This window comes from Salipiger sp. PrR003, from assembly GCF_010500785.1.
Lineage (GTDB): Bacteria > Pseudomonadota > Alphaproteobacteria > Rhodobacterales > Rhodobacteraceae > Salipiger > Salipiger pacificus_A.
This window is the reverse complement of the sequence record NZ_JAAGOV010000120.1, coordinates 57672-113655: the sequence shown is the minus strand read 5'-3', so window position 1 is coordinate 113655 and position 55984 is coordinate 57672. Positions and strand designations below refer to the sequence as shown.

Genomic DNA, 55984 nt, shown 5'->3' with positions numbered 1-55984 from the left:
GACCGACCAGCAGCGCGCCGACCAGCGCCCCCTCGATCGAGCCGATGCCGCCGATGACGATCACCACGAAGGCAAGGATCAGCACCGGCTCGCCCATGCCCACCTGCACCGACTGGATGGCCCCAACGAGCGCGCCGGCCAGCCCTGCCAGCGCCGCGCCGAGTGCGAAGACCAGCGTGTAGAGCCGGGCGATGTCGACGCCGAGCGCGGCAATCATCTCACGGTCGTTCTCGCCGGCGCGGATGCGGATGCCGAGCCGCGTGCGGGCGATCAGCCAGAACAGCAGCGCGGCCACGACAAGGCCCATGCCGATGATGAAGAGCCGGTAGAGCGGATACTGGATGCCCCCCGGCAGGGTGACCGGCCCCGAGAGCGCCTCGGGGATGTCGAGATAGAGGGGAAAGGAGCCGAAGATCCAGCGCGTGCCTTCCGAGAAGATCAGGATCAGCGCGAAAGTGGCCAGCACCTGGTCGAGGTGATCGCGGTCGTAGAGCCTGCGGATCACCAGCCGCTCGACAAGCGCGCCCGCGGCGGCGGCGGCGGCCAGCGCCGCGACCAGTGCCAGCAGGAAGGAGCCGGTTACGGCGGCAGTTGCGGCCGCGGCAAAGGCGCCGATCATGTAGAGCGAGCCGTGGGCGAGGTTGATCAGCCCCATGACGCCGAAGATCAGCGTCAGCCCGGCGGCCATGAGGAACAGCATCACGCCCGATTGCAGGCCGTTGAGGACCTGCTCGGCGATGAGGATGGGGGTCATTCTGTGGTCCGTCTCAATTCAGCAGCGGGGCATCGCCCGCGTTGCCCGACCCTCGGGCCGGGATGGAACGCGGCCCTCCAAGCATCTGCTCGGAGGGCCGCACCCGTCTGAATTACATCTTGCACTCGTCCTCGTAGGCGTGGCCACGATCCTCGATCGCCGTGCCGACGATCTTGTTGGTGAGGATGTCGCCTTCCTTGATCACCTCGCGGACGTAGATGTCCTGGATCGGGTGATGGCTGGCCGAAAACTCGAAGTCACCGCGGACCGAGGCGAAATCGGCCTCTTCCAGCGCAGCGCGGAAGGCGTCCTTGTCACCGATGTCGGCCTTGTCCATCGCCGAGAGCAGCAGCAGCGCGGTGTCGTAGCCCTGCGCCGAGTAGAGCGAGGGCAGGCGGTCGTACTTGGCGAGATAGGCCTCGACGAAATGGGCGTTGGACTCGTTCTCGAGGTCCTTGTTCCACTGCGAGGTGTTCTTCACGCCGAGCGCCGCATCGCCCACCGCCTGCAGGATGTTCTGGTCGAAGGAGAAGGCCGGACCCACCAGCGGGAGGTCGACGCCGCTGTCGGCATATTGCTTGAGGAAGGAGATCCCCATGCCGCCGGGCAGGAAGAAGAAGACGCTGTCGGCGCCCGAAGCGCGGATCTGCGCGATTTCGGCGGCGTAATCGGTCTGGCCGAGCTTGGTGTAGATCTCGCCGGCCAGTTCGCCCTCGAAGAAGCGCTTGAAGCCATTGAGCGAGTCCTTCCCGGCCGGATAGTTCGGCGCAAGGATGAAAGTGTTCTTGAAGTCGGCGCTGGTGGCATAGGCGCCCGCCGCCTCATGCAGGTTGTCGTTCTGGTAGGAGACCGAGAAGTAGTTGGGGTTGCAGCCCTTGCCGGCCAGTTGCGCCGGGGCGGCGTTGGTCGACAGGTAGAACAGGCCCTGCGCGGTCGCAGAGGGGACCACCGCCATGGCGAGGTTCGACCAGACGATACCGGTCAGCAGGTCGACCTTGTCGGATTGGATCATCCGGTCGGCGATCTGCACGGCGACGTCGGGCTTCTGCTGGTCGTCCTCGACCACCACCTCGAGATCGTCGCGGCCCGCCTCTTCCACCGCCAGCATGAAGCCGTCGCGGGTGTCGATGCCGAGCCCTGCGCCGCCGCCCGAGAGCGTGGTGATGAGCCCGACCTTGACCTCGGCCGTGGCTGCGGAGGCGCAGGCGATGAGCGCCGCAGAGGCGAGAAGTTGTTTGAGCATGAATAACTCCCTGGTTTTCTTCGGGACCGCCTCTTGCGTGCGGTCCGCCGTTTTTTGTGAGCATCAGTCTTCGCCAGACGCACGTGAAATACAATGCAAGAAAAGCCGCTCTGCGGTCTCGCATGATCTTTTCTCGCTGTCGTGAGGTCATCTGCTTGCCAGCAAACCGACGATGCAGGAAGACTTTAAACATGAAAGAGTCCAGACCCGAGATGCAGAGCCCGCCGAAGCTGCGTCTGCGCATTCTCTTCGGCACCGACGCGATGCTCGGCCCCGGCAAGGCCGACCTGCTGGAGCAGATCCGCGAGACCGGCTCGATCGCCGCAGCGGGCCGCGCCATGGCGATGAGCTACAAGCGCGCCTGGAGCCTCGTCGAAGAGATGAACCACGCCTTCCGCGCGCCACTGGTCGACAGCAGCCGTGGCGGTGCCAGGGGCGGCGGCGCGCATCTCACCGAGACAGGCGAGGAAGTTCTGGCCAACTACCGCGCCCTCGAGGAGACCATCGCCGAGGCCGGGGCAGACCGGATCGAGACCCTGCGCGGCCTGCTGCGCGACGCGCCCGTGTCGCCCCCCGATATTCCCGAGGAGAAATAACGCTTGCCCGGGTGGAGCCTGATTGCGATATGTTTCGAAGAACATATCACTTTCCAAGGCTTTTCTCCCATGCCGTTTCCCCGCCTCCTCCGCCCGGCGCTGGCCGCTGCCCTGCTGGCCGCCCTGCCCCTGGCAGCGCAGGCCGAGGAGGTGGTTGTCTTTGCCGCCGCCAGCCTGAAGACCGCCATGGACGAGATCGCCCCCGCCTTCGAGGCGAAAACGGGCCACGAGGTCACCGTCTCGCTCGCCGGCTCCTCGGCGCTGGCGCGGCAGATCCAACAGGGCGCGCCCGCCGGGATCTTCATCTCGGCCAACGAGGAATGGATGGACACTCTGGATGCGGATGGGCTGCTCGAGCCCGGCAGCCGAAGTGACCTGCTGCGCAATTCCATCGTGCTGATCGCCCATGGCGCCGATGCCGCCCCTGTCGCGATCAGCCCCGCTCTCGATCTGCCCGCGCTGCTGGGCGACGGGCGCCTTGCCATGGCGCTGGTCGACGCGGTGCCCGCCGGCATCTATGGCAAGGCGGCGCTCCAGAGCCTCGGCCTCTGGGACTCGGCCCTGCCGCGGGTGGCGCAGGCGGATAATGTACGTGCCGCGCTGGCGTTGGTCTCGACCGGCGAGGCGCCGCTCGGCATCGTCTACGCCACAGATGCCGCCGCCGACAAAAACGTCTCGGTGATCGGCACCTTCCCCGAAGACAGCCATCCGCCCATCGTCTACCCGGTGGCTGAACTGGCCGGGCGGGACGGCGCGGCCGAGACCGCCTTTCTGACCTACCTGCACGGCCCCGAGGCCCGCGCCGCCTTCGGGGCGCAGGGCTTCGAGGTTGTCTCCCAGCCCGGCACCGGCGGCTGAGGCATGGACTGGCTCGGCCCCGAGGAATGGCAGGCGGTGCGGCTCTCGCTGCGGGTCTCCTTCTGGGCCACGCTTTTTGCCCTGCCCCCGGCGCTGCTGGCGACCTATGCGCTGGCGCGCTGGCGCTTTCCGGGCAAGCAGTTGCTCAACGGGCTGGTGCACCTGCCGCTGATCCTGCCGCCGGTGGTCACCGGCTACCTGCTGCTGCTGACCTTCGGCACGCGCGGCCCCGTCGGCTCGGTGTTGCAGCAGATCGGCCTTGTCTTCGCCTTCCGCTGGACCGGGGCGGCGCTGGCTGCGGGGATCATGGCCTTCCCCTTGCTTGTCCGCGCCATGCGCCTGTCGCTCGAATCCGTCGATCCAAAACTTGAACAAGCCGCCGCCACGCTCGGCGCCTCGCGGCTCTGGGTCTTTGTCACGGTGACCTTGCCGCTCATTCTGCCCGGCATCATCGCCGGGGCGGTGCTCGGCTTTGCCAAGGCGATGGGCGAATTCGGCGCCACGATCACCTTCGTGTCGAACATCCCGGGCCAGACCCAGACCCTGCCCTCGGCGATCTACGCCTTCCTGCAGGTGCCCGGCGGAGAAAGCGCCGCGCTGCGGCTTGTGGCGGTCTCTGTCGCGGTCGCCATGTCGGCGCTGCTGCTGTCGGAATGGCTGGCGCGGCGGGCGCAGCGGCGGGTGTCGGGCACGTGACGCTTTCGGTTGACCTGCGCCATCGGTTCGCTGGCTTCGCGCTCGACGCACGCTTCGAGGCTCCCAAGGGGATCACGGTGCTTTTCGGGCGATCGGGCTCGGGCAAGACCACCATCGTCAACGCCGTGGCCGGGCTGCTGCGCCCCGATGCAGGACGGATCGCGGCGGACGATCTGGTGCTTTTCGACACGGCCCGGGGTCTCTGGTTGCCGCCGCACCGGCGCCGCATTGGCTATATCTTCCAAGAGGGGCGACTCTTTCCGCACCTGTCGGTGCGCCAGAACCTGCACTATGGATCGTGGTTCTCGCCGAACCGCGCGACGCCTGAGGACTTTGACCGGGTGGTCGCGATGCTGGGCATCGGCGCGCTGCTCGCGCGCCGCCCCGGCGCGCTGTCGGGAGGCGAGAAGCAGCGCGTCGCCATCGGCCGCGCGCTGCTCTCCTCGCCGCGCATGATCCTCGCCGACGAACCCCTGGCGGCGCTCGACGAGGCCCGCAAATCCGAGATCCTCCCATACTTCGAGCGGCTGCGTGACGAGGCGAAGATCCCCATCCTCTTCGTCAGCCACTCCGCAGCCGAGGTCGCGCGGCTCGCCACGACCGTGGTCGTTCTGGAGGGCGGATGTGTCACCCGTCAGGGTCCGGCGGTCGAGGTTCTGGCCGATCCCGCTGTCACCCCGCTCGGCGCGCGGGCGGCAGGCGCGGTGCTGAGCGCGCGCGTGGCGCGGCACCATGACGACGGGCTGACCGAGCTCGACGCGGGCGGCGCCGCGCTCTTTATCCCGCGGCTCGCGGCGGCGCCGGGCACCCCTGTACGGGTGCGCATCGCCGCGCATGAGGTGATCCTCTCGCGGCAGCGTCCCGAGGGGCTCTCGGCACTGAACATCATCAGCGGCAAGGTGCAGGAAATCCGCGCCGGTGATGGTCCGGGGATGCTGGTCTCGCTGGACACCGCGGCGGGCAGGGTGCTGGCGCGCATCACCCGCCGGTCAGCCCAAGCGCTGGAGCTCGCCCCGGGCACCCCGTGCCACGCGGTGATGAAGACTGTTGCCGTCGCGCCCGAGGATATCGGCGGGCAAGGCCGGGACGCGAGTAAGTGATTGCGGGAAAGACGGGCACCCCCTACGCTCCCCCTACGTAAAGTACGGGTATCGTACCATGGTTCTGCGCGTTGCACCCTTGGCGGACAGAGAATCTGATCTTCCGCCGGTCCGAAAGCTCTTCGTCACCCTGCGCGACGGCATTTCGCGCAACCGGATTCCACCCGGCACGGTGATAGCGCTCTCCGACATCGCCGAAGAGCGGGGCATCTCCTTCGAAACCGTTTCCGCGGCCCTCCTTTTGCTCATCGAAGAAGGCCTTGTAGAGCGTTGCGCGGAAGGTCGGGCGCGGGTGCTTCCGATCTCGGAGACGTGCCTGCGCAACACGGTCTTTCTCCGCGAGCAGGCCGAGGCCGAGATTGTCCGGCGCGTCACCCACAGCGCCGACACCGATTTCCTGAACGATCTGCGCGAGCAAATCCTGCGCCAGAAGCTTGTCGGCATGCGCGGCCCAGGCAATCTGCTGCGGCTCGACGACCGATTCCATCGCACGCTGGCCGAACGCGCGGGGCTGGGATCTCTCTGGCCCTGGCTCGAGGCATGGAAACTCTGCAGCGACCGCCCGCGCTTCACCGTCGAGGGCAGCCTCTCGGCGCCTGACATGATTTGCCAGCACAGTGGCATCGTCGACCGGATCATCATGCGCGACGCCGAAGGCGCGGCCGCGGCGACCCGCTATCACGTGACCGGCGTGCTGCGGCAGCTTCCGGACTACCGCCGGTCCCACCCCGAGCTCTTCCGCGACTGAGCTTGGGTCAGCCCTGCGGCGTCATCCCCGGACGCGCCTTGAACCGCTTCAACCCGAGCGCGCGCTCGCGCAGGATGATGGCGATGCCCGAGGAAATGACGATCGCCGAACCCACGAGCATCAGCACCGTCGGCACCTCGTCGAAGACCAGGTAGCCGATGAGGATCGCGAAGAGGATCGAGGCATAGTCAAAGGGCGCCAGGAGCGCCGCCTCCGCGCCCTTGTAGGCCGAGGTCAGCAGGATTTGCGCCACGCCGCCGATCAGCCCCGAGCTGACCAGCAAGGCCAGGGTGCCCGGCCCAGGCATCACCCAGCCGAAGGGCAGGGTCAGCAGCGACAACACCGTGGTGGTCAGCGAGAAATAGAAGACGATGGCCGAGGTCGCCTCGGTCTGCACCATGCGGCGGATATGGATCTGCACCAGCGCCCGCAGCACCGCCGAGGTCAGCACGAAGCCGATGCCCCAGAGCACCGCCGGGCTCACCTCCGAGACGGTGAGCATCGGCAGCATGATCACCAACACGCCCAGAAGACCGATGAACACCGCCGAGATGCGGAACAGCCCAACCTTCTCGCCCAGCAGCAGCGCCGCGAAGATCACCGTCAGGGGTGGCGCGGCATAGTCGAGCGCGGTGACCTCGGGCAGCGGCAGAAGCCCCAGCGCGGCAAAGCTGAAGGCCATGGCCCCGCCGCCGATGATGCCGCGCAGGAAATGCGCCATCGGACTGGCGACTTTCAGCCCGGTTTTTAACTTGCCCGTCCAGACCAGCCAGCCAAAGATCACCGGGATCGCGAAGAACGAGCGGAAGAACACCGCCTGACCAGTCGGCACCTCGTCGGAGACGGCCTTGATCATGGCGGACATGAAAACGAAGAGCACCACGGAGGTGAGTTTCAGCGCAATGCCGCGCAAGGGGGACATGATGACCTCGGGCGACGCGCCGAAAGAGAAAAATCTCGGGCACACTGGCGCTTGGCCGCGGCAAGGTCAACTGGCCGCGGGGCCCTCTGCCTCGGTGCAGTGGCGGCGGAAGGCGCGCTTGAGCATGTCGAGTTCGGCACGGAGCAGCGACATCTCGGCCCGGATGTCCTCGGCCATGGCCTCGCCCGCGATCAGGGTAAAGCTCTCCAGCAGCGCGCCGCTCGCCGCCTCGGTGATCACGAAGGTCCGCACCCCGTCGCCAACCGCCTCGAGCGGCACCTGCACCTCCAGCGCCCATTGCCCGCGCGTGCCCATCTCGGACAGGGTGACCCCGCGCAACGGTGCTGCGTCGAGCGTGACGCTGATCTCGGGCTGACTCCCGGGCGGGCCCGACAGCAGCCCATGCCAGACGCCTTCGCGGAAGCGGGTCTTGGTGAGTCTGTAGTCGCTCATCTGTCTCTCCGGCTCAGAGCGGCGCCCGCGGGCGACGGCTGAAGGTCAGGTCCCGCAGGATCACCTCGTTCATCTCCGGCCCCTCGAAGATCAGGTCGAGCCACGCGCCGTCGACCCGTTTCTCGTTGAGCCGGGTATAGGCGAGGTCGAACTCGACGGCGATCTCCTCGGCGGTCAGCGGCAGTTCGCGGAGGATCTGCTCGGTGTTCGGCCCGTGGCGGATGTTGAGCCGGGCGAAGATCTCGAGCGGCCTTTCCATCTCGACGATGGTCTGGATCCGGATCAGGTGGCGGCGGCTCAAGCCGGCGCGGGCCTCGGCGGGCAGGTCGACAGCCAGCGACAGATAGGAGCCGCTGAAGCGGAAGACGTCGAGCCGCAGCCCGTAGGGGGCGGCGTCGGCTTCGCGCAGGTTGCGGATCTGGCGCAGGGTGATCTCGGAGCGCGGGCAGTCGTGAAAGAGCTTCGCCTCGGCGCCGACCTGGGCCTTTTGGGGCACAGAGGCGATGCCCGGCAGCGGCATTGGCCCGCTCCAGAGTTCGGGGCGCCACGCCCAGTCCGCATCGGCCGGATGCGGAAAGGGCTGGTTGCCGATCAGCGGCAGCGCCAGCCGCTCTTCGGCCACGTGCAGAAGGTCGTCGAGACGGGCGCGAAGGCGGCGCGCGGCGCTTCGCTGGTTGCGCAGGTCGGACAGGGCCATGCCGGGCGCCTCGGCCGCCAGCCGCGACCAGCGCCGCAGCGATGCCGCCTGCAGCGCCTGCCGCATCCATCCGCCGCCCCATTGCCTTGCCATGCGTCCCCGGTCCTTCGCCCATCCCACGTCGCGCGCTGTTTCGCGCGCGGTCCGGTTCTTATGGCAAATCCCGAAGATCGAATAAACGGGGCCGCGATCGGTGGCGCGGTCAGCGTTGCACCGCCGCCTCGGGGCTGAGCCGGGTGATGCGCGCCCGCACCGCCTGCAGCATGGCCGCGCCATCGCGCCCGGCCAGCGTGCCGTCCTTCGGCGCGTAGAGCGCCATGAGCACCAGGCGGCCGTTCAGCCGGAACGCCCCGCGCCAATGGCGCGGATCACCCTCGGGCAGCACCCGGTTGCCGCCCGCCGCCAGATGCACCAGCGACAGCCCGTCGACCACGCCGCCCCCGGCGATCACCCGCTGCCCCGCCTCCGCGGCCATGGTTTCGGGCGAGGGAAGCGCCGCCGCGCCCTCCACCGGGCCGACCGTCACCGTCAGCATCATCGGGTCGACGAAGCCACCGCTCTCGCCGCCGCTGAGGATCTGGCAGGAGGCCAGCACCGCGAAGCCCCGCCCGGCGCGGCGTTCGAGCGTCACCGGATCGATGCAATAGCCACCGGGACCGCCGACGACCACCGCGCCCTCCTCGAGCGCGGCCTGCTGCAGTGGGGGACGGCCCGTCGTGGCCTCGCAGGAGGCCAGGGCGACAAGCGCCAGGAGCGCGATGCCGCGCAGGGTGCGGCCTTTTCCGAGGATCGTCATCATGCGAATGGGTTAGCGAAGCCCCCGATATCGCACAAGCAACAAAGCTGAAGGCGCCCCGTGATGGTCACGGAGCCGCGCATTGACAGCCGGGCGCAAGCGCCTGACCATCGGCGCAAAAGGATCCCCCATGCGCCCCGAGAGAGCCGATCCCCCCGTCCTTCCGCAGCGCCCTCGCGCGCGCGGCCCGCGATGAGATATGCCCCCTTCGCCATGCTGACCGGACCTGCCCGGCGGCCGCAGCTCTGGCGGCTGGCGGTTGGCATTGGATTGGTGCTGGCAGTAACCTTCTTGATCGGGCAACTGCTCTTCGGCCTGGTGCTGATGCTGGCACCGCAGGGCAGCAGCGCCGCGCTGGCCGAGGCGATCCACCGCGCCGACGCGCCGCTCGGGATGCTGATCCTCCTGGTCTCCATGGGCGCACTGGGGATCGGTGCCGCGACCGCGGCGCGCGTCGTGCACGATCGAGACCCGCGGACCCTTTTCGGCCCCCTGCCGCTGGCGCTCTCGCAGTTCCGGCGCACCGCGGGAGCGGCTGGCCTTGCTGCCCTGCTCGGCGGGGCGCTGATGGTCTGGGCCACCGACGGCGCGCCGCAGGCCGGACTCACCCCGCTGCGCTGGCTCGCGCTGCTGCCGCTCACCCTGCCCGCGATCCTGATCCAGACCACCAGCGAGGAACTCCTGTTCCGCGGCTACCTGCAAAGCCAGCTTGCCGCGCGGTTGCCGCAGGCCTGGTTCTGGCTGACCGTGCCATCGGTGCTCTTTGCCCTGGGGCATTACGCCCCCGGCACCTATGGAAGCGCCGCAACCAGCGTGGCGATCTGGGCCTTTCTCTTCGGCCTCGCGGCGGCCGATCTGACCGCCCGATCGGGCACGCTCGGCCCCGCCATCGCGCTGCATTTCGTGAACAATATCGTGGCGCTGGCGCTCATCGCGCCGCAGGGAGACATGTCTGGGCTGGCGCTGATGGTCTGGCCCTTTGGACCGTCGGACACCGAGGCACTGCTGCGCATGCTGCCGATGGATCTGGTGACGCTGCTGATCAGCTGGCTCGCGGCGCGCCTCGCCTTGCGGCGCTGAGGATGCTCCGGCCCGACGTCCTGAGTGGCACCGCCGCGCAGGCCGCGATTGCATTTCCCCTGCCTCTTGCTTAAGTCAGCGCCAACACAAAATCGCTGAACGCCGCACGGAACGCTCGGAACACAAGGGCAGCACCGCATGAACTGGATTACCAACTACGTCCGTCCCCGGATCAACTCGATCTTCTCGCGCCGCGAGGTGCCAGAGAACCTGTGGACCAAATGCGACTCCTGCGGGACGATGCTCTTCCACCGCGAAGTTGCGGACAACCTCGGGGTCTGCACCAGCTGCGCCCACCACATGAACATCACGCCGCGCGCCCGGTTCACCGCGCTTTTCGACGGCGGTGTGTTCAACGAGATCGCCGTGCCCGAGCCGATCAGCGACCCGCTGCAGTTCCGCGACCAGAAGAAATACCCCGACCGGATGAAGGCGGCGCAGAAATCCACCGGCGAGCGCGAGGCCATGCTGGTCGCCGCCGGCGAGATCAACCGCACCCCCGTGGTCGCCTGTGCGCAGGACTTCTCGTTCATGGCGGGTTCCATGGGCATGTATGTCGGCAACGCCATCGTCGCCGCCGCCGAAGAGGCGGTGAAGCTGAAGCGCCCGCTGATCCTCTTCTCCGCCGCCGGGGGCGCGCGCATGCAGGAAGGGATCCTGTCGCTGATGCAGATGCCGCGCACCACGGTCGCGGTGCAGATGCTGCGCGAGGCGGGTCTGCCCTACATCGTCGTTCTGACGCACCCGACCACCGGCGGGGTCACGGCCTCCTATGCGATGCTGGGCGACGTTCAGATCGCCGAGCCGGGCGCGCTGATCTGCTTCGCCGGTCCGCGCGTCATCGAGCAGACCATCCGCGAAAAGCTGCCCGAGGGCTTCCAGCGCGCCGAGTACCTGCTCGAACACGGTATGCTCGACCGGGTGACCGACCGCCGCGAACTGAAGGGCGAGTTGACCACCATCCTGCGCATGCTGCTGGGGATGCCGCCCGCAGTGGCCGGTGACCTGCCTGCGCCGGATGCCGAGGCCGAGCCGGCCGATGCCGTCGCCGAAGCCCAGCCCGCGAAGAAGACATCCGCCAAGTGACCAGCGTGACCAGCGCGCCCCGCACCGCCGGATCGGACGTCATCCTCGAGAGGATGATGTCCTTGCATCCCAAGATCATCGACCTGACCCTTGACCGGGTCTGGCGGCTGCTGGAGGCGCTGGATCATCCCGAACGCGCCCTGCCGCCGGTGATCCATCTTGCCGGAACCAATGGCAAGGGCTCGACCCAGGCGATGATCCGCGCCGGTCTCGAGGCGGACGGCAAGCGCGTCCACGCCTATATCTCCCCCCATCTCGTCCGGTTCCACGAACGCATCCGCCTTGCCGGAGAGCTGATCTCGGAAGACGCGCTGAGCGCCGTGCTCGACGAGTGCTGGGAGAAGAACGGCGGCGCGCAGATCACCTATTTCGAGATCACCACCTGCGCCGCGCTGCTGGCCTACGCCCGCACGCCCGCCGACTACACGCTTCTGGAGACCGGCCTCGGCGGCCGGCTCGACGCGACCAACGTGGTCGAGCAGCCCGCGCTGACCATCCTCACGCCGATCTCGATGGACCACCAGCAGTACCTTGGCGAGACCCTGGCCGAGATCGCCGGCGAGAAGGCCGGCATCCTGAAGCGCGGAGTGCCCTGCGTGGTCGGCCCGCAGCCCGACGCGGCGATGGCGGTGATCGAGGCCCGCGCCGCCCAGCTCGGCGTTCCGCTCCTGGCCCATGGCCAGCAGTGGCACGTCTGGGAAGAGCGCGGCCGCATGGTCTATCAGGACGAGACCGGTCTGCTTGATCTGCCGCTGCCGAACCTGCCGGGCAAGCACCAGCTTTACAACGCCGGTGCGGCGCTGGCCGCGCTGCGCCATCTCGGCATGGACGAGCCCGCCTGCGAAGCGGCGGTGACCGCCGCCGACTGGCCCGCCCGCATGCAGCGCCTGACCCGCGGCCCGCTGATCTCGGCGGCACCACTCGCCGAGCTCTGGCTCGATGGCGGCCACAACCCCGCGGCCGGCGAGGCGCTGGCCGAGCACATTGGCCGCATGCAGCGCCGTCCGACGCATCTGATCTGCGGCATGCTGAACACGAAGGACGTCGGCGGCTACCTGCGTCCGCTCGCCGCCGTCGCCGACAGCCTGACCTCGGTCTCGATCCCCGACGCCCCGGCGACTCTGGAGGCCGAGGAGACCGCACGCATCGCCCGCGCCTCCGGCCTTCGCGCCCATGCCGCCTCCGACGTCGCCGGCGCACTGGCCGCGATCACCGCCGAGGAGCCCCGCGCCCGGGTGCTGATCTGCGGCTCGCTCTACCTTGCGGGCACGGTCCTGCGCGAAAACGGCTGACTTTCAGGCCGCCCCAAGGGCACCAAGGCTGGTGGCAGAAAAAAAGCGGACTCTTAGGGTTCGTTTAACCAACTATATCTTGACGGATCACGCGAACGTCACCTAGGCTTTGAGGTGTAAGGTTTTGCTTCTCTGCAATCTGCGCGGCGAAGCACATCGGGGACAGACAGAGCTACGGGGCGGTGCCAGTCAAGACGGCACCCGAGGGACAGACGGGCCGCACGCAATTCTTGTGTGGCCTCCGCTGCCGAACTCTCTGCGATGCCCACGGCCCATAGGGGTCGAAGTGAATTTCTATCGCAGGCAGAAGACTTTAAACAAAAATCGAGCAGTTTGAAGGGTCCCTCGGGACCCTTCCTTTTTGCGCTCGCGGCACGACATGGTGCCGCCCGGGCCGCGCTCCGGCCCGGTCTTCAGATCGGCTTGCCCCACTCCGCGTCCTGCATTTCGCGCAGGCGGCTGGCGGTACGCTCGAACTCAAAGGCCCCCGCGCCCTCGATATAGAGGCTCTCGGGCTCGTCCACCGCGCTGGCGATCAGCTTCACCTTCGCTTCGTAGAGCGCATCCACGAGCGTCACGAAGCGCTTTGCCTCGTTGAAATTGCCCCGGCCCAACCGCGGAATATTCTCGATCACCAGCACGCGCACCGCGTCGGCCAGCGCGAGGTAATCCGCCGGCCCCAGCGGCTGACCGCAGAGGTCGTAGAAGGAGGCGCGCGCCACGCCGTTCCAATAGCGCGGCAGTTCGACCTTGCGAGTCTTGATGTGCAGCGTCAGCACTTCCTCGTGGCCGTGGGTGAGCTCCTGCCAGATGTGGTCGATCTGCGCCCGCGTCTCGGGGGTGACCGGACAGAAGTAGACCTGTGCCCCCTTGAGACGGTCCTGCCGGTGGTCCTTTTCCGAGACCAGCTCGCGCACCTCGAGCCGCTCCTTGATCAGCTTGATGAAGGGCAGGAAGAGTTGGCGATTGAGCCCGTCCTTGTAGAGATCATCCGGCACCCGGTTCGAGGTTGTGACCACCACGGTGCCCGCCTCGAACAGCTGCTCGAAGAGCCGCCCCACGAGCATGGCATCGGCGATGTCGGTGATCTGCATCTCATCGAAGGCGAGCACCTTCACCGCGTCCGAGACCTTCTTGGCCATCGGCACCACCGGGTCCGACACGCCCTCGCCACGCAGCCGGTGCAGTTCCGACTGCATCTCCTGCATGAAGGCATGGAAGTGCACCCGGCGCACCGGCACGTGCAGGCTCTCGACGAACATGTCCATCAGCATGGACTTGCCCCGCCCCACACCGCCCCAGATGTAGAGCCCCTTGGGCGGCTCGGGGGCCTTGCGGAAGAAGCCCTTCTTCGCCGGCTTGGCAAGCTCGGCACGGATGCGCTCGAAATGCGGCAGCGCCTCTTCCTGCGCGGGATCGCGCAGCAACAGGCCCTCGGCCACCTTCTCGTCGTAAAGGTCCATCAGCGTGGTCATATATGCGCCATAGCGCGACGCGCGGAGATTGTGTAGGGCCTGCCGAAGGGTGCTTCCGCCGCACCGCCGCAATCATTCCGATCCGTGATGCCTTGCATCAACATCCGGCAATTGACGCGGCGTTCAGATGCCGTAAAGCTGCCGCGTCGCAGCAGGAGCCCGCAATGAGCCGCACCCCTCTTTTCACGCCCGTCCTCGTGGTGGGCTGCCTGATCATCCTGATCTCCTTCGCGATCCGCGCCAGCTTCGGCGTGTTCCAAATCCCGATCGCGACCGAGTTCAACTGGCCGCGCGCCGAGTTCAGCCTCGCCATCGCCATCCAGAACCTCGCCTGGGGGATCGGGCAGCCGATCTTCGGCGCGATGGCCGAGAAGATCGGCGATCGAAAGGCGATCATCCTCGGCGCGGTCATCTACGCCGCGGGCCTGGTGCTCTCGAGCTTTGCCGTCAGCCCGCTGCAGCACCAAATGTACGAGGTTCTCGTGGGCTTCGGCGTCGCGGGCACCGGCTTTGGCGTGATCCTCGCCGTGGTGGGACGGGCATCGTCGGACGAGAACCGCTCGATGAGCCTGGCCATCGCCACTGCCGCGGGCAGCGCCGGGCAGATCTTCGGCGCGCCGCTGGCCGAGTGGATGCTGGGCATGATGCCCTGGCAGCAGGTCTTCCTGGTGTTCACCGTGGCGATCCTTGCGGTGCTGCTCTTCCTGCCGCTGATGCGCGCCCCCGCCGCCAGCAAGGCGGAACTCGAAGAGAGCATGGGCACCATCCTCGGCCGGGCCTTTCGCGATCCGTCCTTCGCGCTGATCTTTCTCGGCTTCTTCTCCTGCGGCTACCAGCTGGCCTTTGTCACCGCGCATTTCCCGGCCTTCGTGACCGAACTCTGCAGCCCGATTGCCGCCGGCAGCGTGCTGCACAACCTCGGCGTGACCACCACCTCGGCACTCGGCGCAGTGTCCATCGCGGTCATCGGTGTCGCGAACGTCGGCGGCACGTTGCTGGCCGGCTGGGCCGGCAAGCGCTGGCCGCGCAAGTACCTGCTGGCCATGATCTATCTTCTCCGGACCATCGCCGCGGGCCTGTTCATCATGCTGCCGATCACCCCGGTCAGCGTGCTCGTCTTCTCGGTGGTCATGGGCTCGCTCTGGCTTGCCACCGTGCCGCTGACCTCGGGGCTCGTCGCGCATCTCTACGGGCTGCGCTACATGGGCACGCTCTATGGGATCGTCTTCTTCAGCCACCAGCTCGGCGGCTTCCTCGGCGTCTGGCTCGGCGGGCGGATGTACGACATCTACGGCGACTACACGCTGGTGTGGTGGATCGGCGTCGGCGTCGGCGCGCTGAGCGCCATCGTGCACCTGCCGGTGCGCGAGACGCCCCGCCTGGCAGCCACCCAGCCGGTCTAAGACCGGCCGGGCGCCCGCCCTCAGGCGAAGCTGCGCAAGCCTTCGTCCGAGCAGATCATCCGCGCCACCTCGGTGGCATGGGTGTGCGGGATGCCGTGCCAGGCGTCCTCGATCAGGCGCTGCTCGGCATCGGGATTCCAGGAAGAGAGCTGCTCCATGGTGCCGGCGCGGACCATCCGGTCCTGCCCGCCCCAGATCGCCAATACGGGGAGGCCGAGCCGGGCAATGCGCCGGTGCTCCGCGTCCTGAGGCACCTGCAGGCACCCTCGCAGGCTCGAGAGCACCGAGCGCACGTAGCCGCGCCGCTCCAGTTCCGCGAGGTGCAGACGGTCGATCTCGGGCACCTCGGAGCGCGAGTCCGAGCTTTCGAAGACGTTCTGGCGGTGCGCCTTGGGAAAGACCATGTGGAACAGCCAGTCCCCCACGCCCCTGTGCTGCGCCGTCCAGTCGACGATCGGCGAGAGTTCCGACTCGATCCCCGCCGGCGCCAGAAGCACCAGCCGCGAGACCCGGTCCGGCATGTCGGCGGCGAAATGCACCGCCACAGTGGCCCCCATGGAGTACCCCAGAAGCGCGACCGGCCCCCGCAGCTTCAGCGCGCCAAGCAGCTCATCCAGCTGGCGCGCGAAGAAGCCCGGGGTCTGCAGCGCTTTCGGCCGGTCGGAATAGCCGCGCCCGTAAAGATCGTAGATCAGCACCCTCTTGCCCCTTGCCCCAAGATGCCCGGCCAGCGCCTTGAACACGACCGAGGGCGCAGTGAGCCCATGGATGCAGACCACCAACTCGCCCTCCTCCGGGCCGAGCAGGGTGTAATGGGTTTCGCCATGCGAGAGCCGGACAAACTGTCCGGGGGCCTCTAGACGGCGGATGTCGTCGAGCTTCCGGCGGCGGAATTCCCCAATCCCCGGAAGCGCTGCGAGCAGCGGAAGCGCCACCCCGATGGCGCCCAGCAGGTAGCTCATGCGGCGTCGCACTCCGGCAGCAGCCCATGCGCGATCAGGCTGCGTTCCCAGCCCTCCGGCCCTTCGAACAGATGTACCTGCCAGCCGCGCGCGGCGGCGGCGGCGATATTGTCTTCGCGGTCATCGGTGAACAGCAGCCGCTCCGGCGCCACCCCGCTCTCGGCCTCGAGCCGCACGTAGATCTCGGCATCGGGCTTGATCACCCCCATGTGGCCCGAGATGAACCGGCGGTCGAATTCCTTGAGGAACGGATAGCTCTTCTCGGCGGCCGCGAAGGTGCCGATCCCGAAGTTGCTCAATGCGAAGACCGGCACGCCGCGCGCCCGCAGCGATCGCAAGAGCGCCACCGACTTCGGAATTTCCGGGCTTGCGAGCTCGATCCAATGATCGTGCCAATGTCGGATGGCGTCCCGCCAATGCGGGTAGCGCTCGGCCAAGGCGTAGACTTCGTCGTGAAAGTCCTCTCCCTGATCGACGCGTTCGTTCATCCCGTGAAGATCGACCTCGGCAAAGAGCGCTTGGCGGCTTCTCTCTCCCAGAAGGCGATCAAAGTATCGCTCGGGCTGCCACTCGATGAGCACGTTCCCGATGTCGAAGACAACTGCTTCGATGGTCATTTCCTAGTCCCCTGCAGCGCGCACCTCGCGCTCTAGAGCATTTAGGAAACGGGAGCGGTCATTCTTTGTAAAGCTTCGGCCTTTCCCGCTCTGGTAGAAAGGATCCGAAGCGCGGATATCTTGCATCAGGTCGCGCATCGCCAATTGCGCGCCGATGTTTCCGGGGGTGAAGATCTCGCCGTCCGGGCGCAGCACCCGCGCGCCGCCCTCGATGCAGCGCGCCGCGAGCGGGATGTCACTGGTCACCACCACGTCGCCCTTGCCCGCCCGCTCGGCGATCCACATGTCCGCTTCGTCGGGCCCGGCGGCGACGGTCACCACCTCGACCAGCGGATTGCGCGAGGGGCGCAACCCGCCGTTCGACACCAGCACCATCCGCAGGCGGTGGCGGCTCGCCACGCGCTCCGCCTCCTCCTTGACCGGGCAGGCGTCGGCGTCGATGTAGAGCGTCACGCGTAAAGCGCCTCGGCGTGGAAGGCGATATGCTCTTCCATGAAGGTCGAGACGAAGAAGTAGCTGTGGTCGTAGCCCGGCTGGGTGCGGAAGCTGCCCGCCTGCCGCTTCGCCGCCATCGCCTCGGCCAGCGCCTCGGGCTTCAGGAGGTGCAGGAACTGGTCGTTGCCGCCCTGGTCGATCAGCACCGGGCCGTCGAAGCCCTTCTCGCGCATCAGCAGCGTGGAGTCATGTGCCGCCCACTTGGTTTCATCCGCGCCGAGGTAGGCGCCGAGCTGCTTGCGGCCCCAGTCGCTCTGCGTCGGGTTGGTGATGGGCGCGAAGGCCGAGACCGAACGGAAGCGGCCCGGCAGCGACATCGCCAGCGTGAGCGCGCCATGGCCGCCCATCGAGTGGCCGGTGATCGCTTGGCGCTCCATGTCGAGCGAGAACTCCTGCCCGATCAGCGCGGGCAGTTCCTCGGCCACATAGTCCCACATGCGGAAATGCGGGGCCCAGGGCTCTTCGGTCGCGTTGACGTAGAAGCCCGCGCCCTTGCCGAGGTCATAGGCCTCGTCATCCGCCACGCCCTCGCCGCGCGGGGAGGTGTCGGGGAAGACCAGCGCCACGCCCGCCTCGGCGGCCCACGCCTGCGCCCCGGCCTTGGTCATGGCGTTTTCATGAGTGCATGTGAGCCCCGAGAGGTACCACAGCACCGGCACCTCCATATCCTTGGCCAGCTCGGGCAGGAACAGCCCGAAGGTCATGTCGCAGCCACAGGCCTCGGAGGCGTGGCTGTAGACGCCCTGCACGCCGCCGAAGCAGCGGTTTTCGGATTTGATTTCCATGGGGCACTCCTGTTTGCGCCGGTTCCGGTTCGGCCAAGGGCTACCCCGCCGAGGTGGCGCCGCGCAAGGGAAAGACGGGGCCGACGCTCAGGGCTGGACCCAGGCGATCACCGCGCTGACAGTGACGATGCTCACGACTGTCGAGATCAGGATCGCGGCCGAGACCCGCTGCGGCGCGATGCCGTAATGCTGCGCCAAGATGAAGACGTTGCCCGCCACCGGCAGCGCCGCGGCCGAGACCATCACCGCCGCCTGGTAGCTGGTCACGGGGAAGACGAAGAAGGCGCCGAGGGCGACAAAGGCCGGATGCAGCACCAGCTTGCAGAAACTCAGCCAGCCCGCCACCGCCAGCCGCTCGGCGCTCTTCGAGGCCAGCGAGGCGCCGATGGCGAAAAGCGCGCCGGGCGTCGCCGCATTGCCCAGGATCGACAGGAACTCGGCGACCGGCGCGGGCAGCCCGATCCCCGAGCCCGAGACGCAAAGCCCCGCCGCGATCGAGACGATCATCGGGTTCTGCACCAGCCCGAGCCCGACGCGCTTCAGCGTGGCAGGCGTGAGGCGCCCTTCACGGGCACCGGTCACGAGGATGACCAGCAGCGTCGAGAAGACGATGAGATCGATCGACAGCATCAGGATGATCGGCCCCACCGCCGCCTGCCCCAGCAGCACGGCCAGCATCGGCACGCCGAGAAAGCCGGTGTTGCCGATGGCCGCGCATTGCGCCTCGATGGCGGTGGTCTGCACATCCTGCCGCCGGATGAGGCCTACCACGGTCGCCACGGCGTAGGCCGCCGCCGTGCCGAAGAGATAGGCCGAGGCCACGCGCGGGTCGAAGATCTCGGAGATCGACAGCGTGGCGGAAAAGCGGAAGAGCATCGCCGAGAGGGCGAAGTAGAAGACGAAGCGGGTGATCGCCGCCACCGACTGCTCGGAAAAGAACCTGATCCGCGCGGCCCCGTAGCCGAGGCCGATCAGCGCGAAGAAGGGCAGAACCTTGAGGAAGACGGCGAGCATGAACCGGGGTCAGAGGGCCTCGGAGGCGCTCAGACCTTGTCCTCGAAATCCTTGTGCACGTAGCGCGCGTCGCAATAGGGGCATTCGACGACGCCGGTCTCATGCGGCAGGGAAAGCCAGACGCGCGGGTGGCCAAGTGCCCCCTCACCGCCGTCACAGGCGATGCGGTAGCTGTCGACGATTTTGGTCTCGGGCGCCTCGGTGGCCATGCTCCGGTTCCCTTTTCACTGGCTTTGCACTACCTGCGTTATGAGACAAGTAAGGCACGGGAGCAAGGCTCGGCATGAGTGATGACGCGATCCGCATCGAGGGGCTGCGCAAGACCTACGCAGGCGGCAAGCAGGCGCTGAAGGGTATCGACCTAACTGTGCCCCGGGGCTCGATCTTCGGGCTGCTCGGGCCCAACGGCGCGGGCAAGTCGACGCTGATCAACATTCTCGCCGGGCTGGTGGTGAAGAGCGCCGGCAAGGTGTCGATCTGGGGCTGGGACCAGGACCGCAACCCGCGCCAGTCCCGGGCCTCGATCGGGGTCATGCCGCAGGAGCTGAACCTCGATCCCTTCTTCTCGCCGCGCGGCGCGCTCGAGGTGCAGGCCGGGCTCTACGGTGTGCCCAAGCGCGACCGCCGCACCGACGAGATCCTCGAACTGGTCGGGCTCGAGGACAAGGCCGAGGCCTATGCCCGTACCCTTTCGGGCGGCATGCGCCGCCGGCTGCTGCTGGGCAAGGCGTTGGTGCATCACCCGCATATCCTCGTACTCGACGAGCCCACCGCGGGGGTCGACATCGAGCTGCGGCAGATGCTCTGGCGCAACGTGCGGAGGCTCAACCGCGAACGCGGCATGACCATCATCCTCACCACCCACTACCTCGAAGAGGCCGAAGAGATGTGCGACGAGATCGCGATCATCAACCACGGCGAGGTGGCGGCGCGCGACAGCACGGCGAACCTGCTTGGCAATATCGACGCCAAGACCATGGTGATCACCCCCGAGAGCATGCCCGAGGAACTGCCCGAGGCCCCCGGCATCAAGGCCGAGCGCCGCGAGGGCGGGCTGATCGCGCTGAGCTACCACGCCCGCGAGACCTCGGCCGAGGACGTGCTGGAGCTGATGCGCGAACGCGGCATCCGCCTGCGCGACGTGCGCACCGAGCAGGCCGACCTCGAGGATGTTTTCCTCGATCTGACCCGCAGCCGGCCCGCCGTGTGACCAGAAAAAGGGCGCCGCCGGACCCCGGCGCCGCCCTCTCTGCAAAGCTCCGGCAAGAGCGCCGCGCCCTTGCCGTCTTCTCTTTAAAAACATGCCGACAGAGCCCGCGCGGCGGCGCTATGGCTCAGGCGCGCTCGAGCATCCTTCCCAGCGGCCGACCGGCAAGGATATGCACGTGCAGATGCGGCACCTCCTGCACGCCTTCCTCGCCGGCGTTGGAGATCAGCCGGAAGCCGTTCGCCGCCACGCCTTCCATCTCGCAGACCTTGCCGATGGCGCGGGTGTAGTCGAGGATCTCGGCGTCCGAAGCGGTCTGCGCGAAATGGTCGTAGCAGACGTAGGCGCCCTTGGGGATCACCAGCACGTGCACTGGCGCCTGCGGGCGGATGTCGCGGAAGGCAAGGCTGTGCTCGGTCTCGAGCACGGTGTCGTTGGGGATCTCGCCCCGCAGGATTTTCGCGAAAATGTTCTGGTCGTCGTAGCTGTAGGCCATGGGAACCCTCAATCGGAATAGAGTTGGTCGTCGGAAACGATCTCCCGCGCACGCTCGGCGGGGATCGAAAGGAACTGCGCAAGCGCCTGCACCTGCGCCTCGAACGGGTCAAGCTCTCGCAGGTGGAAGTGGTCTGGCAGCTGCGCGTCCCGCAGCGCGTCGCTCTCGTGCAAAATATCGTTGCGGATCGTCGGCACGAGCCGCGCCAAGGCGGACTCGGAGGTGCGCTCGCCTGCCAGTCCGATCCGGGTGGCGTGACCGGCGAGGAATGCGTCCGAGAAGGCGCAGTCGATCTGCAGCAGGCGGGTGCTGGCGCGGTCGCGGCAGAAATCCTCGATCAAGTCGAGGTTGCCGGGATCGAGGCAGATCACCAGCCGGTCGCAACCGTAGTAGTCGTAGAGCATGCGCATCAGGGCGCGGCGGTGGCGGTGGCGCTTGTCCATGGTGGACTGGATGCCGCCGAGGTCGGGCAGCACGCAGCTCTCCTCGTTGAACAGGTAGTCGATGCAGGGCAGCCCGGTCGCCTCGCGGATGCGCCCGATCAGCCGCTTGGCCACGTGCCATTTCTTGCTGACCACGATCAGAAGCTCGCGCTCGCGCCCGAGCGAGCTTTCGGTCTCCCAGAAACGCGGCGCGAAGCGGCGGCCATCCCGGCCCTTCTCGGTCAGAAAGCGATAGAGCGCGCGCCCCTCTCCCGAGATCTGGAACGTCACCCGCTCCGAGGAATAGAGCACCGCGAGCCGCCGCTTCAGGTCGAGCGCGCCGGGGCTTATCTTGCGGGCAAAAAGGTAATCCTGCGCCAGCAACAGGTCATAGTGGTCATTGTAGAAGGTGACCGGCATCCCGTAGTCCGAGAACATCAGGAAGGTCAGCGTGCGGTTTTCGATCTCGGACTCGGGCACGAGGTGGCGCACCAGCGTCTGGAAGAAGGTCTCGTCAGGAATCCAGGTGCCGCGGAAGAAGCGCACCACATCGGGCCGGCCTGCGATGAACTGCAGGATCGCCTCGAGCGTGCGCCGCCGCAGGCACCACCATTGCGAGCCGATCATCACGTCAAGATCAGCGGGTATCTTCCGCTTCAGTCCCAGCCGCTTCTGCACCTCGAACATGGCGTAGAAGCGCCGCTTCTGGGTGCGTTCGTTGAACAGGTGGCGGTAGATCAGCCGCTCTTCCTTCCAGCCGGTCTTGATCCAGCCGGAGGTGAAGAAATCGACGCTCTCAATGTAGTCTGCCTCGCGCGTGTCGAGCATCTCGTCGGCGTATTCGGCCGACTTGATCGCCATGCAGTCGCCCGAGAGCATGTAAAAATGCGTCGCGCGCGGAAACTGGTCGAGCGCCGCCGCCACCGCGTTCAGCGTCGCCTGCACCAGCGACCAGGCGCCCCAGCCGCATTTCACCCGCCGCGCAAAAGTCACGTTGGGGTTGCCCTCAAGCGCGGTGCGGATGCGGTCGTACTCGGCCTGAGGCGCGCTGGCATCAAAGTGGATGGCCATGCAGTCGCCGACGGCGGTCAGGCTCTGCGCCTGCTTGATGATCGCCTCGGGATCCTTGTGGCACAGCAATATGAAGGCAATCTTCGCCACAGGATGAGGTCCGCCCAATTTTCGCCCGCTTCTTCACCTTTACCCGGGCGAAGACATTGTACAGGCCGATGTCTTTTGCTTTTTTGCATGCAGAGGGAGCCCGCGACAAGCCGGGCAGTACGAGGAGCGGGCGGCATGGGATTTCCGGGCACATGGATGACCGAAAGCGAAAGCATGGTCTACCGGGTGGTGCCGAAATGCGCCTGCTCGACCATCGGCCAGATCATGTACTACGCCGACCACGGCAGCTTCTACGACGGCGACATCCATGACGCGACGCAAGGCCTGCACAAGTGGGCCCGCGAGGAAAGCCAGAACCCGATCCGCGCGAACGTGAAGACCCGTGGCACCTATGCCTTCACCGCCGTGCGCAACCCCTACAGCCGCATCCTGTCGAGCTTCTTCGACAAGATCTGCGGCATCCAGCGCAACGGCAACCGCTACCGCGGCAACCTCGTGCCGATGCTGGTGCAAAAATACGGGATCGAGGTCGGCGGGCCGGACGGCAAGGAGGAGTTCGACCAGATCCGTTCCTTCCGCCGCTTCTTGCTGTTTGCCCGCGACACCATCCGCTGGCGCCGCCCGATGGACCCCGACATCCACTGGTCGGCGGTCTCGGGCCATGTCTCGACCTTCATCGCGGGCGGAGGGCGGTATGACAGCATCTTCTGGACCGAGAAATTCGACGAAGGCATGCAGAGCGTGCTGGACAAGGTGCAGACCCGGCACCCCGTAGACCTGAAGGCCATCCCCCGCTTCAATGAATCCGAGGCCCACGGGCCGAAGCGTGCGCACCCGGTCGAGGACTATTTCGACGATCTGTCGATGCATCTGGTTTACGAGATCTACAAGCGCGACTTCGATCTCTTCCGCTACGATGTCGAGAACCCGGGAAACAAGATGCCGATCGGCGAGATCGACCTCGACGAGGTGCACGCCAAGCTCGGCGACTGAGCGTCAGGCCCCCTCTGGCGCCAGTCCCAGATATCCGAAGACCGCCGGGCGCAGTCGGGCTTCGATGGCGGCGAGGTCGCACTCGCCATCCGCCAGCGCCGCGTGCACCATGCCCCGGCAGAGCGCCGAGAGATCGCGCGCCGCTGTCTCGGGCTGCGCGATGCCGAAGCTCTCGAGCAGTTCCACAATCTGCCTGTCCACCAGTCCGCCGCCGGCGCAGATGTCCTCTTCGTCGACGTCGAGCATGTCCTCGAGCTTCTCCAGCTCGCGCGACAGCTCCGGCGCACGCGCATGGTGCTGGATCGAGGCTTGCAGCACCGTCTCGGTGGCGCGACGCAGATCCATCGCCTTCGCGGCTTGGACAGCGCCAAACATGTCCTCGAAGAACTGCATCTTCTGGCGCCGCACCAGCTCGGCCAGGATCGTCTCCTTGTTCGGAAAATACTGGTAGAGTGTGCCAATGCTCACCCCAGCCCGCTCGGCCACGCCATTCGTGGTGAGCGCCGCGATTCCCCTGACTTCGAGAATCTGAGCCGCGGCCGTGAGCATCGCCTCGACCGAGGCGCGCGAACGGCCTTGGCGCGGTGTTTTCCGGGGGGTTAGCGCGACGATTCTTGCCATGGGGGAATGCGAGTAGGAAACCTGAGGGAATACTCACATTCTAGCGGGGACCTGGGAGAGCAGACAAGGACTTCGTCATGACCGGATATTGGACTGGCCGAAAGGTGCTGCTGACCGGCGCGACGCGCGGCATCGGGCGCGCCATGGCCGAGCAACTCGTGGCCGAGGGCGCGACCGTGCTTGGCGTCGCCCGCAACGTCGCCGCCCTGGACGGGATGACCCGGCGGCTCGGATCGCGATTCGACGGGCTCGAGGCCGACCTCGGCGATCCCGAAATTCCGCGCGGCGTGGTCAATTGGGTGGCCGACGTGCACCCAGACTGCTCGGTGCTGATCAACAATGCGGCAGTGATGAGCTACCCGCTGCTCGCCGATGGCGGGAACCACGACGCCGGGATCGAGGAGGAAGTGCGGATCAACCTGATCGCCCCCATGCAGATCGCCACGGCGCTTCTTCCCAGGCTCGCCGCACGGTCCGGGGCGCGGATCGTCAATGTCACATCGGGGCTGGCGGTCGCGCCCAAGACCGATGCGCCGATCTACTGCGCCACCAAGGCCGGGATGCGCAGCTTCACCCGCAGCCTGCGCTACCAAGCCGAGGACGCCGAACTGCGGATCGGCATCTGCGAGGCGCTGCTGCCGGCGGTGAACACGTCGCTCTCGCGCGGCCGGGCCGAGCGCAAGATGGCAGCCCCCGAGGCCGCCGCGGCCATCCTCGCCGGCGCCGAGGCCGGAAGGCCGGAAATCTGGATCGGCAAGACCCGGCTGCTGCGCAAGGTCATGCGGCTGTCGCCCGCGCTCGGCCACCTCATCATGCGCCGGATCGAGGCCTAAAGCTCAGGCCTCAAGCTCCTCCGAGGGGATCATCGGGAAAAACTGTCCCGACGACCACAGCCCGAACCAGCGGGCCCCGTCATGCTCGTGATGCACGCCCAGTTCGACCAACCGGTAGAAGCTCTTGCGGTCGATCAGCGCCTCGAGATTGCGCCGCACAAGGACGTAGGGCGCAGGCTCGCCGGTCTCGGCATCGCGCACCACGCGGATCGGGTGGTCCGGTCCCGCGACGGCGAAATCGCCGACATGGGTCTGGAAGGTCAGCACCTGCGACTCGCCCGCCCCTTCCGCTTCGAAGTCGATGGCGACGAAGGGCGCGTCCTCGACGGTGATTCCGACCATCTCGACCGGCGTCACGAGGAAGTATTTCTCGCCGTCTTTTCTCAAGATCGACGAGAACAGTTTCACCAGCTCGAACCTGCCGATGGGAGTCCCGAGGTAGAACCACGTGCCGTCGCGGGCGATCCGCATGTCCAGATCGCCGCAGAAGGGCGGTTTCCAGCGCTCGACCGGCGGCAGGCCCCGCCCCGAAGCGGCGCGTGCTGCAGCAGCTATGCCATCAGCCGAGGGTGTCACGTAATTTTGTGTGCGCATTGCTTTTGCCATTTTTCCCCCCCGCGATACACTCGCTTCGGTAAAGGATTTACGCAAGGGAGTCTCCCCCATGTCCGAAGACCTGGTCGCCGAGATCGAGGCGCTGGAAGAAAAGCTCGCCGAAGCCAAGTCGGCGATCACCCGGCGCTTCATCGGGCAGGAACGGGTCGTCGACCTGACCCTAGCCGCCCTGCTCTGCGGGGGCCATGCGCTGCTCATCGGTCTGCCCGGTCTCGGCAAGACCCGGCTGGTCGAGACGCTGTCGACGGTCATGGGCCTGAACGGCAACCGCGTGCAGTTCACCCCCGACCTGATGCCCGCCGACATCCTCGGCTCCGAGGTGCTGGAAACCGCCACCGACGGCAGCCGCGCCTTCAAGTTCCTGCCCGGCCCGATCTTCTGCCAGCTCTTGATGGCCGACGAGATCAACCGCGCCTCGCCCCGCACCCAGTCGGCACTTCTGCAGGCGATGCAGGAGAAATCGGTGACCATTGGCGGCGAGACCCGCACGCTCGAGCTGCCGTTCCACGTGCTGGCCACGCAGAACCCGATCGAGCAGGAGGGCACCTACCCGCTGCCCGAGGCGCAGCTCGACCGCTTCCTCGTGCAGATCGATGTCGCCTACCCCGATCGCAAGACGGAAAAGGACATCCTGCTGGCCACCACAGGCACCGAGGAGGCACAGGCGCATCAGGTCTTCGATCCTGCCACGCTGATGGCCGCGCAGCACCTGCTGCGCCGCATGCCCGTGGGCGACGCGGTGGTCGAGATGATCCTCGATCTGGTGCGCGCTTTCCGCCCTGCGGATCCCTCCTCTTCCGCGCGTGTGCGCGACACCGTCGCCTGGGGTCCCGGCCCGCGCGCCGCCCAGGCGCTGATGCTGACCGTGCGCGCCCGCGCCCTGCTGCAGGGCCGGCTCGCCCCCTCTCCCGAGGACGTGATGGACATGGCCCGCCCGGTGCTGGTGCACCGCATGGCGCTGACCTTCTCGGCCCGCGCCCGCGGTGAGGATCTGGGCAGCATCATCGACGAGGTCTGCGGCGCGCTCGAACCCTCCGAGGCGGCCGCTTGATCAGCCCTGTCGCCCAGCTCCGCAAGAGCGCGCAGGAAGAAGCCACCCGTTTTCCGGCCCTGCTGGCCCGCGCCGAACAGCTTGCGGGCACCGTCCTCTTGGGCGAGCACGGGCGGCGACGCTCGGGGCTCGGCGACGACTTCTGGCAATACCGCCCGCTGCGCCCGGGCGACACCTACCGCTCGATCGACTGGCGGCGCTCCGGCCGCGGCGACGACCAATACGTGCGCGAGCGTGAATGGCAGATTGCACAGAGCGTGCAGCTCTGGGTCGATAGCGGTGCCTCGATGCGCTTCTCCTCGCACAAGGACTTGCCGACCAAGGGCGACCGCGCGCGGCTGGTCGCGCTGGCCGCCTCGATCCTGCTGATCCGTGGCGGCGAGCGGGTGGGCTTCACCGGCTGGTCGCTGCCGCCGCGCAACGGCGACATTCAGATCTTGCGGCTCGCCGAAGCGCTGACCAAGGATGACGACGAGGACTACTCCGCGCCCGAGGCGCGCGGCATGATCCCCCACGCGCGGGCCATGTTCGTGTCGGATTTCCTCGGCGATATCGCCCCCATGGAAGCCGCGCTGACCAAGGCCGCCGACCGCGGCGTGCGCGGGGTTCTGCTCCAGGTTCTTGACCCTTCGGAAGAGAGTTTCCCCTTCAAGGGCCGCACGATTTTCGAGAGCGTCGGCAAGACCTTGGCGCATGAGACGCTGAAGGCGGGCGACCTGCGCGAACGCTATCTCGAACGCCTTGCCGAGCGAAAAGCGCGGCTTGGCCACCTCTCTCGGTTAACGGGTTGGCAATTTCTGTGCCATCATACCAATGACAGCGCGCAGAACGCCTTGCTCTGGGTCTACCGCGCGATGGACGGAGGGCACGGATGACGGTTCTCGGCCCCCTGGGCTTCACCGCCCCCTGGCTGCTGCTTGGATTGCTGGCGTTGCCGGTGCTCTGGGTGATCCTGCGCGCCGTGCCCCCGGCGCCGATCCGTCGGCTGTTTCCCGGCGTGGTGCTGCTGCTGGGCCTCAAGGACGACGACCAGGTCACCGACCGCACGCCCTGGTGGCTGCTGCTGTTGCGCCTGCTGGCGGTGGCCGCGGTCATCATCGGCCTTGCCGGTCCGATCCTCAATCCCGAAGACGAGGCAGAGGCCGCCGGCACAGGCCCGCTCTTGGTGGTGATGGATGCAAGCTGGTCCTCTGCCGCGGACTGGCGCGCGCGGCAGGTGGCGCTCGATGCGCTGCTCTCCCGTGCCGAGCGCGAGGCGCGCCCGGTCGCCGTGCTGCGGCTGACCGAACCCGAGGTACCCCAGTTCCAGCAGGCCGCCGTGCTGCGCGCCCGCCTCAGCGGGTTGCAACCTGAGCCCTGGGAGCCGGGCGAGGCCGATGTGACCCGCGCCCTGTCGATGTTGCCCGCAGGCGATTTTGACAGCTACTGGATGTCCGACGGGCTTGCCCGCGACAGCCGCGATCCGCTGCTCAACGCGCTCATGGATCACGGGCAGGTCACCGTCTTCGAAAGCCCGCGGAACCTCACCGCCCTGCTGCCGCCCGCCTTCGCGGACGGCCACGTGCAGTTGACCGCCCGTCGCCTGCATGCCGGGGCCGAACGCGAGATCTCGATCGCCGCGCACGGGCTCGATCCGGCGGGCAACCCCACCGTGCTGGTCCGCGCGCCGCTGACCTTTGCCGAGGGCGCGGCGGAGGGCGCGCTGGACCTCTCGCTGCCCGCCGAGCTGCGCGCCCGCATCACCCGTTTCGAGATCGACGGCGCCCGCAGCGCCGGGGCGGTCAGCCTGCCCGACGACAGCCTGCGCCGCCGCGAGGTCGCGTTGATCGCCGGGAACGAGAACCGGGAGGGACTCGAGCTGCTCTCGCCGCTCTACTACCTTCACAAGGCTTTGGAAGAGGATGTCGATCTTCTGGACGGCGCGCTGACCGAGGTGCTGCCCGCGAACCCCGATGTCATCGTGCTGGCCGATGTGGCGACACTCGGCCCCAAAGAGCAAGAGGGCGTGGCCGCCTGGCTCGAAAAGGGCGGCACGCTGCTGCGCTTCGCCGGGCCGCGGCTTGCCGCGTCCGATGTCTCGCGCGACCGCGAGGACCCGCTGATGCCGGTGCGCCTGCGTGCCGGTGGCCGCTCGGTCGGCGGCGCCATGAGTTGGGGCGAGCCGAAATCCCTTGCGCCCTTCCCCGCCGGCAGCCCCTTCGAAGGTCTGGCCGTCCCCGAGGACGTCACCGTGACCAGCCAGATCATGGCTCAGCCCGACCCCACGCTCGCCGACCGGGTCATCGCCCAACTCAGCGACGGCACGCCGCTGGTCACCCGCAAACGGGTTGGCCAGGGGCAGGTCGTGCTGTTCCACGTCACCGCCAACGCCGAATGGTCGAGCCTGCCGCTCTCGGGGCTCTTCGTGCAGATGCTTGAGCGGCTGGCAATCTCGGCCATGCCTGCCGCCCCCGAACCCGAGGAGCTTGCCGGCACCATCTGGCGACCGATCCGCGTGCTCGATGGCTTCGGCGCGGTGGTCGATGCCGGCACCCTGCCTGGCGTGCCCGGCGAGGCGTTGCTGACCGCCGATCTTGGCCCAGAGCTGCGGCCCGGCCTCTACCAGGGCGAGGAACGCAGTCTTGCGCGGAACGTGGTGACCGCGGACCGGGTGTTGCAGCCCGCCACATGGCCCGACACCGTTCCGGTCGAGGGTCTGACCCGCCCGCAGGAAACGCCGCTCGCCGGCTGGCTTCTGGCGCTCGCCATTGCGCTGCTTCTGGCAGATGTGATCGCCTCGCTGGCACTCTCGGGCCGGCTGCGCGGCGCACGCCCCAGCGCGGCCGCCGTGCTACTGGCCCTGGCGCTCGGCCCGCTCGCCGCCCCCGGTACGGCCCAGGCGCAGGGCGAATCCTCCACACCCCCGACCGAAACAGACGCCTTTGCCGAGGCCGCCACCGCCGAGGTCACCCTCGCGCATGTGGTCACCGGCGACGCGCAGCTCGACGATTTGGCCCAGAACGGCCTGCGCGGTCTGTCGGAAACACTCTATTATCGCACCTCTGTCGAACCCGCCGAGCCGATGGCGGTGAACCTCGAAAGCGACGAGCTGGCCTTTTTCCCCTTGCTCTACTGGCCGATCACCCCGTCGCAGCCGACCCCCTCACCCGCCGCCTATGCCAAGCTCAACGAGTACCTGCGCTCGGGCGGAATGATCCTCTTCGACACCCGCGATGCCGATGTGGCGGGGTTCGGCGCCGCCTCGCCCGAGGGCCGCAAGCTGCGCGAGCTGGCAGCCCCGCTCGACATCCCGCCGCTGGAGCCGCTGCCGCAGGACCACGTGCTCACCCGCACCTTCTACCTGCTGCAGGATTTCCCCGGACGATACACAAGCCGCGACGTCTGGGTCGAGGCTGCCCCGCCCGACGCCGAACTGGTCGAGGGCATGCCCTTCCGCAACCTCAACGACAATGTCACTCCGGTGGTGATCGGTGGCAATGACTGGGCCGGAGCCTGGGCGGTGGACAACCGCGGCAACCCGCAGGTGCGCATCGGCTCGGGCTTTGCCGGCGAGCGCCAGCGCGAGATCGCCTACCGCTTCGGGGTCAACCTGGTGATGCACGTGCTGACCGGCAACTACAAATCCGACCAGGTCCACGTGCCCGCGCTGCTCGACAGGCTCGGCCAATGACCGGCGGCACAAGACCCGGCACGACAACGACCGGCCCAAGCAACGGACTCCCCGAATGACCGGCGAAATCGTCTTTGACCCGCTCCTGCCCTGGCCCGTGATCTGGGCGCTAGGGGCCGTGGCCCTGGCCTCCGTGGCGCTGGCGCTCTGGCGCGGCATGCCCGGCTGGGCGCTGCGCTTCTTCGCCGGCTTCGTGCTGGTGGCAGCGCTGACCCAGCCCTCGTTCCAGGAAGAGGACCGCGCGCCGCTCTCCGACATCGTGCTGCTGCTCGAGGACCAGAGCGCCTCGCAGCGCCTCGGCGACCGGCTCGAGACCACCTCCGAGACCGCCGACGCGCTCGAGGCGCGGCTCGCGGCGCGGCCGAACACCGAGGTGCGCCGCATTACCGTACCCGACGGCGAGGGCGACAGCGGCACGTTGCTGATGACCGCCCTGTCCGGGGCCCTCGCCGAAGAGCCGCGCGGCCGCGTCGCCGGGATCTTCCTGCTGTCAGACGGGCGGCTGCACGACCTCGAACGCGCGCCATCGCTGCCCGCGCCCATGCACCTTCTGCTGACCGGGCATGACACCGACTGGGACCGGCGCCTCATCGTCAAGAATGCCCCGGCCTTTGCGATCCTCGGCGAGCCGGTGACCCTCACCCTGCGGATCGAGGATGATGGTGCCGCCCCGCAAGAGCGCGAGACCGAGCTGCGGATCTCGATCGATGGCGGCGAGCCTGACAGCTACCGCGTGCCGCTCGGCCAGGACATTGAGCTGCCGGTCACCCTGCCGCATGGCGGGCTCAACGTGATCCAGTTCACCACCCCCGAAGGCGAGGCCGAACTCACCGACCGCAACAACACCGCGCTGGTGCAGATCAACGGCGTGCGAGACCGGCTGCGCGTGCTGCTGGTCTCGGGCGAACCCCATGCCGGCAGCCGCACCTGGCGCAACCTGCTGAAGTCCGACAGCTCCGTCGATCTCGTTCACTTCACCATCCTGCGGCCGCCCGAAAAGCAGGACGGCGTGCCGGTCACCGAGCTCTCGCTCATCGCCTTTCCCACCCGCGAGCTCTTCCTCGAGAAGATCGAGGATTTCGATCTGATCATCTTCGACCGCTACAAACGGCGCGGCATCCTGCCAGCGATCTACCTCGAGAACGTGCGCAACTACGTCGAGAATGGGGGCGCCGTGCTGGTTGCCGCCGGTCCCGATTTCGCCAGCGCCGATTCCATCTATCGCTCACCCCTGTCCGAGATCCTGCCCGCCGAGCCCACCGCCCGGGTGATCGACCGCGGCTATCGGCCCACGGTCACCGACCTCGGACAGCGACACCCGGTCACCGCCGGTCTCACCGGAGAGGACAGCTGGGGCCGATGGATGCGCCAGGTCGAGGTGCAGCCAAACGACAGCGCCGAGGTCCTGATGACCGGCGCCGAGGACAAGCCGCTGCTGGTGCTCGACCGGATCGGCGAAGGGCGCGTGGCGCTCATCGCCTCGGATCAGGCCTGGCTCTGGTCGCGCGGCTTCGAAGGCGGCGGCCCGCAGCTCGACCTGCTGCGACGCTTGGCGCATTGGATGATGAAGGAACCCGAGCTCGAGGAAGAAGCGCTCTGGGCCGAGGCCACGGGCCAGCGCATGCGCATCATCCGCCGCACCCTGGAGGAGGGCGTGGGCGCGGTCACCGTGACCCGCCCCGATGGAACCGAAGACAGCGTCTCCTTGAAAGAGGTCTCGCCGGGCCGCTTCGAGGCGGAATACGACGGGCCCGAAATCGGTCTCTACCGGCTGAAGGAGGGTGACCAGGAATCGGTGATCGGCCTCGGCCCTGCCGCCCCGCGCGAGTTCGAGCAGACCATCGCCGATGGCGGGGCGCTGGAACCGGTCGTCGCCTCGCTGCGCGGCGGAGAGGCGCGGATCGAAGAGGGGCTGCCGACCATTCGCGCGGTCGGTGCCGGGCGCCCCGCCGCGGGCCGCGGCTGGCTCGGGATCACCCCGCGCGAGGCCTTCGAGACGATGGATGTCACCCGCATCCCTCTGTTGCCGCCTTGGCTGACCCTGCTGCTCGCGGCAGGCTTCATCGTCGGGGCGTGGCTGCGCGAGGGGCGTCGCTGAGCCGCGGCTGGCAGGTCGGCTGCTCTCAGAACAACCCTTCCCTTTGAAGGGAAAAGCCCCTGCCTCAGCCCTCCTCGCTGGCCAGCAGCACCTCGCGCGACTGAGAGGTGAATTCACGCCGCAGGATCACCGAGATCGTGATCACCACCGCGATCAGCAGCGGGATCGAGCCCAGCAGCCAGGCGGTCGAGCCGATGCCGAAGTAGACCGAGCGCAGGCCCCGGTTGTAGCTGCGCGCTGCAAGGATATTGATCTCGGCCGCCTTCGCAGCGCGGGTATAGGCGATGGTGCTCTCGTCGTTCGGCACCGCCCCCATCATCACCGAGCAATAGCCGAAGAGCCGGTTCGACCAGACGAATTTCAAGAAGGCGTTGGCGGCGAAGGCAAGGATCAGCAGCAGCTTCGCCTCCCAGACGATCGTGGGCGCATCGCCCCCGACCGAAAGGTCGTCGGCCACGCCGCGCACCCGGTCCGGGTTGCCCAGCAATGCGAAAATCCCGCCGATGGCGATCATCGAGGTCGAGGCGAAGAAGGCCGTGCTTTGCCGCAGGCTGCCGATGATGCTGGAATCGAAGATGCGCGGCTGGCGGGTGACGAAGTGTTTCATCCAGTGCCGCCGGTAGCGCGCCATCAGCACCGAGACCGAAGGGCGGCGCGCCGGCGGATGCTCGATCAGCCACGAACAGGCAAGCCAGCTGACCACCAGCAGCAGCACCCCCGCCAGATCGAGCGGCGTGAAGTAATAGAAGGGATCGAGCGAGGGCAGCATGGTCAGAACGGCTTGGCCACGACCAGCCACAGGATGGCGATCGTGCCCACCACGCTGATCTCGTTGAATATGCGCAGGAACATGTCCGACTCGCGGAACGTGCCGCGTTTGGCCCGACCGACCAGCACGCCGGTCCAGACATAATGCGCCGCCAGCAGCACCACGAGGGCGATTTTGGCGTGCAGCCAGGCCGGGAAGCCCCAGAGCACCCCGAGCCAGAGCCCGGTGATTGCCGCGATCACAGCCAGCCCCGCCGAGAAGCGGTAGAGCCGGTAGGTCAGGTCTCCGAGGGGCCCGAACTCCCCGGTCTTCGCGAAGTCGCGTTTCCAGTAGATGAGCGCGCGCGGCACGGCGAAGATGGAGGTCATCCACCCCATGACGCAAAGAATGTGAATGATCTTCAGCCAAGTCATGAGGGCCACCTGTTATCATTCTCCTGCCTCGCGCAAGATCCGCAGGCACCGCACGCGCGCCACCATGGCAAAAATGCTTGGCCCCCGCGCAAATTGGTTATATGAGTTTACCAATTCGAGGAGGAGACCCCGATGCAGATGCCAGCCCCCGATGCAAGCATCCTCGCGCGCAAGGACCAGATCGTCGCGCGGCTGAGGGAGGTCTTGCCCGCCAGCGCTGTGATCTCGGATCTGTCCGAGACCCGCGCCTACGAATGCGACGCGCTCACCGCCTACCGTTGCCCGCCGCTCTGCGCGGTCCTGCCCTCCTCGACCGAAGAGGTCTCGGCCGTGCTGAAGATCTGCCACGAGGAAGGCGTTCCCGTGGTGCCGCGCGGCTCCGGCACCTCGCTCGCCGGCGGCGCATTGCCCACGGCCGACAGCGTGATCCTCGGCGTCGCGAAGATGAACCGCGTGCTCGAGACGGATTACGCCAACCGCTTCATCCGCGTGCAGACCGGGCGCACCAACCTCTCGGTCAGCGGCGCGGTGGCCGAGGAAGACTTCTTCTACGCCCCCGACCCCTCTTCGCAGCTCGCCTGCGCCATCGCCGGCAATATCGCGATGAATTCGGGTGGCGCGCATTGCCTGAAGTACGGGGTGACGACCAACAACCTCATGGGCGTGACCATGGTGCTGATGGACGGCACGGTGATCGAGCTTGGCGGCGCGCACCTCGACGCGCCGGGGCTCGACCTGCTGGGCGTGATCTGCGGCTCCGAGGGCCAGCTTGGCGTGGTCACCGAGGCAACGCTGCGCATCCTGCGCAAGCCCGAGGGCGCAAGGCCGGTGCTGATGGGCTTTGCCGCCAACGAGGTCGCCGGGGAATGCGTGTCGGACATCATCAAGGCCGGCGTGCTGCCGGTGGCGATCGAGTTCATGGACCGCCCCTGCATCGAGGCCTGCGAGGCTTTTGCCCACGCGGGCTACCCCATGTGCGAGGCGCTGCTGATCGTCGAGGTCGAGGGCTCGGAGGCCGAGATCGCCGAACAGCTCGAGAAGATCGTCGAAATTGCGAAGCGCCACAATCCGGTCGAGCTGCGCGAGGCGCGCGACGAGGACGAGGCGGGCCGCATCTGGCTCGGCCGCAAGTCCGCCTTCGGCGCCATGGGGCAGATCAACGACTACATGTGCCTCGACGGCACGATTCCCGTCTCCTCCCTGCCCCACGTGCTGCGTCGGATCGGCGAGATGTCGGAGGAGTTCGGCCTGAAAGTCGCAAATGTCTTCCACGCCGGCGACGGCAACATGCACCCGCTGATCCTCTTCAACGCCAACGAGGAAGGCCAGCTCGAGCTCTGCGAGCGCTTCGGGGCAGAGATCCTCAAGCTCTGCGTCGAGGTCGGCGGCTGCTTGACCGGCGAGCACGGCGTGGGAATCGAGAAACGCGACCTCATGCACACGCAATACCGGCCCGCCGATCTCGAGGCGCAGATGGCGGTGAAGGACGTTTTCGATCCGCAGTGGCTGCTGAACCCGGCAAAGGTGTTCCCGCTGGACGCCTCGAAAAGCCGCCGGACCCTCGCCATCGCCGCTGAATGAAAGCGGCTGCACTCAGGACAGAGCAAGGGCGACGTCCCTGCGCACAGATCTACACGGGGGCTGCGCCTCCGCACCCCGGGATATTGGGACCTAGAAGAACATGAGACCGACGAGCGAAGATGATCTGGCCGAGGCGATCCTTGGCACAAAGGGCGCGCTGTCGATCCGTGGCGGCGGCACCCGCCCGATTGGCACCGCAGAGGGCGCGCTTCTGGAAACCGGCGGCCTGTCGGGCGTGACGCTCTATGAGCCGGGCGCGTTGACGCTGGTGGCCAAGGCGGGCACCCCGCTTTCGGAGGTGGAGGCCGCGCTCGACGCCGAGGCCCAGCGGCTCGCCTTCGAGGTGCCGGACATGCGCGGCCTTCTGGGCACGCAGGGCGAAAGCACGCTGGGGGGGATCGTGGCGGCCAATGCCTCGGGGCCGCGGCGCATCGCGTCCGGCGCCTGCCGCGACTTCCTTCTGGGCGTGCGCTTTGTCGATGGCGCGGGCACCGTTGTGTCGAATGGCGGGCGGGTGATGAAGAACGTCACCGGCTACGATCTGGTCAAGCTGATGGCCGGCAGCCATGGCACGCTCGGGGTGCTGACCGAGGTGAGCTTCAAGGTGCTGCCGAAGCCCGAGGCTGCGGCAACGCTGGTGCTGCACGGGCTTTCGGATGCCGAGGCGGTGGCGGCGATGGCGGCGGCGCTCGGATCGCCCTACGATGTCACTGGCGCGGCGCATGATCCGGCGGCGCGCACCACTCTGCTGCGCATCGAGGGCTTCGCGCGCTCGGTCGCCTACCGGCTGCAACAGCTCAAGGCGCTCTTCCCGGGGCGCGAGATCACCGAGGAGACCGATCCCGCCGCTGTCGCCGACCTATGGGCCGCCGTGCGCGATGTCGCGGCCCTGCAGGGCCGCGCGGGAGATATCTGGCGGATTTCCTGCAAGCCCTCGGACGCGCCGGAGCTGGCCGCGCGGCTGCGTGCCGAGGCGCTGCTCTACGACTGGGGCGGCGGGCTGCTCTGGGCGCTGCTGCCCGAGGGCACAGACGCCCGCGCCCGACTCGGCGCCTTTGCCGGCCATGCCACGCGGGTGCGCGGCACCGGCGGCACGCCCGCCTTCCATCCCGATCCCGCCCCCGTCGCCGCCCTCAGCGAAGGGCTGCGCCGCCGCTTCGATCCGCGCGGCGTGCTGAACCCCGGGCTGATGGCGTGACCCGAGCGAGCTGAGGACCAAGACATGCAGACCACCTTCACCCCCGACCAGCTTCGCGATCCGGGGACGCAACGGGCCAACGAGATCCTGCGTTCCTGCGTGCATTGCGGCTTTTGCACCGCCACCTGCCCCACCTACCAGGTGCTGGGCGACGAGCTCGACAGCCCGCGCGGACGCATCTACCTGATCAAGGACATGCTCGAGAACGAGCGCGTGCCGGACGCCAAGACCGTGAAGCATATCGACCGGTGCCTCTCGTGCCTGTCGTGCATGACCACCTGCCCCTCGGGCGTGCATTACATGCACCTCGTGGACCACGCGCGGGCCTATATCGAGAAAAACTACACCCGCCCCTGGCACGACCGGGCGCTGCGCTGGACGCTGGCACAGATCATCCCGCACCCGATGCGTTTCCGCGTCGCGCTTGCGCTGGCGAAGCTGGGCCGTCCCTTTGCCGGGCTGCTGCCCGACCCGCGGCTGAAGGCGATGCTACAGATGGCGCCCAAGCGCATCCCGCCGGTCAGCCGCAACGACGATCCGCAGAGCTTTGCCGCCACCGCGCCGAAGCGCAAGCGCGTGGCGTTGATGACCGGCTGCGCGCAGAAGGCGCTGAACACCGACATTAACGACGCCACCATCCGCCTGCTGCGGCGGCTCGGCTGCGAGGTGGTGGTGGCCAAGGGCGCCGGCTGCTGCGGCGCGCTCACCCACCACATGGGGCGCGAGAAGGAGGCGCATGGCTCGGCCGAGGCCAATATCCACGCCTGGATGGCCGAGATGGAGGGCGAGGGCCTCGACGCCATCGTCATCAACACCTCGGGCTGCGGCACCACGGTGAAGGACTACGGCCACATGTTCCGCAGCTCGCCGCTCGCGGAGGCAGCGGCGCAGGTCTCGGCCAAGGCGATGGACATCAGCGAGCTGCTGCGCGATCTCGAGATCCCGCAAGGCGCGCCGAAGGGTCTGCGCGTCGCCTATCACTCCGCCTGCTCGCTGCAGCACGGCCAGAAGGTGAAAGCCGCACCCAAGGATTTGCTCAAGCGCGCCGGTTTCGAGGTGGTCGAGCCCGCCGACAGCCACCTTTGCTGCGGCAGCGCCGGCACTTACAACCTGCTGCAGCCCGAGATCTCGAAACAGCTGCGCGACCGCAAGGTGCAGACGCTCGAGGCCAAGGCGCCGCAGCTCATCGCCGCGGGCAACATCGGCTGCATGATGCAGATCGGCTCGGGCACCGGGCTGCCGGTCGTGCACACCGTTGAGCTGCTCGACTGGGCCACCGGCGGGCCAAGACCGCGCGCACTCGAGGCGATGGACTGACCCCATAGACTCTCCGCAAGCGCCCCAATTTCGCCCCAGACGCGCCCTAGCGTGGGCGGGCGAACAGGGAGTCATTTGCGTGAGATACCTCATTGCGCTGCTCGCCGCGCTGCTGGCCGCGCCAGCTTTCGCGCAGGGTAGCCTGTTTTCCATGGAAAGCCGCGAGGACGGGCGCGGCTGGGAGGCGGTCGGGCGGCTGGAAATCGGCGGCAAGGCCTTCTGCACCGGCGCACTGATCGCGCCGGACCTCGTGCTCACCGCAGCGCATTGCCTGTTCGACTCGCAGAGCGGCGCGCGGGTACCGGTGGAGCAGATCCAGTTCCTCGCCGGATGGCGCAACGGCCGCGCCGCTGCCTACCGCCGCGTGCGCCGGGCACTTTCGCTCGACAGTTACGACTTCAAGGCCCCGGCCAGCCCCGAGCGGGTCCGCAGCGACCTCGCGGTGATCGAGTTGCAGCTGCCGATCCGCAACAGCGCCATCGCGCCCTTCAGCCTCGGCCCCTTCCCCGAGGCAGGGGACGAGTTGGGCGTCGTCTCCTATGCACATGACCGATCAGAAGCCCCTGCCTTGCAGGACTACTGCGGCGTGCTTGACCGACAGGAGGGCATGCTGGTGCTCGACTGCACGGTGGATTTCGGCAGCTCCGGCTCGCCGGTTTTCTCGTTCGAGGGCGGCGCGCCGCGCATCGTGTCGGTCATCTCGGCCAAGGCCGAGGCCGGCGGCGCGCCGGTCTCGCTGGCCACCGGCCTTTCGGGCCCGCTTGCCGAACTGCGCGGCGCGTTCGAGGAAGACATCGTGCTCAACCCGCTCGTCGCGGGCACCCGGCGCGACACCGGCGCGAAGTTCATCAAACCATGAGGGGGGGTCTCGCCCTTCTCCTGCTGCTGCCGGGGCTGGCATGGGCGCAGGCGAATTTCGACGTGATCGACGGGCGCGGCGACCTGCTCGGCTGGGAGGCCGTGGGGCGTCTCGACGCCAAGGGCGCCTTTTGCACCGGCGCGCTCATTGCCCCGGACCTCGTGCTGACCGCCGCCCACTGTGTCTACACCCCGGACGGCACGCCACGCCCGCCCGAGAGCCTGACCTTTCGCGCCGGCTACGCGCGCGGCACCGAGATCGTGGCGCAGCGGGTGCGCCGCTGGGTCACCCCGCCCGCCTACGTCCAGCGCTCGCGGCCGACCCATGAGACCGTCGCGGTCGACGTCGCGCTGCTCAAGCTCGAGGCGCCGATCACCAGCGCCGAGGCCGATCCCTTCCGCCTCCTTCAGCATGCGCCCGAGGGCAGCGAGGTCACCGTGCTCAGCTATGGCAAGGGCCGCGAAGACGTGCTCTCGCGCGAGCCCTCCTGCGCGGTCACCGGGCATTTCGCCGACGGCATCCTGGGCTTTGACTGTGACGTGACCTTCGGCAGCTCGGGCGCGCCGGTCTTCCTGCGTGAAAACGGGCGGCTGCGGATCCTGTCGGTGATCTCCTCGAGCGGCGGCGGTGCGGCCTACGGGCCGGGGATCGCGGCGCTGGTGCCCGACCTGGCGGCACGGCTGCGCGCTGACGCCGCCCGCCCGGTGGCCAGCGCCGGAGCGCGGCGCATCACCGTCGGCGGCGGGCGCGACGGCACCGGCGCGCGCTTCGTGAAACCTTGAGATCGCCGCCCTCTTGAAAGCACAAAAATCTCTCCCCATCTGAGCGTTACCGGGGTGCCTGAGACAGGGCCCTGGATCAACCCCGCGCCTGTTCCGGATGGAAAGGCGCAGCACAAAGCTATCGCACGTTTCGCTCAATGGAGGATTCCCATGCGACATTTCGATCTTGCCCCGCTCTATCGCGCCACGGTCGGCTTCGACCAGATCGCCGACATGATGGACCGGGTGCTGGCCAGCGACGTGGCCCAGCCCAGCTACCCCCCCTACAACATCGAGAAGACCGCCGATGATGCCTATCGCATCTCCATCGCCGTGGCCGGCTTCGCCGACGAGGACCTTTCGGTCGAGGTGAAAGAGCACGCGCTGGTGGTCTCTGCCAAGAAATCCGAAGACAGCGAAGGCCGCACCTACCTGCACCGCGGCATCGCCACCCGCGCCTTCGAACGCCGCTTCACGCTTGCCGATCACGTCCGGGTCGAGGGCGCAACGCATGAGAACGGCATGCTGCACATCGATCTGCGCCGCGAGATCCCCGAAGCGCTGAAACCGCGCCGGATCGCCATCGCCAAGCCGCAGGCCTCGAAGGCCATCGAGAAGGACGTGGTCGACTCGCAGTCGGTCAACTGACCGGCGCGTCCTGACCTGACGAGGGCCCCGCTGGACGCAGCGGGGCCCTTCTTGCGTCTTGCCCCCGACGCTTCAGGACCACCCTACCCCGCTACGCGCCGACCTCCAGCACCACCGCGCCGGCCCGGTGCCGCGTCTCGACCAGACGGTGCGCCTCGGCAATATTGTCCAGCGCGAAACGGGAGTCGATGACCGGGCGCAGCCTGCCCTCGCGCCACAGCGCCAGCAGACTCTCCAGCCCCTCGCGGCTGTCGCCGCTCACGTGAAGCGCCATGCGCGGGCCGCCGGAGAGCTTGGACCGCAGCAGGTGGCCAAGCTCGCGCAGCCCGAAGTTGAGTGGCAGGAAGAGCCCCTGCTTGTCCAGCAGTCCGCGGCTCTCGGGCCAGCTCATCGCCCCCACCGTGTCGAAGATCAGATCGAAGCGGCCTGTGATCTCGTCGCTGCGATAGTCGAGCACGCGCTCCGCCCCGAGGCCGCGCAGAATGGCTTCGCGTCTTGGCCCCGCCACGGCGGTCACATCCGCGCCGAGCGCTGCGGCGATCTGCACCGCGTAGGCGCCGACGCCGCCAGAGGCCCCGAGGATCAGCACCTTCTGCCCCGCACGCAGCTTCGCGACGTCGCGCAGGAATTCCAGCGCCGTGAGCCCGCCGAAGGGCAAGGCGGCGGCCTCGTCGAACCCCATGCCGTCGGGGATCGGCGCCACCGCGCCCTCGGCCTTCGCAAGCCCGTATTCCGCATGCCCGCCGTGACCGAGCACGGCGACAACCCTTTGCCCGACCTCAAACCCTTCGACACCTGTACCCAGCGCCGCGATCTCACCCGCCACATCCGAGCCCGGCACGAGATGCCGCGGCCTCCACAGGCCCGCAACCAGCCGCCCGATCAGCGCCAGTACTCCGGGGAAGGCCGCGGCGCGCAGGCGCCAGTCGGCGGTGGTGACCGAGGCAGCGCGGACGCGGAGGAGAATCTCGCCCCGTCCCGGCACGGGGCGCGGCAGCTCTTCGATCTGCAGGACATCGGCGGGGCCGTAGCGGTGGACGGTGGCGGCTTTCATGGCTGGCTCCTCGGGGGTCAAATCGGATCTTGCTTGGATGAGCCGCAGATACACTCAACGATTGCGCAGGAATATTGACCAGTATTGCACCATGGCCATACAAATACGCATGGACTGGAAGAACCTCCGCTTCGACTGGAACCGGCTGCGCGGGTTTCTCGCCACCGCCGAACAGGGCTCACTCTCGGGCGCGGCCCGCGCGTTGAAGATGAGCCAGCCAACGCTCGGGCGGCAGGTGGCGGCGCTGGAAAGGGAACTGGGCCTCACTCTCTTCGAGCGTCAGGGCACCGGGCTTCGGCTCACGGAAGCGGGCATGCAGCTCGCCGAGCACGCCCGCGCCATGGGTGAGGCGGCAGAACGGTTGTCGCGCGTCGCCACCGGGCAGCAGCAGGATATCGCCGGGCACGTCACGATCACCGCCTCGGAGATCTATTCCGCCTGGCTGCTGCCACAGGTCCTGCCACGGATTCGCGCCGCCGCGCCCGGGCTGACCATCGAGATCCTCGCCTCCAACGCCATCCGCGACCTGCGGCGCCGCGAGGCCGATATCGCCCTGCGCAACGCCCGGCCGGAGCAGCCTGACCTCATCGCGAAACGCATCGCCGAAGACCGCGGCAGTTTCTACGCCACGCCCGGCTATCTCGCCACGCTGCCGCAGATCGAGTCCCTGCCCGACTTCGCTGCGGCCGAGTTCATCGCCTTCGAGGACCCCGGCCCGCACAGGGCCTTCCTGCGCGAGCTCGGCGCGCCGGTCACCGAGGCGAACTTCCCGATTGTCAGCTCGAGCCATCTTGTACACTGGCAGATGGCCCGCGCGGGGCTTGGCATCGGCGTCGGCCCGCTCGGCCTCGGCGATCCCGACCCGCAACTCACGCGCGTCCTGCCCGAGCTGGAAATTCCCTATCCGGTCTGGCTGGTCGCCCATCGCGAGCTGCACAGTTCGCGCCGAATCCGTCTCGTCTATGACCTTCTGGCCGAGCTGATCCCGCCGCTGTTGCGCGCGTCCTGACCGTTCTTCTCTTTCCAGTTACGCACGGCGCGAGCTTGCCCCCGGCCCCAAGAACGACAAGGGCGCCGCACGGTTTCCCGCACGGCGCCCCTGTTTCAGGTCTGGGAGATCAGTCGAGCTGGAACGACCAGAAGAAGGTTTCGCCCGAGCTGTCGTCGACGCCGTCGTTGTCGGTCGAGACGTAAACGGTGCCATCCTGCGTGATGGCGAGACCCTCGACCTTGTCGACCACGTAACCACCCCAGCCCTTCAGGTCCGGAATCAGGTCGCGCACCTCTTCCTTGCTGACCACGGGAAGCTCGCTCCCCAGCGCTGCGGGAACCATCTCGGCGGCAGGGATGCGATAGACCTTCTTGGTCACCGCCGCGGCACCGATCTGGTTGTCGCGCTCCACCACGTAGACGTAATCGCCATGGGCGGTGATCTCCGAAAGCCCGGTCCAGCCGGTCTCGGCGGCGGCCTTGGCGTAGCGTACGGCGCCCCATTCCCCGGTCTCGGGGGTGTAGGACACCAGCTTCACGTGATCCTTCGGATCGTCGCCCCACTCGCGCTGCACCGCCATCCAAAGCGTACCGTCCAGCATGGTGACGCCCTCGAAGCCGAACCGCTTCTCCTGCGCCAGCAACTCGGCAGGCAGGCCCACCTCCTCCTTGATCTCGCCCTCTGCAGTCACGTGGTAGAGCGCATGCGGCACCAGCTTGGCGGTATTGCCCTCAGAGGCCAGCCAGAAGCCACCCTCGCCGTCGAGCGTGATGCCCTCGATATCGAGCTTCTGCGCCGGCAGTCCCGCGCGGGTCACCTCGATGGCATGGGTGATCTTGGCGGGCTTAGAGCTGGGGTCGATGACGAAGATCCGCGGCTGGAAGCCGTAGAAGCTGTCGTTGACCGCGTAGACCTTGCCGTCCTCGCCCGCGACCATGCCCGAGATCGCACCCCAGCCGATCAGCTCGTCCGCGCCTTCCGAGGTCAGCGTCGGATACATCGCCTCGCCCTCGGCGTATTCGTAGATCATCACGTGGGCGCGCACGCCGCCGTCCTCGATCAGGTCTTCCTCGTTGGCGGTGACCAGCAGGTTGCGCTGCGGGATCGCCACGGCACCTTCTGGGGCGATCCCCGAGGGCAGCATCTGCTTCAGCACCGGTGCGGCGGGGTCGGTCATGTCGTAGACACCGGCGACCGAGCCGCGCTCCGAGAGCAGGATCATGTAGGGCGTGCCGTCAAAGGTCGCGACTTCCATACCCTCGGGCTCCGCACCCTTGGCGTCGGAGCGCTTGTCCGGGTAATGGCCAACCTGCACCACGGCGTGCTCGAAGCTGTTGCCGCTGTCGTAAAGCTCGGTGCCGTCCTTGCGGAACACGGTGAAGCTGCGCGAGCCGCCGTCCATGTCACCCTCGTTGGCGATGGCGAAAGTCTCGTCGTCGATCCACTGCACCGAGTCCGGCTCGCGCAGGCGGCCGGGCTGGCTTTCGGTAAAGATCAGCGCGCCGCGCTCGTCGGTGGCATCGATCTCGGTCAGGTCGGTGGTGCCGGCGGTGAAATGGCTCAGCACCTCTCCGGCCTTGTTCAACACGACGAGGTGGTTGTTCTCCTGCAGGGTCAGGACGATCTCGCCGAGGCCGTTGACGTCGACGAACTCGGGCTCGGGATCCTCGGGCGCGATCTCGGCAAGGCCGGTCACGTCGGCCTTCACGAGGCTGGCGCAGTCGGCCGCACCGTCCACCACGTCGAGGATCGCCACGTAGCCAGCGGGCATCTGCGGCACACGGCCATCGCCGGCATCCTCGTCGCGCTCGTTCTCTATGGCCACGACGACGAAGCTGCCGTCCTTGGCCAGCGCCACGCTGTCCGGCTGGCCGCCGAGGTCACACTCGCCGGTGATCTCGCCGGTCGACATCTCGACCATCTCGAGCTTGCCCGACGGATTGGTGAAGCTCTCGGAGGTGTTCACGCCGACGAAGGCTGTGCCGCCGGAAACCGCCACCGAGGTCGGCTCGCCGCCCATCTCGATATTGCCCAGCGGCTTCGGCGCACGCGGGTCGGTGATGTCGATGCGACCGATCACCCCCAGCGGGCTGTCGGTGTAGACCAGCGTGTTGCCATCCTCCGAGGCATAGATGATCTCGGCCGAGGTCACGCGCGCGCGGTCCTCGCCCTCGGCCATGTTCTCGGGCGTGGCAAAGCTGGCGATGCGGTTGAAGGTCATCTCGGCCTGCGCGGCACCGGCGAAAAGCGCCAGTGCCGAGGTCAGGCACAGCGTGCGGATGGTCATGGGACGTCCCCCTGTTGTCATGGGGAACGCCATGCGCCCGCTCTGTAACGCAGGAATGACGATGCCGTGACGTCTACATGACGCGCGTTAGGGCGGCGCCTCAGGCTCCGGTCACCGCACGGCAGAGCGGACTGTCCGCCTCGACCAGCCCATCGATCACGTCGAAATGGTGCAGGCCTTCGTCGATCACCACCTCGCAGCCCCAGGCCTCACCCAGCCAGCGCGCCTGGTCGAGGAACACCGGACGCTCGGCAGCGCCGACCCAGACCGTCACCGGCACCTGCGGCGCGGGCTGGAAGATCGGGCTCTCGGCCTCCGCCTCGGCCGCGTCCAGCCTCAGACCCTCGTTCATGTCGGTCTGCATCAGCGGGCGCAGGTCCGACAGCGGCGAGATCGGCACCACCCGCTTGATCCGCGCCGCCACCGCCTCCGGCAGCAGCGCCGGCGCCAGCATGCGCGCCACCAAGTGTCCGCCTGCCGAATGGCCCGTGAGGTGGATCGGACCTGCGACCTCCTCCGCCGCCCGGCTCACGGCCACGGCAACCTGCCGGGTGATGTCCGCGATCCGCACATCGGGGCAGAGATCATAGGAGGGCATAGCGACCGCCCAGCCCTGCGCCAGCGGGCCCGCGGCGAAATGCGACCAGACCGAGCGGTCGAAGCGCAGCCAGTAGCCGCCGTGAACGAAGACCACGAGGCCCTTCGCCTCCCCCTCGGGCAGAAAGAGATCCAGCGCCTCGCGCGCGCCCGGCCCGTAGGCGAGGCTGCGGAACCGTCCCGTTTCGGCAAGCTCTGCCCGGAACGCCTCGGCCTCCTCGCTCCAGCGGGACGGGAAGTCGGCCGCACCGGGAATATGGGCTGCATTGGCATATGCGTCGCTGAGATCCATCGTCATCCTCCGTTCTCGTACTAGAGTAGGGAATAGCAGATACGCCGACGCCCGCAGCAGGAAACGCGGCACGACAGATGGAGATCACCATGCTTGACCAGACCACCGACCTTCCCGGGCTGCTGAAGGACCCCAGCCTGCTTGCCACCCGCGCCTATGTGAACGGCGAATGGATCACCGGCGCCGACGGCGAATTCGAGGTCACCAACCCCGCCCGCGGCGACGTGATCGCCCGCGTCGCCGATCTCAGCCGTGACCAGATCGCCGGCGCCATCGACGGTGCCTACGCCGCCCAGAAGGATTGGGCGAGCTGGACCGGCAAGGAGCGCGCGAAGGTCCTGCGCAAGTGGTTCGACCTGATGATGGAGAACCAGGACGACCTCGGCATCATCATGACCGCAGAGCAGGGCAAACCGCTGGCAGAGGCCAAGGGCGAGATCGCCTATGGCGCGTCATTCATCGAGTTCTTCGGCGAAGAGGCCAAGCGCGTCTACGGCGAGACCATTCCCGGCCACGCCCGCGACAAGCGCATCACGGTGATCAAGCAGCCGATCGGCGTCGCCGCCTCGATCACGCCCTGGAACTTCCCCAACGCGATGATCACCCGCAAGGCCGGCCCCGCGCTGGCCGCCGGTTGCGCCTTCGTCGCGCGCCCGGCTTCGGAAACCCCGCTCTCGGCGCTGGCCATCGCGGTGCTCGCCGAACGCGCCGGCATCCCGGCCGGCGTGTTCAACGTGGTGCCGACCTCTTCCTCGTCCGAGGCGGGCAAGGAGTTCTGCGAGAACCCCAAGGTGCGCAAGCTGACCTTCACCGGCTCCACCGAGGTCGGCCGCATCCTGCTGCGCCAGGCCGCCGACCAGGTGATGAAATGCTCGATGGAGCTGGGCGGCAACGCGCCCTTCATCGTCTTCGACGACGCCGATCTCGATGCCGCCGTCGAGGGGGCCATCGCCTGCAAGTTCCGCAACAACGGCCAGACCTGCGTCTGCGCCAACCGCATCTACGTGCAGTCCGGCGTCTATGACGCCTTCGCCGAGAACCTCGCCGCCGCAGTGAAGAAGCTCAAGGTCGGTGACGGGCTCGAAGAGGGCACGGACCTCGGCCCGCTGATCACCTCCAAGGCGATCGACAAGGTGCAGGAGCATATCCGCGACGCCAAGGAGAAGGGTGCCACGGTCCTTCTCGGCAGCGAGGAGCAGGAGCTGGACGGCCAGTTCTTCGGCCCGACCATCGTCACCGGCGCCACCCGAGAGATGAAGTTCGCCACCGAGGAGACCTTCGGCCCCCTCGCGCCGCTCTTCAAATTCGAGGACGAAGACGAGGTCATCGAGATGGCAAACGACACGATCTTCGGTCTCGCCTCCTATTTCTACGCCAAGGACCTCAGCCGCGTGTACAAGGTGGCCGAGGCGCTGGAATACGGCATTGTCGGGGTCAACACCGGCCTCATCTCCACCGAGCTCGCCCCCTTCGGCGGGGTCAAGCAGTCCGGCCTCGGCCGCGAAGGCAGCCACCACGGCATCGAGGACTACCTCGAGATGAAATACGTCTGCCTGAGCGTCTGAGCCTCTGCCCTTTTGGTCTGGGCGGAAATATTCCGGCGCGTGTGAGGGGCGGCGCCCCTCACACATGGGCACGGCATCATCCCGACCCTGCGTCACGCTCCACGTGAAACACCGCCGCAGCGCGGCAAGGCCAGTCTGCGCGCTGCAATGAACAGGCCGGAGGGGGCTCTTCCCCCGTCCGCAGATGCCGCCCCTCAGGCCCGTTTGGGCCCGGAAGAAGCGGCGGCAGGGCGCTGGCCCGCCGAGGTTTTCCGCATCGCGCGGTTGATTTTCCCGCGCCAAGGCGTCACCTGAGGGAAGGCCCGACGCGACATTCAGGAGAGCTTGCCATGCGCTACGTGAAATGGACCTTCATCGTGCTCTTCTGGGTGCTCGTCGCGGGGTTCCTGCATTACACGCTGCCGCAGCACGACATCGCGCGGATCACCGACACCTACGAGAAGCGCGAGACGCCGGGCAGCGTCAACCGCTGGTTCTGGAGCCAGGCCGGAAGCAAGAGCGCCGCCGCCACTGGCGGGCGCGACGTCTTCTTCATCCAGACCCGCCTGTCCAACGACAAGGTCATGGTCTACCGCAACGAGGACACGAGCTGGGGCTGGCCACCCTACTTCAAGTTCGACACCTCGAACCTGCAGGCCGAGGCCAACGACCTGCGCTCCGGCTCGGCGGCGCCGCAATGGGTGGCGATCAAACATTACGGCTGGCGCAACGAGTTCCTCTCGATCTACCCCAACGCGGTGAAGATCACGCCGGTGGACGGACCCGACGCACGCATCATTCCCTGGACCAACATCATCGTGCTGATCCTTCTCGCGGCGATCGTCTGGGCGGTCTGGGTGCGCTGGCGGCGCTTCCGCCGCGCCCGCATCGACCCGGCTCTGGAAGAGATGGGCGACAATTTCGACGAGGCGGGCGGGCGCATCCGCGGCTTCTTCGGGCGCAAAAAGAGGTGAGGCGAGTTCAGCAGGCGCCCGTGGCGCGCAGGATTTGCACCCAGACCCCGGGCGCATCGTAGAGCGTCCATTCGCGACGCAGCCCGTCCTGGCCGAACTCGGCATGGGTCATCCCCAGGATATCGACCAGCGCGCCGCTCGGGGCTCCGAACGCGCCCTGCCCGTCGTGCCGCCCGGTGAGCCGCCAGCGGATGCAGGCGCGCGGCGGCGCGAGCGGCGTCTCTGCCCCAAGCGCGTGCTCGACCTCGAAACGGGCCGAGGGGAAGGCCGCGCGCAGCCCGATCCAAAACGCCTCGGCCTCGCGCGGGCCGCAGCCGATCTCGGCGCCGGGCAGGAAAAGCTCTGCCGCCGGATCGTACTGCGCTGCCAAAACCGCGACCTCGCCCGACATCACCCGTGTGAGCAGATCGGCCAGCGCCGCGCCCCAGGCATCTGCGTTGCCGCCGCCAGCATAGCGTGACGCCACCGGATCGGGCGCGCCGCCCGCGAGGCGCAGCCGCGCCCCCTCCTCCGGGGTCAGCCCCAACTGCTGCACGATTGCCGCCTCGTCGCGCAGCACCCATTGCTCGGTGAGCCGGCCCGAGACGCAGAGCCTCTCGGACATCTGCGCGAACTGCACCGGCCTGCGGCTCGGCGGCCCGTAGAGCCCGTTGCCGCCGTGCAGGGCGGTGACCTGAAATCGCTCGGCGGCATAGAGCGTGTTGGCGCCCGCGGCCTGCCAGAGCCGGTCTTCCAGCCGAAGACGCGGCCCGGTGAGCGCCGCGAGCCGCGCCGCCAGCTCGGCGCCCAGCACCTCGGGCTCGATCAGCGCGCCGCTGCCGCCATGAGAGACCAGCTCGGGCGCGAGCATCGCGCCCAGAAGGTCAAGACGCCGCCCCTCGTCGAGGTCGCGGGTCAGGGAAGAGAGGTACTGGCCAGCGTCCTGCCAGCGCGGGTCGAACCCGGCGAGAAACGACACATTCGTCACCTTCCGTAGTAAAGGCCCACCACGTGTTCGGCCTCGGCAAAGAAGAGCCAGCGCGAGAGGAGCACGCCCGCGACATGCAGGGCAAGGCAGATGAAGTTAAAATACGACACAGCTGTTGCGAGCAGCAGCGCCGCCGGCAGCACGAAGCCGAGCAGCGCGGCCAGCGCCCGCAGCTTCAAAAGATGGCGACGGGCGACGACGAAGACCATCTCGCGCAGCAGGTAGTTGCTGCCGGTGTGTGGCGGAAACAGCGCCCTCGGGCTGCCCGCGGCGCCGAGCCCCGTGGCGCTGGCCAGCGTGGTGCCGCTGCGAGCAAAGCGCCCGTCGCCATCGATCCAGCTCCAGATTTGCAACGCGGCGGTGAGCCCCAGAAGCACCAACGCCGGCCACCTTTGGCCCGACAGCAGCGCGCCGCCACTCAGCGCGTAGGCGAGAAAGAGCGCCGGCGTCGACCGGTGGTGCCAGCGGGGCACGGATTTGAGCTGCGCGTAGATCATCGCGGTGCAGAAGACGGTGGCGAGCGCTGCGAGGGCAGTCAACCAGCCGAGTGGCAGCAGCGGCCGGCCAAGCAACAGCGAGAGTCCGTAGCCGCCGCCCAGCAGCAGGCTGACCAGCGCCGCCCAGGCCTCGCGCGAGAGCCAGCTCGTGCGCCACTGCCGGAACGCCTTCAACGCCCGCTCGCGGCGCTCGAGGTGGGTGGCCGAGGCGGCGAGGCCCGAGAGGCACAGGGCGTAGGCCAGCGCCAACCACGCGAGGGCGGTCAGCGATTCTGGCGGTGACGGGTCGATCCCGAGCCACACCAGAAGGCCGAAGCCGAGACCCGAAAGCGTGGTGAAGAAGATGAGCGAGGGCGCCGGGTGCATCTCAGAGCCTCGCCAGCGTCCGGTCGATCCAGCCGAGCAAGCCCCGGGGCTCCTCGGCAACCGGCTCGAGCCAGGGTGCAAGAACGTCCACCTCGTCTTGCCAGGCGTCGCGCGGGCGGGGCGGCAGGTACTTGTTGGCGGGGCGGGTCCCCTGTTCGGGCATGAGGTCCATGCCGCCGCGCGCCTCGACCAGCAGCGAGACCGCGCTCTCCGGGTCCGACAGATCGCCGAAATGCCGCGCCCCCGCCGGGCAGGTGCGCACGCAGGCGGGCACGCGATCCTCTTCTGGCAGGGTTTCGTTGTAGATGCGATCGACGCAGAGGGTGCATTTCTTCATCACCCCCTCGGCCATGTCCATCTCGCGCGCGCCATAGGGGCAGGCCCAGGCGCAGAGGCCGCAGCCGATGCACTCGTCCTCGTTGACCAGCACGATGCCGTCCTCGATCCGCTTGAAGCTCGCACCGGTGGGGCAGACGGTAACGCAGGGCGCGTCAGCGCAGTGCAGGCAGGACTTCGGGAAATGCACCACCTGCGCCGGGCCGGACTCCGGCATCACCTCATAGGCGTGGACACGATTGAGGAAGGTACCGGAAGGCGCGGCGCCATGGGGGTCCTGGTCCGACAGCGGGCTCGGCTGGCTTTGGGTGTTCCAGCCCTTGCAGGCCACCACGCAGGCATGACAGCCGACGCAGGTGTCGAGATCGATGACGAGGCCGAGCTGGCGCTCCGTGTGGCTGGGAAGGTCGGTCATTCTGGCGTCTGGCTCGTGGCTGGCGGGTTTCGGGACGCTGCCCCGGACCCCGGGATATCTGGAGCTGGAAGAAAAACTCAGGCGGGGCGCGGGACGGGAGAGCGGAGCGGCGGGAAGGCCGGGCGGGAGTCGCCCGGTGCGGCGCATTTCTCGAGGCGGACGCGAAGGTCGAACCACGCCGCCTGGCCGGTGATCGGATCGGAGTTGGAGAGGCTGACGCCCGCCGCGCGCGGAGGGAGGTGCTCGGGGATCAGGTGGTTGAGCAGAAACCCCTTCTTCGCCTCTGGCGCATCCGGGTCGAGCCCCCAGGTGCCGCTGCGCTTGCCGATGGCGTTCCAGGTCCAGACGGTGCTTTCGCTCTGCGCCTCCATGCGCGCGGCGGGGGCGGTGATCTCGCCGTGCGGAGATATGACCCTGACCCAATCGCCCTCCTGCAGGCCAAGCGCGCGCCACCAGGCGCCGGGGATGTAGAGCGGGTTCGACCCATGGATTTGCCGCAGCCAAACATTCTGGCTGCCCCAGCTGTGGTACATCGCCATGGGGCGCTGGGTGATCGCGTGCAGCGGGTAGCTTTCCTCATCCTCAGGAATATCCGACAGTGGCGGGTACCAGACCGGCAGCGGCGTCATGACCGCGGCGAGACGGTCGCGCAGCGCCTCGGGCGGCTGGCGCTCGCCCTGTCCCTCGGCGGCGCGCTGGAAGCGGCGCAGAGGCTCGGACCAGAGCTGGACGAGCGCGGGTGCCGGGGCGTCGAGCAACCCTGTCGCCACGGCCCAGTCTTGGTAGGCGCGGTTCCACGGCTTGTAGTAGGCGGCCTCCGGCGGGACCGGGATAGCGTGGGTGCCGCCCGCCGCGATGTAGCTGTCGAGTTGCGCCTCGTTCGGCGTGCCGCGCCCGTCCTGCAAACCGTGCGGCCCCATGCGGAATCCGGCGAGCGGGCCGATGCCGGGCCGGCGCTCGTGGTTGGTGATGTAATCGGCGTAATCGCGGTAAACCGGCCTACCATCCTTGGACATGCCGGGCAGGCCGAGCCGTGCGCCGAGGTCCAGAAGCACCGACTGGAAGGGGCGCACGTCGCGGTCGGGCTCGATCACCGGCCAGCGGATCGCATCGGCGGCGGCATCGGGCTCGGAGATCGGCCGGTCGAGCAGCGAGATGCAGTCGTGGCGCTCGAGATAGGTGGTGTCGGGCAAGATGAGATCCGCATAGGCGACCATCTCCGAGGCATAGGCGTCGGAGTAAATGATCCGCGGAATGAGGTAATTGCCCTCCTCGTCCTGCGCCGTCAGCATCTCCATGGTGCCGGCAGTGTTCATCGCCGAGTTCCAGGCCATGTTCGACATGTATAGAAACAGCGTGTCGATCGAATACGGGTCCGCCGCCACCGCATTGGCGATGACCATGTGCATCATGCCGTGCACCGCCAGCGGCGCTTCCCAGCTGAAGGCCTTGTCGATGCGCAGCGGCGCGCCTGCCGCGTCCACCGCCAGGTCCTCGGGGCCGAGCGGGTAGCCGAGCGGCGGGCCATCCAGCGGCTGGCCGGGGCGGGCGCGGAAATGCGGGCGGCAATGCGCCTCGGGCGGCTTGGGGTAAGGCGGCTTGAAGCGGAAGCTGCCGGGGGTCTCTACCGCGCCCAGAAGCGCCTGCAACAGGTGGATGGCGCGGCAGGTCTGGAACCCGTTGGAATGCGCCGAGACGCCGCGCATGGCGTGCACCGCCACCGGGCGGCCGGGCATGGTGCTGTGCTGGCGGCCGCGGAAGTCGGTCCAGGGGCGGTCCAGTTGCAGCTTCGTGTCGAAGGCGGCGCGGGCGATCTCGGCGGCGAGCCAGCGGATGCGCTCGGGCGGCAGGCCGACGCGTTCGGCCACCGCCTCGGGCGCATAGGCGCGGTCCATGTATTGCGCGGCGATCATCTCCATCACCGTGCGGTGGCTGATCCCGGCGCGGCGCAAGTGGCCGGTGAGCTTGGGCTCAACCCCCTCGCCGTCCCAGGGTGCGGGACGGCCCGTGCGGGCATCGATGACCAGCGGGCTGCCGTCATCCCCCCTCAGGAACAGGCCGTACTCCGGTGACTTGGGATCGCAATCGACCAGCACCGGGGCATTGGTGAACTGCGCGAGGAACTCGAGGTCGATCCGCCCGGCGCGCAAGAGTTCGTGCACCAGCGAGAGCACCAGCAGCCCGTCGCTGCCCGGGGTGATGCCGAGCCACGCGTCGGCGATGGCGCTGTAGCCGCTGCGCACCGGATTGATGCTGACCACCTTGGCGCCGCGCGCCTTGAGCTGGGACAGGCCCATCTTGATCGGGTTGCTGTCGTGGTCCTCGGCCACGCCGAAGAGCAGCAGCAGCTCGGCGTGATCCCAGTCGGGGGTGCCAAATTCCCAAAAGCTGGCGCCGAGCGTGTAGAGTCCCGCCGCCGCCATATTGACCGAGCAGAAGCCACCATGGGCGGCGTAATTGGGCGTGCCGAACTGCTGCGCCCACCAGCTGGTGAGGCTCTGCGACTGGTCGCGCCCGGTGAAGAAGGCGAGCTGCTCGGGGGCCGTCTCGCGCAGGGGCTTCAGCCAGCCGGCGGCGGTCTCCAGCGCCTCGTCCCAGCTGATTTCCTCGAACTCGCCCGATCCGCGCGGACCCACGCGGCGCAGCGGCGCCCGCAGCCGGGCCGGAGAGGTCACCTGCTTCAGCCCCGCCGCGCCCTTGGCGCAGAGCACGCCGCGGTTCACCGGGTGGTCGTGGTTGCCCTCGATGTAGACGGGGGTGCCATCCTTCAGGTGAACGTCGATGCCGCAGCGGCAGGCGCACATGTAGCAGGTCGTCTTGCGGATCTCGTCCGAGATCTGCACCTGGGTGTCGGGGATGTCGTGCTGCCGTTCCGTCTGCGCCATTCGGGTCCACGTCCGTGCCTTCTCCGAAGGCTAGGCCACAAGCCCCCGTGAGGCTAGGTCTTTCCCGGTCACGCCCGCGCGATGGGCGGCCCGGCGCCCGCGCGCCGGAACCCGCGCCTGATCAGCCCGCGGGGGCCGCCTGGCAGGGCGCCTCGGGCGCCGCGCAGGGCGCGGAAACCCGGCTGCGCTGCGCCACCTGCTGGTGCAGAAGCGTGCCGACCGAGCGGCCCCAGGCGTCCCAGTTCAGTCGTGCCTCGTATTCCTCGCGGCTGCGGCGCGACAGCGCGGCGTAGCGCCCGGGCGCGTCCAGACAGGCGAGGATGCAGGCGGTAAAATCCTCGGCGCCGCTGCCCGGCGGCAGGGCGAAGCCGTTGATCCCGTCGCGCACTGGAACGCCGCCGATGCGCAGGCAGAGCGAGGGCACGCCATAGGCCGAAGCCTCGCAGAAGGCGAAGCCGTAGCTCTCGAAGCTGGGCATGACAACAAAATGCGCACGGGCGTAGAGCTGCTCGAAGAGCGCCGCCTGCTCGGGCACGGCCTTGTCGAGCTGCGGGTGGACCTCGGTGTGCGGGCCCTGCGCCTCGGGCGGCGGGACGCAGCCGATCACCGTGAGCCGGGCGTCGATGCCGCGCGCCCTCAGGAGGCACATGACCTCCTGCGCGACGGGGCCGCCCTTGGCCCACCAATTGCGGCCCACCACCAGCAGGTGCAGCGTGCCGGAGCGCGAGATCGACCGGGGCGCGAGCGGTGGCGGCGGGGCGATATTTGCGCCCCAGGGCACCAGCCGGGCCTTGCACTCGGGCAGCTCGTAGCGGGCGACGCTGGCGTCCATCAGCCATTGCGAGGGCCAGAGCAGCAGATCGGCGCGGCGGAAGACCCCGGCCTCGGCGCGTTCGACCCAATCATCCAGGAGTCGTCCGCCGGGGATCAGCCCCGGATGCGCCTCGCCGATCTCGGAGGCGCGGTAGATGCTGTGGGTGGCGTCCGATGTATAGGCGACGGTCATCGGGTAGGGCAGCCGCAGGCTGAGCAGCGACTGGAAGGCATAGGCGCAGAAGAGCACGTCGTACCGGTCCTGCTGCAGCGCCGCCTCGATCCGGCGGGCCACCACCTGCGACAGCGCCATCTGGGCGCGCCACCGCAGGCGCAGGCTGAGCGCGTCGGGCATCGACAGGATGGCGCGGCGGATCGGCTCGGCGGTGCCCCAGTCGGTGGGCAGGATCGTCACCTCCCCGGCATGGGCCTGCAGCGCGTCGTGGATGCGTGCGTTGCCGCCCGAATAGAGGTTCCGGTCGAGCGCCGAGAAATCACTCAGGTAAGCGATCTTGAGGGGGCCACGGACCATGCTGCACTCATACTCCTGCTACCTTTCTTGGAGGTAGGCTGCGCCTGCAATCGGGCAGGAACATGTCTCCAAACGAACAATCCTGCGGTTTCACGGCGATTTAATCCAAGCCGGAGACTTCTCGCCAGACGCGCCCCCGCAAGCGGGCCGCAGATGTGCCAAATCTGCCGATTCCCCGGCGATCGCGCTGCTCCGCAGGCGACAGGGCCGCCGGCCCGTGGTAGCTAGAAGACCTGGTCCGGGCGCAGGGGGCGTCGTCCGGGTCTCGTTCTAAGTAGTCTGGTTCACGGGTCGCAACACCGCATGCCCAACCCTCTTGCCTTTCTGATGCTGGCGCTCTGGCCGATCGTCACGGTCGTGCTGTTCCGCCGGCTGCCGCCCGACCGGGCTCTGATCGCCGCGCTTCTGGCGGGCTACCTGATCCTGCCCGAGCCGCCGGCGGCTTTCGATCTGCCGATGTTCCCGCCGCTGACAAAGCACAATATCCCGGCGCTCGCCGCCTTTGCCTTCTGCCTCTGGCGGTACGGGCTGCAGGGCGGGCTGCTGCCGCGTTCGCTGCCGGGCAAGGTGCTGCTGATCACCTATGTGCTCTCTCCCGCGCTGACCGCGGTGACCAACACCGAGCCGGTGTTCTACGGCGAGATCGGACTGCCCGGGCTCTCGATCAAAGACGCGGTGGCGCTGGTGCTGCAACAGGTACTGCTGGTCCTGCCCTTCCTGCTCGCGCGGCAGTTCTTGGCGCAGGGGGGCTCGCAAAGACATCTGCTGGTGGCGCTGATCTGGGGCGGGCTGCTCTACACGCTGCCGATGCTGGTCGAGATGCGGCTCTCGCCGCAGCTCAACCGCTGGGTCTACGGATACTACCAGCACCTCTTTGGCCAGTCGATCCGCGCCGACGGCTACCGGCCGGTGGTCTTTCTCTACCACGGGCTCTGGGTCGCCTTCTTCCTGATGACCGCCACGGTCTCGGCCTGGGCGCTCTGGCGAACCGAACGCAACACGAAGATGCTGCTGGTGGCACTCTGGCTGACGTTGATCCTCGTACTGGCGAAATCGCTGGGCGCGCTGATCTTCGCGGTGGTGCTGATCCCGGTGGTGCTGCTTCTGACCCGCAAGGGGCAGATCCGCGTGGCAATCCTCATCGGACTGGTGGCGATCACCTACCCGGTGCTCAAGGGCACGCATCTGGTGCCCGAGGACCGCATCCTTGCCGAGGCCGCCAAGATCGACCCCGAGCGCGCCTATTCGCTCGAATTCCGTTTCGAGAACGAGAACACGCTGCTCGACCGCGCCTACGAGAAGCCGGTCTTTGGCTGGGGCAGCTGGGGGCGCAACCACATCCTCGATCCGGTCACCGGCAATATCCTGACGGTGACCGACGGGCGCTGGATCATCGTCATCGGCGTCTACGGCTGGGTCGGCTTCCTCGCCGAGTTCGGGCTGATCCTTTTGCCGCTGTTGCTGCTTTGGCGCGAAAGCACCGCGCGCGACCGGGCCGAGATCTCGCCCTTCATCGCGCCGCTCTCGCTGCTGCTGGCCATCAACTTGTCGGACATGGTGCCCAACGCCACGCTCACCCCGCTGACCTGGCTCGTGGCGGGCGCACTGACCGGCTATGCCGAGGCGTTGAAGACGGCGCGGTTGACGCGGGTCGAGCGCGACCGCCCGGAGGCGCTAAAATGGCAATC

General features: G+C 67.9%; 52 protein-coding genes and 1 pseudogene (2 of these 53 only partly in view). 26 read left to right on the top strand and 27 right to left on the bottom strand.

From position 1 onward, the window contains the following. Positions 1-754, bottom strand: partial view of a branched-chain amino acid ABC transporter permease gene (locus G0D83_RS31315; RefSeq protein ID WP_164198608.1) — the 5' portion only. The gene continues 167 nt to the left of window position 1, outside the view; only the first 754 of its 921 coding nucleotides appear in the window; the start codon lies at positions 752-754; its stop codon lies beyond the left edge, outside the window. 112 nt (positions 755-866) lie between these two features. Next, positions 867-1997 (bottom strand): ABC transporter substrate-binding protein, encoded by a 1131-nt coding sequence (locus G0D83_RS31310; RefSeq protein ID WP_108967366.1) that lies wholly within the window; start codon positions 1995-1997, stop codon positions 867-869. Positions 1998-2188: 191 nt separating this feature from the next. Here G0D83_RS31310 and G0D83_RS31305 point away from each other — a divergent pair, with 191 nt between their 5' ends. The 5 genes and pseudogenes from G0D83_RS31305 to G0D83_RS31285 all read left to right on the top strand — a co-directional run bounded on the left by G0D83_RS31305 (position 2189) and on the right by G0D83_RS31285 (position 5995). Beyond that, a complete protein-coding gene (locus G0D83_RS31305; RefSeq protein WP_235958235.1) occupies positions 2189-2593 on the top strand; it encodes a winged helix-turn-helix domain-containing protein in 405 nt (134 codons plus the stop codon). A 69-nt stretch (positions 2594-2662) separates the two neighbouring features. Further along, positions 2663-3433: pseudogene (gene modA / locus G0D83_RS31300) on the top strand (molybdate ABC transporter substrate-binding protein); the annotation flags it as partial. A gap of 21 nt (positions 3434-3454) precedes the next feature. Continuing rightward, a complete protein-coding gene (gene modB, locus G0D83_RS31295; RefSeq protein ID WP_164198606.1) occupies positions 3455-4147 on the top strand; it encodes a molybdate ABC transporter permease subunit in 693 nt (230 codons plus the stop codon). Further along, complete coding sequence (modC, locus tag G0D83_RS31290) at positions 4144-5247, top strand: molybdenum ABC transporter ATP-binding protein (protein ID WP_370457373.1); 1104 nt, start codon at positions 4144-4146, stop codon at positions 5245-5247. The genes modB and modC overlap by 4 nt, the downstream gene beginning before the upstream one ends. 79 nt (positions 5248-5326) lie before the next feature. Beyond that, positions 5327-5995 (top strand): GntR family transcriptional regulator, encoded by a 669-nt coding sequence (locus G0D83_RS31285; protein ID WP_164198604.1) that lies wholly within the window; start codon positions 5327-5329, stop codon positions 5993-5995. A 7-nt stretch (positions 5996-6002) separates the two neighbouring features. Here the strand turns inward: G0D83_RS31285 and G0D83_RS31280 are convergent, their stop codons facing one another. The 4 genes from G0D83_RS31280 to G0D83_RS31265 form a co-directional block, all read right to left on the bottom strand. Beyond that, positions 6003-6917, bottom strand: a complete 915-nt coding sequence (locus G0D83_RS31280; RefSeq protein ID WP_108967373.1) for a DMT family transporter — start codon at positions 6915-6917, stop codon at positions 6003-6005. A gap of 66 nt (positions 6918-6983) precedes the next feature. Beyond that, entirely contained in the window at positions 6984-7370 is a 387-nt protein-coding gene (locus tag G0D83_RS31275; RefSeq protein WP_164198603.1) for a hypothetical protein, read from the bottom strand. A 13-nt stretch (positions 7371-7383) separates the two neighbouring features. Continuing rightward, a complete protein-coding gene (locus G0D83_RS31270; RefSeq protein ID WP_164198602.1) occupies positions 7384-8160 on the bottom strand; it encodes a DUF6478 family protein in 777 nt (258 codons plus the stop codon). A 109-nt stretch (positions 8161-8269) separates the two neighbouring features. Further along, positions 8270-8866 (bottom strand): dihydroxy-acid dehydratase, encoded by a 597-nt coding sequence (locus G0D83_RS31265; RefSeq protein WP_235958234.1) that lies wholly within the window; start codon positions 8864-8866, stop codon positions 8270-8272. Positions 8867-9055: 189 nt separating this feature from the next. On the opposite strand from G0D83_RS31265, the gene G0D83_RS31260 reads away from it, so the two are divergent. The 3 genes from G0D83_RS31260 (at position 9056) to G0D83_RS31250 (ending at position 12321) form a co-directional block, all read left to right on the top strand. Then, a complete protein-coding gene (locus G0D83_RS31260; RefSeq protein WP_164198601.1) occupies positions 9056-9943 on the top strand; it encodes a CPBP family intramembrane glutamic endopeptidase in 888 nt (295 codons plus the stop codon). Positions 9944-10081: 138 nt separating this feature from the next. Then, a complete protein-coding gene (accD, locus tag G0D83_RS31255; protein WP_164198600.1) occupies positions 10082-11029 on the top strand; it encodes an acetyl-CoA carboxylase, carboxyltransferase subunit beta in 948 nt (315 codons plus the stop codon). A gap of 53 nt (positions 11030-11082) precedes the next feature. Further along, complete coding sequence (locus G0D83_RS31250) at positions 11083-12321, top strand: folylpolyglutamate synthase/dihydrofolate synthase family protein (protein ID WP_164198692.1); 1239 nt, start codon at positions 11083-11085, stop codon at positions 12319-12321. A 413-nt stretch (positions 12322-12734) separates the two neighbouring features. Here G0D83_RS31250 and zapE read toward each other — a convergent pair whose 3' ends face one another. Continuing rightward, entirely contained in the window at positions 12735-13796 is a 1062-nt protein-coding gene (gene zapE, locus G0D83_RS31245) for a cell division protein ZapE (protein WP_108967383.1), read from the bottom strand. A 164-nt stretch (positions 13797-13960) separates the two neighbouring features. Between zapE and G0D83_RS31240 the strand changes: the two genes are divergently transcribed. After that, positions 13961-15199, top strand: a complete 1239-nt coding sequence (locus G0D83_RS31240) for an MFS transporter (RefSeq protein ID WP_108967384.1) — start codon at positions 13961-13963, stop codon at positions 15197-15199. A gap of 20 nt (positions 15200-15219) precedes the next feature. On the opposite strand, the gene G0D83_RS31235 is transcribed toward G0D83_RS31240, so the two are convergent. The 6 genes from G0D83_RS31235 to G0D83_RS31210 form a co-directional block, all read right to left on the bottom strand. Further along, positions 15220-16161, bottom strand: coding sequence for an alpha/beta fold hydrolase (locus G0D83_RS31235; protein ID WP_164198599.1), 942 nt, complete (start codon positions 16159-16161; stop codon positions 15220-15222). Beyond that, positions 16158-16778, bottom strand: a complete 621-nt coding sequence (locus tag G0D83_RS31230; RefSeq protein ID WP_108967388.1) for an HAD family phosphatase — start codon at positions 16776-16778, stop codon at positions 16158-16160. The genes G0D83_RS31235 and G0D83_RS31230 overlap by 4 nt, the downstream gene beginning before the upstream one ends. 3 nt (positions 16779-16781) lie before the next feature. Further along, on the bottom strand, positions 16782-17231 hold the full coding sequence (locus G0D83_RS31225; RefSeq protein ID WP_164198598.1) for a YaiI/YqxD family protein: 450 nt from the start codon (positions 17229-17231) through the stop codon (positions 16782-16784). Continuing rightward, positions 17228-18058, bottom strand: a complete 831-nt coding sequence (fghA, locus tag G0D83_RS31220) for an S-formylglutathione hydrolase (RefSeq protein ID WP_164198597.1) — start codon at positions 18056-18058, stop codon at positions 17228-17230. The genes G0D83_RS31225 and fghA overlap by 4 nt, the downstream gene beginning before the upstream one ends. A gap of 87 nt (positions 18059-18145) precedes the next feature. Next, positions 18146-19072: an AEC family transporter gene (locus G0D83_RS31215; protein WP_164198596.1), complete on the bottom strand. Its 927-nt coding sequence runs from the start codon at positions 19070-19072 to the stop codon at positions 18146-18148. 29 nt (positions 19073-19101) lie between these two features. Then, positions 19102-19281: a zinc-finger domain-containing protein gene (locus G0D83_RS31210; RefSeq protein WP_108967395.1), complete on the bottom strand. Its 180-nt coding sequence runs from the start codon at positions 19279-19281 to the stop codon at positions 19102-19104. Positions 19282-19355: 74 nt separating this feature from the next. Here G0D83_RS31210 and G0D83_RS31205 point away from each other — a divergent pair, with 74 nt between their 5' ends. After that, positions 19356-20282: an ABC transporter ATP-binding protein gene (locus G0D83_RS31205; RefSeq protein WP_164198595.1), complete on the top strand. Its 927-nt coding sequence runs from the start codon at positions 19356-19358 to the stop codon at positions 20280-20282. A gap of 124 nt (positions 20283-20406) precedes the next feature. Here G0D83_RS31205 and G0D83_RS31200 read toward each other — a convergent pair whose 3' ends face one another. Both G0D83_RS31200 and G0D83_RS31195 read right to left on the bottom strand, forming a co-directional pair. Further along, entirely contained in the window at positions 20407-20775 is a 369-nt protein-coding gene (locus tag G0D83_RS31200) for a histidine triad nucleotide-binding protein (protein WP_108967399.1), read from the bottom strand. Positions 20776-20783: 8 nt separating this feature from the next. Beyond that, positions 20784-22358 carry a DUF5928 domain-containing protein gene (locus G0D83_RS31195; protein WP_164198594.1) on the bottom strand — a complete coding sequence of 525 codons (1575 nt, stop codon included), beginning with the start codon at positions 22356-22358 and terminating at the stop codon, positions 20784-20786. 135 nt (positions 22359-22493) lie between these two features. Here G0D83_RS31195 and G0D83_RS31190 point away from each other — a divergent pair, with 135 nt between their 5' ends. After that, a complete protein-coding gene (locus G0D83_RS31190; RefSeq protein WP_164198593.1) occupies positions 22494-23312 on the top strand; it encodes a sulfotransferase family protein in 819 nt (272 codons plus the stop codon). Between the two features lie 3 nt (positions 23313-23315). On the opposite strand, the gene G0D83_RS31185 is transcribed toward G0D83_RS31190, so the two are convergent. Next, positions 23316-23933 carry a TetR/AcrR family transcriptional regulator gene (locus G0D83_RS31185; RefSeq protein ID WP_164198592.1) on the bottom strand — a complete coding sequence of 206 codons (618 nt, stop codon included), beginning with the start codon at positions 23931-23933 and terminating at the stop codon, positions 23316-23318. A 77-nt stretch (positions 23934-24010) separates the two neighbouring features. On the opposite strand from G0D83_RS31185, the gene G0D83_RS31180 reads away from it, so the two are divergent. After that, positions 24011-24766 carry an SDR family oxidoreductase gene (locus G0D83_RS31180; RefSeq protein WP_164198591.1) on the top strand — a complete coding sequence of 252 codons (756 nt, stop codon included), beginning with the start codon at positions 24011-24013 and terminating at the stop codon, positions 24764-24766. A 3-nt stretch (positions 24767-24769) separates the two neighbouring features. Here G0D83_RS31180 and G0D83_RS31175 read toward each other — a convergent pair whose 3' ends face one another. Continuing rightward, the gene (locus G0D83_RS31175) at positions 24770-25372 is read right to left on the bottom strand and encodes a DUF1285 domain-containing protein (RefSeq protein WP_235958233.1); all 603 of its coding nucleotides are present in this window, start codon (positions 25370-25372) and stop codon (positions 24770-24772) included. Between the two features lie 58 nt (positions 25373-25430). Here G0D83_RS31175 and G0D83_RS31170 point away from each other — a divergent pair, with 58 nt between their 5' ends. Genes G0D83_RS31170 through G0D83_RS31155 form a run of 4 tightly spaced genes read left to right on the top strand, consistent with a single transcriptional unit; the run spans position 25431 to position 32200 of the window. Beyond that, positions 25431-26432 carry a MoxR family ATPase gene (locus G0D83_RS31170; RefSeq protein WP_164198590.1) on the top strand — a complete coding sequence of 334 codons (1002 nt, stop codon included), beginning with the start codon at positions 25431-25433 and terminating at the stop codon, positions 26430-26432. Beyond that, positions 26429-27307, top strand: coding sequence for a DUF58 domain-containing protein (locus G0D83_RS31165; RefSeq protein ID WP_164198589.1), 879 nt, complete (start codon positions 26429-26431; stop codon positions 27305-27307). The genes G0D83_RS31170 and G0D83_RS31165 overlap by 4 nt, the downstream gene beginning before the upstream one ends. Further along, positions 27304-30102, top strand: coding sequence for a DUF4159 domain-containing protein (locus G0D83_RS31160; RefSeq protein ID WP_164198588.1), 2799 nt, complete (start codon positions 27304-27306; stop codon positions 30100-30102). The genes G0D83_RS31165 and G0D83_RS31160 overlap by 4 nt, the downstream gene beginning before the upstream one ends. Before the next feature lie 55 nt (positions 30103-30157). Continuing rightward, positions 30158-32200, top strand: a complete 2043-nt coding sequence (locus G0D83_RS31155; RefSeq protein WP_164198587.1) for a glutamine amidotransferase — start codon at positions 30158-30160, stop codon at positions 32198-32200. 64 nt (positions 32201-32264) lie between these two features. Here the strand turns inward: G0D83_RS31155 and G0D83_RS31150 are convergent, their stop codons facing one another. Continuing rightward, the gene (locus G0D83_RS31150; RefSeq protein WP_164198690.1) at positions 32265-32969 is read right to left on the bottom strand and encodes a DUF599 domain-containing protein; all 705 of its coding nucleotides are present in this window, start codon (positions 32967-32969) and stop codon (positions 32265-32267) included. Between the two features lie 2 nt (positions 32970-32971). Then, positions 32972-33382 (bottom strand): CopD family protein, encoded by a 411-nt coding sequence (locus G0D83_RS31145; RefSeq protein ID WP_164198586.1) that lies wholly within the window; start codon positions 33380-33382, stop codon positions 32972-32974. 132 nt (positions 33383-33514) lie between these two features. Between G0D83_RS31145 and G0D83_RS31140 the strand changes: the two genes are divergently transcribed. The 6 genes from G0D83_RS31140 to G0D83_RS31115 all read left to right on the top strand — a co-directional run bounded on the left by G0D83_RS31140 (position 33515) and on the right by G0D83_RS31115 (position 39746). Further along, a complete protein-coding gene (locus G0D83_RS31140) occupies positions 33515-34963 on the top strand; it encodes an FAD-linked oxidase C-terminal domain-containing protein (RefSeq protein WP_164198585.1) in 1449 nt (482 codons plus the stop codon). A gap of 100 nt (positions 34964-35063) precedes the next feature. Further along, entirely contained in the window at positions 35064-36161 is a 1098-nt protein-coding gene (locus G0D83_RS31135) for an FAD-binding protein (protein WP_164198584.1), read from the top strand. 24 nt (positions 36162-36185) lie between these two features. After that, positions 36186-37478, top strand: coding sequence for a glycolate oxidase subunit GlcF (gene glcF, locus G0D83_RS31130; RefSeq protein ID WP_164198583.1), 1293 nt, complete (start codon positions 36186-36188; stop codon positions 37476-37478). A 79-nt stretch (positions 37479-37557) separates the two neighbouring features. Further along, a complete protein-coding gene (locus G0D83_RS31125; RefSeq protein ID WP_370457372.1) occupies positions 37558-38337 on the top strand; it encodes a serine protease in 780 nt (259 codons plus the stop codon). Further along, the gene (locus tag G0D83_RS31120; protein WP_164198582.1) at positions 38334-39119 is read left to right on the top strand and encodes a serine protease; all 786 of its coding nucleotides are present in this window, start codon (positions 38334-38336) and stop codon (positions 39117-39119) included. The genes G0D83_RS31125 and G0D83_RS31120 overlap by 4 nt, the downstream gene beginning before the upstream one ends. Positions 39120-39269: 150 nt before the next feature. Beyond that, positions 39270-39746 (top strand): Hsp20 family protein, encoded by a 477-nt coding sequence (locus G0D83_RS31115; protein ID WP_108964128.1) that lies wholly within the window; start codon positions 39270-39272, stop codon positions 39744-39746. A 91-nt stretch (positions 39747-39837) separates the two neighbouring features. Here G0D83_RS31115 and G0D83_RS31110 read toward each other — a convergent pair whose 3' ends face one another. Further along, on the bottom strand, positions 39838-40800 hold the full coding sequence (locus tag G0D83_RS31110) for an NAD(P)-dependent alcohol dehydrogenase (RefSeq protein WP_164198581.1): 963 nt from the start codon (positions 40798-40800) through the stop codon (positions 39838-39840). Between the two features lie 109 nt (positions 40801-40909). Here G0D83_RS31110 and G0D83_RS31105 point away from each other — a divergent pair, with 109 nt between their 5' ends. Further along, entirely contained in the window at positions 40910-41809 is a 900-nt protein-coding gene (locus G0D83_RS31105) for a LysR family transcriptional regulator (RefSeq protein WP_203595701.1), read from the top strand. 109 nt (positions 41810-41918) lie between these two features. Here the strand turns inward: G0D83_RS31105 and G0D83_RS31100 are convergent, their stop codons facing one another. Both G0D83_RS31100 and G0D83_RS31095 read right to left on the bottom strand, forming a co-directional pair. After that, positions 41919-44078 (bottom strand): esterase-like activity of phytase family protein, encoded by a 2160-nt coding sequence (locus G0D83_RS31100; protein ID WP_164198580.1) that lies wholly within the window; start codon positions 44076-44078, stop codon positions 41919-41921. A 100-nt stretch (positions 44079-44178) separates the two neighbouring features. Next, the gene (locus tag G0D83_RS31095) at positions 44179-44967 is read right to left on the bottom strand and encodes an alpha/beta hydrolase (RefSeq protein WP_164198579.1); all 789 of its coding nucleotides are present in this window, start codon (positions 44965-44967) and stop codon (positions 44179-44181) included. An 89-nt stretch (positions 44968-45056) separates the two neighbouring features. Here G0D83_RS31095 and G0D83_RS31090 point away from each other — a divergent pair, with 89 nt between their 5' ends. Beyond that, positions 45057-46532, top strand: coding sequence for an NAD-dependent succinate-semialdehyde dehydrogenase (locus tag G0D83_RS31090; protein WP_164198578.1), 1476 nt, complete (start codon positions 45057-45059; stop codon positions 46530-46532). A 329-nt stretch (positions 46533-46861) separates the two neighbouring features. Continuing rightward, positions 46862-47485: a DUF1523 family protein gene (locus G0D83_RS31085; RefSeq protein WP_164198577.1), complete on the top strand. Its 624-nt coding sequence runs from the start codon at positions 46862-46864 to the stop codon at positions 47483-47485. 7 nt (positions 47486-47492) lie between these two features. Here G0D83_RS31085 and G0D83_RS31080 read toward each other — a convergent pair whose 3' ends face one another. The 5 genes from G0D83_RS31080 to G0D83_RS31060 all read right to left on the bottom strand — a co-directional run bounded on the left by G0D83_RS31080 (position 47493) and on the right by G0D83_RS31060 (position 54296). Next, entirely contained in the window at positions 47493-48443 is a 951-nt protein-coding gene (locus tag G0D83_RS31080; protein WP_164198576.1) for an ester cyclase, read from the bottom strand. Between the two features lie 5 nt (positions 48444-48448). After that, on the bottom strand, positions 48449-49315 hold the full coding sequence (locus G0D83_RS31075) for a DmsC/YnfH family molybdoenzyme membrane anchor subunit (RefSeq protein ID WP_164198575.1): 867 nt from the start codon (positions 49313-49315) through the stop codon (positions 48449-48451). Position 49316: 1 nt separating this feature from the next. Further along, positions 49317-50066: a 4Fe-4S dicluster domain-containing protein gene (locus G0D83_RS31070; RefSeq protein ID WP_164198574.1), complete on the bottom strand. Its 750-nt coding sequence runs from the start codon at positions 50064-50066 to the stop codon at positions 49317-49319. 77 nt (positions 50067-50143) lie between these two features. Then, on the bottom strand, positions 50144-52951 hold the full coding sequence (locus G0D83_RS31065) for a molybdopterin oxidoreductase family protein (protein ID WP_164198573.1): 2808 nt from the start codon (positions 52949-52951) through the stop codon (positions 50144-50146). A 121-nt stretch (positions 52952-53072) separates the two neighbouring features. Continuing rightward, positions 53073-54296 (bottom strand): glycosyltransferase family 4 protein, encoded by a 1224-nt coding sequence (locus G0D83_RS31060; RefSeq protein ID WP_164198572.1) that lies wholly within the window; start codon positions 54294-54296, stop codon positions 53073-53075. 303 nt (positions 54297-54599) lie between these two features. Here G0D83_RS31060 and G0D83_RS31055 point away from each other — a divergent pair, with 303 nt between their 5' ends. Then, positions 54600-55984, top strand: the 5' portion of a protein-coding gene (locus G0D83_RS31055; protein ID WP_164198571.1) for a hypothetical protein. It continues 10 nt past the right edge of the window; the window shows 1385 of its 1395 coding nt (coding positions 1-1385); the start codon lies at positions 54600-54602; the stop codon falls past the right edge of the window.

Coding starts and splice junctions, on each gene's coding strand:
- G0D83_RS31310 (WP_108967366.1), bottom strand. CDS start 1,997: ATGCTCAAACAACTTCTCGCCTCTGCGGCGCTCATCGCCTGCGCCTCC.
- G0D83_RS31305 (WP_235958235.1), top strand. CDS start 2,189: ATGAAAGAGTCCAGACCCGAGATGCAGAGCCCGCCGAAGCTGCGTCTG.
- modB (WP_164198606.1), top strand. CDS start 3,455: ATGGACTGGCTCGGCCCCGAGGAATGGCAGGCGGTGCGGCTCTCGCTG.
- G0D83_RS31280 (WP_108967373.1), bottom strand. CDS start 6,917: ATGTCCCCCTTGCGCGGCATTGCGCTGAAACTCACCTCCGTGGTGCTC.
- G0D83_RS31275 (WP_164198603.1), bottom strand. CDS start 7,370: ATGAGCGACTACAGACTCACCAAGACCCGCTTCCGCGAAGGCGTCTGG.
- G0D83_RS31270 (WP_164198602.1), bottom strand. CDS start 8,160: ATGGCAAGGCAATGGGGCGGCGGATGGATGCGGCAGGCGCTGCAGGCG.
- G0D83_RS31265 (WP_235958234.1), bottom strand. CDS start 8,866: ATGATGACGATCCTCGGAAAAGGCCGCACCCTGCGCGGCATCGCGCTC.
- G0D83_RS31260 (WP_164198601.1), top strand. CDS start 9,056: ATGAGATATGCCCCCTTCGCCATGCTGACCGGACCTGCCCGGCGGCCG.
- accD (WP_164198600.1), top strand. CDS start 10,082: ATGAACTGGATTACCAACTACGTCCGTCCCCGGATCAACTCGATCTTC.
- G0D83_RS31250 (WP_164198692.1), top strand. CDS start 11,083: ATGATGTCCTTGCATCCCAAGATCATCGACCTGACCCTTGACCGGGTC.
- zapE (WP_108967383.1), bottom strand. CDS start 13,796: ATGACCACGCTGATGGACCTTTACGACGAGAAGGTGGCCGAGGGCCTG.
- G0D83_RS31240 (WP_108967384.1), top strand. CDS start 13,961: ATGAGCCGCACCCCTCTTTTCACGCCCGTCCTCGTGGTGGGCTGCCTG.
- G0D83_RS31235 (WP_164198599.1), bottom strand. CDS start 16,161: ATGAGCTACCTGCTGGGCGCCATCGGGGTGGCGCTTCCGCTGCTCGCA.
- G0D83_RS31230 (WP_108967388.1), bottom strand. CDS start 16,778: ATGACCATCGAAGCAGTTGTCTTCGACATCGGGAACGTGCTCATCGAG.
- fghA (WP_164198597.1), bottom strand. CDS start 18,058: ATGGAAATCAAATCCGAAAACCGCTGCTTCGGCGGCGTGCAGGGCGTC.
- G0D83_RS31215 (WP_164198596.1), bottom strand. CDS start 19,072: ATGCTCGCCGTCTTCCTCAAGGTTCTGCCCTTCTTCGCGCTGATCGGC.
- G0D83_RS31210 (WP_108967395.1), bottom strand. CDS start 19,281: ATGGCCACCGAGGCGCCCGAGACCAAAATCGTCGACAGCTACCGCATC.
- G0D83_RS31205 (WP_164198595.1), top strand. CDS start 19,356: ATGAGTGATGACGCGATCCGCATCGAGGGGCTGCGCAAGACCTACGCA.
- G0D83_RS31200 (WP_108967399.1), bottom strand. CDS start 20,775: ATGGCCTACAGCTACGACGACCAGAACATTTTCGCGAAAATCCTGCGG.
- G0D83_RS31190 (WP_164198593.1), top strand. CDS start 22,494: ATGGGATTTCCGGGCACATGGATGACCGAAAGCGAAAGCATGGTCTAC.
- G0D83_RS31185 (WP_164198592.1), bottom strand. CDS start 23,933: ATGGCAAGAATCGTCGCGCTAACCCCCCGGAAAACACCGCGCCAAGGC.
- G0D83_RS31180 (WP_164198591.1), top strand. CDS start 24,011: ATGACCGGATATTGGACTGGCCGAAAGGTGCTGCTGACCGGCGCGACG.
- G0D83_RS31175 (WP_235958233.1), bottom strand. CDS start 25,372: ATGGCAAAAGCAATGCGCACACAAAATTACGTGACACCCTCGGCTGAT.
- G0D83_RS31170 (WP_164198590.1), top strand. CDS start 25,431: ATGTCCGAAGACCTGGTCGCCGAGATCGAGGCGCTGGAAGAAAAGCTC.
- G0D83_RS31160 (WP_164198588.1), top strand. CDS start 27,304: ATGACGGTTCTCGGCCCCCTGGGCTTCACCGCCCCCTGGCTGCTGCTT.
- G0D83_RS31155 (WP_164198587.1), top strand. CDS start 30,158: ATGACCGGCGAAATCGTCTTTGACCCGCTCCTGCCCTGGCCCGTGATC.
- G0D83_RS31150 (WP_164198690.1), bottom strand. CDS start 32,969: ATGCTGCCCTCGCTCGATCCCTTCTATTACTTCACGCCGCTCGATCTG.
- G0D83_RS31145 (WP_164198586.1), bottom strand. CDS start 33,382: ATGACTTGGCTGAAGATCATTCACATTCTTTGCGTCATGGGGTGGATG.
- G0D83_RS31140 (WP_164198585.1), top strand. CDS start 33,515: ATGCAGATGCCAGCCCCCGATGCAAGCATCCTCGCGCGCAAGGACCAG.
- G0D83_RS31135 (WP_164198584.1), top strand. CDS start 35,064: ATGAGACCGACGAGCGAAGATGATCTGGCCGAGGCGATCCTTGGCACA.
- glcF (WP_164198583.1), top strand. CDS start 36,186: ATGCAGACCACCTTCACCCCCGACCAGCTTCGCGATCCGGGGACGCAA.
- G0D83_RS31120 (WP_164198582.1), top strand. CDS start 38,334: ATGAGGGGGGGTCTCGCCCTTCTCCTGCTGCTGCCGGGGCTGGCATGG.
- G0D83_RS31115 (WP_108964128.1), top strand. CDS start 39,270: ATGCGACATTTCGATCTTGCCCCGCTCTATCGCGCCACGGTCGGCTTC.
- G0D83_RS31110 (WP_164198581.1), bottom strand. CDS start 40,800: ATGAAAGCCGCCACCGTCCACCGCTACGGCCCCGCCGATGTCCTGCAG.
- G0D83_RS31105 (WP_203595701.1), top strand. CDS start 40,910: ATGGACTGGAAGAACCTCCGCTTCGACTGGAACCGGCTGCGCGGGTTT.
- G0D83_RS31100 (WP_164198580.1), bottom strand. CDS start 44,078: ATGACCATCCGCACGCTGTGCCTGACCTCGGCACTGGCGCTTTTCGCC.
- G0D83_RS31095 (WP_164198579.1), bottom strand. CDS start 44,967: ATGGATCTCAGCGACGCATATGCCAATGCAGCCCATATTCCCGGTGCG.
- G0D83_RS31090 (WP_164198578.1), top strand. CDS start 45,057: ATGCTTGACCAGACCACCGACCTTCCCGGGCTGCTGAAGGACCCCAGC.
- G0D83_RS31085 (WP_164198577.1), top strand. CDS start 46,862: ATGCGCTACGTGAAATGGACCTTCATCGTGCTCTTCTGGGTGCTCGTC.
- G0D83_RS31075 (WP_164198575.1), bottom strand. CDS start 49,315: ATGCACCCGGCGCCCTCGCTCATCTTCTTCACCACGCTTTCGGGTCTC.
- G0D83_RS31070 (WP_164198574.1), bottom strand. CDS start 50,066: ATGACCGACCTTCCCAGCCACACGGAGCGCCAGCTCGGCCTCGTCATC.
- G0D83_RS31065 (WP_164198573.1), bottom strand. CDS start 52,951: ATGGCGCAGACGGAACGGCAGCACGACATCCCCGACACCCAGGTGCAG.
- G0D83_RS31060 (WP_164198572.1), bottom strand. CDS start 54,296: ATGGTCCGTGGCCCCCTCAAGATCGCTTACCTGAGTGATTTCTCGGCG.